Raw genomic sequence first — 56238 nt, forward strand, 5'->3', positions numbered from 1 at the left:
CGCCACTTGTCGACGATCGCGCGATGCCAGTCGACGGTGAACCATTCGGTGAGCGCGGCGGCGATCGTCGGCCCGACACCCTCGACCGCGGCCAACCGCTCGGTCGACGCCGACATGATCGCGTCCAGGCTGCCGAACTCGGTGGCCAGTGCGCGCGCGGCCGTCGGGCCGACATGCCGGATAGACAGCGCCACCAGTACCCGCCACAGGGCCACCGTCTTGGCCTTGTCCAGGTTGTCGAGCAGGCGCCTGCCGTTGGCGGACAACGCGCCGGCCTTGGTCCGAAAAAGGTCGGTGCGCAACAGGTCGTCCTCGGTGAGGGTGAACAGGTCGCCCTCGTCGGCGATCGCCCCGGCCTTCAGCAGTGCGATAGCCGCCTCATAGCCCAGCCCCTCGATGTCGAACGCTCCCCGACCGGCGACGTGGAAGACGCGCTCGCGCAGTTGCGCCGGACAGGACCGGGCATTGGGGCACCGGATGTCGGCGTCGCCCTCCTTCGCGGGGGCCAGCGTGGTGCCACACTCGGGACACGTTGTCGGCATGACGAATTCGCGTTCGGAGCCGTCCCTGAGGTCGACGACGGGCCCGAGCACTTCCGGGATGACGTCACCGGCCTTGCGGATCATCACCGTGTCGCCGATCAGCACCCCCTTGCGCTTGACCTCGGCGGCGTTGTGCAGGGTGGCCAACCCGACGGTCGACCCGGCCACCTTCACCGGCGTCATGAACGCGAACGGGGTGACGCGCCCGGTGCGGCCGACGTTCACCCGGATGTCGAGCAGCTTGGTCTGCGCCTCCTGCGGCGGGTACTTGTAGGCGACCGCCCACCGCGGTGCGCGCGACGTCGTCCCCAGCCGGCGTTGCAACGCAAAGTCGTCGACTTTGACCACCACGCCGTCGATTTCGTGGTCGATGTCGTAACGGTGCTCGCCCCAATACCCGATCCGGTCCTCCACGGCGGCGAGGCCACGCACGCGTGCGGTCTCTTCGGCCACCGGCAGGCCCCAGGCTTTCAGTGCGCTATAGGCCTCGTGCAGGGTCTTGGGCACGAACCCGTCGGTGCGGCCGATGCCGTGACAGATCATCCGCAGCTTGCGCCGGGCGGTGACCGCTGGGTTCTTCTGCCGCAGCGAACCGGCCGCGCTGTTGCGCGGATTGGCGAACGGCGCCTTGCCGTCCTCGACCAGGCTGGCGTTGAGGGCCTCGAAATCGGCCAGCATGAAGAAGACCTCGCCGCGCACCTCGAGCACGGCCGGAATGGGCAAATCGGCACTGGCAGTGAGCCGCTCGGGCACGTCGTCGATGGTGCGGGCGTTGAGGGTCACGTCCTCGCCCACCCGGCCGTCGCCGCGCGTGGCGGCCCGTTCCAGCCGGCCGTCGCGATACACCAGCGACAACGCCACCCCGTCGATCTTGAGCTCGCACAGGTAGTAGGGCTCGCGACCGATCTCGTTCTCCACGCGATTGCTCCAGGCGACCAGCTCGTCGCGGTCGAACACGTCGTCGAGGCTGAGCATCCGCTCGAGGTGCTCGGCCTCCGTGAAGTCGGTGGCGAACCCGGCCCCACCGACCAGTTGCGTCGGAGAATCGGGGACCCGCAGTTCCGGGTGACGGTCCTCAAGTGCGAGAAGGTCGTTGAACATCGTGTCGAACTCGGCGTCGGAGACGATCGGGGCGTCCTTGACGTAGTAGCGGAACTGGTGTTGACGGACTTCGTCGGCCAGTTCCTGCCACTGCCGCCGGACCTCGGGCGACACCGGATCAGCTTCTGCTGAGCTCACCCTCGCAGGCTATCGGAGAACGCCGACACCCCGCCGGGGCGATGCCGCGTCCGCGACGGCGGACCAATCTCAGGTCGATTGTTCGGCCGTATCCGGGAAGCCGCCGAATGGAACTTCCACCCCTTTTTGAAATGACAAAGCCGCGCCCTGGATCAGCAACGTGCCGGCAAGCACGCCGACCCACAACCACGCCTCGGCCGGGCTGATATGGGTGGCGGTATTTGCATAGCGCAATTCGACAATGGACCGCACAATCACGGCGGAGACGACCACAACGGTGAGGTACGGCACGGCCATCCGGAATTGCCGGGCAATGCGGCTGGCGGGCAATTCCGAACGCCGCCTTTTGCTGCCGAGAAACCAAGCCACGGCGCCCACAAATCCGATTGCCAGCGGTATCGGAATCGCGAGCCTGCTGGCCCAATCCCAAAGCGGCTGAAGCGGCCGGTGCGTTTCCGGATCGCCCAGCGCCAGCGCCAGGTGTGTGAGCGTATCTTCGACCAAGAACACCGAGATCGGGGGCACGAGCACCACCAAGACGAAGACGCAGTGGCGGGCCAGCACGCCGGCGCTGCCCGAGAAGAACTGCACGATGGCGTTGAGCAGCATGTAGATCGAGGCCGCGAACGAGACGGCGGCAAGGACTTCGGCGGAGGCCGCGCGGCCTTCGGTCAGGGCGCATCCGCCTTCGCCGGCCAGCAGGCCATATCGCAGCGTCGTCAAAAACAGCCCCAGAAACGCGCACACCAGCGCAATTCCGACTTGTGTCTCGTGCTCGACCTCACGCGTCACCAGCACGCGACCGTCGGTGCGGCGCCGGTAGGCGCGGTCGATCACCAGATTGATGACGACAAAGGCAAAACCGGCGAGGATTCCGGTGAACTGGGCGTAGGTCCTGGCCACGATCGAGATGTCGAAGCCCGTCCAAAGGGTGCAGGAGTCGGCCATCAGTCGCGTCACCATTGTCGAGATGCTAGTCGCCGCGGCCACGGCCCTCGTGAATTTGCCGCGACGTCGCTAATGGAATTTCCGCCACGAAAATCTAAATGGCGTCCGGGTCCTCCGCGAATGCCTCGGCCGCCCCGCGGGCGAGTTCGATCGCCAGTCGCGCCCACTCGGGCGTCGCACCGGCCAGGCCACACGCCGGGGTGACGCCGATGCGATCCCGCAACGACGAGCGTCCGAAGCCGAGCCGATCGGTCACCGCGACCAGTGCGGCGGCCACCTCCTCTGTCGAAGGGCGCCGCGGCGGCGCGCTGGCCGCAACCACCCCCAACATGACGGCTCGACCCGATTCGACGAACGCGGCGATACCGTCGAGATCCCCCGCCGCCAGCGTGCCCGCGTCCACCGAGACCGCGCCGATCCGGCTGTCCTGCAACATTTTCCACGGAAGCGCCGGGGCGCAACTGTGCAACAACACCTCGCCTCCCACCGCGGCGACGCACGTATCGAGCAGGGCGACGGCCACCGCCTCCTCCAGCGGCGCCACCGGGCTCAGCGCCGTCACCCCGGTCAGCTGCCCGCCCAACGCCTTCGGCAGCGACGGCTCGTCGAACTGGACGACCACCGGTGTCTCGAGCCGACGGGCCAGCGCCGCGCGGTGAGCGGCGACGCCTTCGCCCAGCGACGCCGCCAGATCCCGCACCGCGCCCGCATCGGTGATCGCCCGGTGGCCGTTGGCCAGCTCGAGCTCGGCGGCCAGCGTGATCGGCCCGGCGGCCTGCACCTTGACCACGCGATCGCCACCGCGCAGGCCGGCCACCTCCCAGGCCTCTTCCAGCGCGTCCATGTCCTCGTCGAGCAGACTCACGGCACGGCGGGTAACCGCGCCGGGCCGAGGCGCAAGGCGGTAGCCGCGGGGCGAGATGTCGATGGCCACATCGATCAGCAGCGCACCGGCCCGACCGAGCATGTCGGCGCCGATCCCGCGGGCGGGCAGCTCGACAATGTGGGACAGCGCTCCTGCCAACTCCCCCACGACGACTTCGGCGGCCTCGCGAGGCTTGATGCCGGGCCACGACCCGACGCCGCTGGCCTTCGCGAAAACGCTCACCGGGCCAACCGTATTCGACGTCACCCGACCCGCCGGTGGGCAGGGGTGTCTGCCGCGCTCCGCCACGGGTAGGTTCGACGCAAGAAGGGTGCGAAACGTGTCACGGATGGCGGGATTGGCACGGCCGCTGCTGTTGTGCGGGGCCACGGTGCTGGTTGCGGCGTGCACCCGAATGGTCGACGGTGCGGCAGTGGCCGAGTTCGGCACTCCCCGTAGGGCGGTGCAGGGAGTCAACGTCGACACGATCCTGTTGGACCAGTCGCGGATGCGCGCGATCACCGGCGCCGGCGAGCACCTGACGATCATTCCCTCGATGGACGGCACCAGCCCGGTGGACATCGACGCGCTCGCGGACACCACACCGCGGGAATGCCGGTTCATCTACGCCGAGACGGCGACGTTCGGGCCCGACATCGAGGAGTTCCACAAGACGACCTTCCAAGACCCGCCCGACGGCGCGCTGATCTCCGAGGGGGCCGCCGCCTACCGGGATGCCGACACCGCACGGCGTGCCTTCGGCGCGTTGGTGACCACGGTCGGGGATTGCGCGAACGGCTCGGCCGGGCAGCAATACGTCGGTGACTGGAAATCCGACGCCGCCTCCCTGCACCTGCGGCCGGGCGGCTGCGGCCGCGACTATCGGCTGCGGTCGGTCGCGATTGTCGAGGTCACCTTCTGCGGCTTCGCGCAATCGGTGTCCGACATCGTGATGACGAACATCGTCGCGAACATGCCGGCCTAGCGAGCGGTGGCGGCGATGGTGGCGCTGCCGAGCACTTCGTCGCCGTCCGGGTCGGGTCGGTAGAGCACCAGCGTCTGGCCGCGCGCGACGCCGCGCAGCGGGGCGCGCAACCGCACGACGAGCTCGTCGCCGACCAACTCCGCCACCGCATCGGCGGTTTCACCGTGCGCGCGCACCTGGACCGCGCACTCGACGGGACCCGCCGGTGACCGGCCGGCCGTGAAAACCGGCTCCCGCCCGCGCAACTCGCGCACATCGAGGTCCGCCGCCTGCCCCACCCGAACGGTCGCGGTGTCGGCGTCGATGGCCGTCACGTAGCGCGGGCCCCCGTCGGGCCCCGGCCCGCCGATGCCCAGGCCCTTGCGCTGGCCGATGGTGAACCCGTGCACCCCATCGTGTTCGGCGAGGACCGCGCCGTCGGCCCCGACCACGGTGCCGCGGCGCACCGCGATGCGCTCGCCCAGAAATGCCCGGGTGTTCCCGGACGGGATGAAGCAGATGTCGTGGCTGTCCGGCTTTTCGGCGACCGCGAGGCCGCGGCGCGCGGCCTCCGCGCGAATCTGCGCCTTCGGAGTGTCCCCGATCGGGAACGTGGCGTGGCGCAGCTGCTCGGCGCTCAGCACGGCCAGCACGTAGGACTGGTCCTTGTCCGGATCGACGGCGCGGCGCAGCCGCCCACCGGACAGCCTGGCGTAGTGGCCGGTGGCCACGGTGTCGAAGCCCAGCGCAAGTGCTTTCGCGGACAGCGCCGAGAACTTGATCCGCTGATTGCACCGCACGCACGGGTTGGGCGTCTCGCCGCGTGCGTACGACGACACGAAGTCGTCGATCACATCGGCTTGGAATCTCTCGGCGAAATCCCAGACGTAGAACGGAATTCCGAGTACGTCGGCGACGCGGCTGGCATCCGAGGCGTCTTCTTTGGAGCAGCACCCACGCGAGCCGGTGCGCAGGGTGCCGGGCGCGGTCGACAACGCCAGGTGCACTCCCACCACGTCGTGCCCGGCGTCGACCATCCGGGCGGCGGCGACCGACGAGTCGACGCCGCCACTCATCGCGGCGAGGACCTTCACCTAGGAAGCCCCCGCGGCGGCCAGGGCCGCCCGGCGCGCCCGGTCCACGGCCGCCGGCAGAACCTGCAGCACGGCGTCCACGTCGGCGTCGACACTGGTGTGCCCCAAGGACATTCGCAAAGAACCGCGGGCGCTGGTCGGGTCGGCGCCCATCGCGAGCAGCACATGCGACGGCTGCGCGACGCCCGCGGTGCACGCCGATCCGGTCGAACACTCGATTCCGTTGGCGTCCAGCAGCATCAGCAGCGAGTCACCTTCGCAGCCGCGGAACGTGAAGTGCGCGTTGCCCGGCAACCGCTGGGGGTACCTCCCGCTTGCGGGGGACGGGTCGCGAGCGCCGTTGAGGCTGACGTCCTCGATGCCGGCCAGCACCCCGTCGATCAGGCGATCCCGCAGAGCCCGCAGCCGTGCGCTGTTCGCCTCGATCCCGTCCACCGCGATCCGGGCGGCGGCCGCCATGCCGACCGCACCGGCGACATCGGCGGTGCCCGAGCGGATGTCGCGTTCCTGCCCGCCCCCGTGCGCCAGGGGCACACACGTCACGTCGCGGCGAACCAGTAATGCGCCGACGCCGGGCGGGCCGCCGAACTTGTGCGCGGCCACGCTCATGGCCGAGAGCCCGCTGGCGGCGAAGTCCACCGGCAACTGCCCCACCGCCTGCACGGCGTCGCTGTGCATCGGAACTCCGAATTCGGCCGCGACACCGGCGAGCTCGGCGGCAGGCAGCACGGTGCCGACCTCGTTGTTGGCCCACATCACCGACACCAGCGCGACATCGTCGTGGTTGCGCAGCGCCTCGCGCAGCGCGGCCGGCGACACGGAGCCGTCGGCGGCGGTGGGCAGCCAGGTCACCTCGGCGCCTTCGTGCTCGGCGAGCCAGTTCACCGAATCCAGGACGGCGTGGTGTTCCACCTCGCTGGTGATGATGCGCCGATGGCGCGGTTCCGCGTCGCGGCGGGACCAGTAGATGCCCTTGACGGCCAGGTTGTCGCTCTCGGTCCCGCCGCCGGTGAAGATGACCTCGGACGGGCGGGCGCCCAGCCGATCGGCGATCAGCTCCCGGGACTCCTCGACGCGCCGCCGCGCCGCCCGGCCGCTGGTGTGCAAGGAGGAGGCGTTGCCGACGGCGCCGAGGACCGCCGTCATCGCCTCGACGGCGGCGGGGTGCATCGGCGTGGTAGCGGCGTGATCCAGGTAGACCATGACCCGACCCACGATACCGGCAGGTCCGAGGGCCTTTGACCAGTGGTGATCGCAAGCGCGGCGAAGCCGGGCGCCGCGGGTCGCCACCATCTGGTTCCGTGGTGATCGCAAGCGCGGCGAAGCCGGGCGCTGCGGGTCGCCACTATCTGGTTCCGTGGTGATCGCAAGCGCGGCGAAGCCGGGCGCCGCGGGTCGCCACTATCTGATTACGAGGCCACCAGCACGGGGCCGTGACCAGCGGACCGGGCCGTGCCCACGCCCACCACCGACTGGCAGCGGCTCGCCAAGGCCCGCCGATCGGTCCCCGGGAGCTGCAGGGATTCCACATGCACCCGGGCCAGGGTGCGACGCACGGTCAGCAGCCTGCGGATGGATCCCACCAGCGTCTCGTCGCCGACGAAGGCAGGCACGGTCGAGACGCTGCCGTCGACGTGGTGATACGTCAGCCGGAGCGGCTGCACCGGACGGCCGGCGTCGATCGCGGCCTGGAACATCGCCGGGTAGAAGGCCCCGCGGCCGCGGTGCGGCTGCCCGCCACCTGCTGCGGCCGCGCGGGCGGATACGTCGCCGGGCGCACCGCACCAGGTGGTGCCCTCCGGGAAGCACACCACCGTCTGGCCGGCCCCCAGCCGGCGGGCGACGGTGTCCACCACCGCGGGCAGGCGCCGCAGACTGGCCCGCTCGATCGGGATGATCTTCAGGATGCGGGCCACGATCCCGGTGGCGGGCCCGGTGAACATGTCGGCCCGGGCGACGAACGACCCGGGCAGCACCGACCCGATCGCGAAGACGTCCAGCCAGGACATGTGCGGGCTGACCACCAGGACCCCGCGCAGGTTGCGAATCGGGCTGCCCGTGACCGTGATCCGAATGCCGAAGCAACGCAACACCATCCGGCAGTAGATGCGCTGCACGCGGGTCCGGCCGGGCAGGGGCACCGCCAGCAACACCACCCCGGGCGCCAGCAGCAGCGCCAGCAGGACGCGAAGCGTCACCCGCAGCGCCACCAACAGCCCGGGCGACGCGGCCACGTCGCCGCGGCGCACACAACCGGCGTCGCACGATGCGCGCGGTAGCCAAGAGTGTCCGGTGCGGGCGGGAGTGCTCATCGGTCGCCGCCGGCCAGTTGCGAGGCGGCCGACACCGAGCGCAGCCGCTTCAGGTATCGGGTGTCGGCGCGCTGCTTTTCCAGCAGGACGCAGAAATCGCCCACCCCGAAGTCGGGGTCGTGCGCGGGCTCGCCGCACACCTGAGCGCCCAGCCGCAGGTAACCGCGCATCAGCGCGGGGATCGACGGACGCGCGGGAGCCGGAATCTGGTCAAGCGCCTGCCCGTCGACCACCACCGGCCGGTGCGGACGCACCCGGTACTGCGGCGGGGCGGCGTGACGGCTGAGGATGAAGTCGCGCACCCCGCGAAGCTGGCTACCGGGGGGTTCGGTATCTCCGCCGATGGGCACCGACACGCAGCCGGTCACGTAGTCGTAGCCGTAGCGGTCCAGGTAGGCCAGGATGCCGGCCCACATCAAGAGCACGACGCCGCCGTTGCGGTGCCCCTCGCGCACCACCGCGCGGCCCATCTCCACCAGCGACGGCCTGAGCGGGTCGAAGCCGCGGATGTCGAACTCCGTCGCGGTGTAAAGCCCACCGGCCGCGATGGCGCCGGCCGGGGCGAGCATGCGGTAGCAACCCACCAGCTCGCCGGTGCCGTCGTCGCGGACCAGCAGGTGGTCGCAGTGCTCGTCGAACCTGTCGACATCCCGCCGTTCGCCGTCGTTGGTCGGCAACGCGAAGCCGGGCGTGCTGCTGAACACGTCGTACCGGAGCCGCTGCGCCGCCTCGATCATGCTGGGATCGGTCGACAGCAACAATGAGTATCGGGGCCCGGCGGACGACGCCGTCGTCGCGCCGTCGGGCTTGTCGCTGGGGATCAGGACAGAAGCAATGCTCATGTCAACCAACGTTGCGCAATCGGTGAGCGAGTCGGCATCGTCGCTGTGACGTGTCCGTGCACGTCAGATGACGAAATGTGGATGCGGGGGCACGTTGTCGCAGGCCGAAGGGATCGGGCCGCGCCATTTCGGGTATGCCGGACACCATGTGGCGAGCAAATCCCCGGGCGGCGGCCTGCTCGCGGGCGCCGATTGCCCGGCGGCGGCCCCGATGAGTCCGGACGTGCGCCGATGGTGCTTCGCCGACCAGCTGGGTCCGCACTTCCTGGACGGTCCCGGCCAGCCGGTGTTGCTGATCGAGTCCAGGGCGGCGTTCGAACGCCGCCGGTTCCACCGCCGCAAGGCCCACCTGGTGCTCTCCGCACTGCGTCACCGCGCCGCCGAACTCGGCGACCAGGCCGTGTTTCTGCGGACACGGACGTATCGCGAGGCGCTGAATCAGGTCAAGGCGCGCATCAGCGTGTGTCAGCCGACGTCGCGGGCGGCGGATCGGTTCGTGCGCTCGCTGCCCGATGTCGACGTGCTGCCCGCGCGCGGCTTCTGCACCGGACGCACCGAATTCGAGGACTGGTCCGGCCGGCAACGAACCCTGCTGCTGGAAAATTTCTACCGGGACGCGCGCCGTCGGTTCGACCTGCTGATGGAGGGTGACCGACCAGCCGGGGGCAGGTGGAACTTCGACGCCGACAACCGCCAGCCTGCGCCCAAGAATGCCGGCGCCCTGCCCGTGCCCGCGCCCTGGCAACCCGAAGAGGATGAGATCGACGAGCAGGTGCGCGCCGACCTGGACCGGTGGGAACGTGACGGCGACGTGGCCTTCGTCGGCCGCGACGGCCCGCGCGAATTCCCGGTCACGGCAATGGAGGCACGGGCTGCGCTCCAGGTTTTTTTGCGAGATCGCTTGCCGCACTTCGGTCCCCACGAAGATGCCATGCTCGCCGGCGATCGGTTCATGGCGCACAGCCTGTTATCGGCGCCCATGAACCTCGGCCTGCTGGACCCGTTGGAATGCGCCTACGCCGCCGAGGACGAATACCGCGCGGGGCGCGCGCCGCTCGCCAGCGTGGAGGGTTACATCCGCCAGCTGATCGGGTGGCGCGACTACATCTGGCACGTCTATTGGCATTTCGGCGCGGACTACCGCAGCCGCAACGCGCTCCGGGCGCACGTCGGGTTGCCCGACTGGTTCACCGGACTGGACGCCGACGCCGTGCATGCGCACTGCCTCAAAGACGTCCTGGCCCAGGTGCGCGATCACGGTTGGGTGCACCACATTCCGCGGCTGATGGTGCTGTCCAACTACGCGCTGCAGCGTGGGTGGAATCCCGCCGAGGTCACCGACTGGTTCCACCGCTGCTTCGTCGACGGTTACGACTGGGTGATGGTGGCCAACGTCGTAGGCATGTCCCAGCACGCCGACGGCGGGCTGATGGCGACCAAGCCGTATGCCGCCGGCGGCGCCTACATCAACCGGATGAGCGATTACTGCGGCCGCTGCCGATATCGACCGACCGAGCGGGTCGGCGAGCGCGCCTGCCCGTACACCGGTGGCTATTGGTGGTTCCTGGACCGCAACAAGCGGCAGCTTGCCGGCAACCGGCGGATGAGCCAACCACTCGCCGGGCTGCGCCGGCTCACCGATCTGGACGAGGTCGTCGAGCAACAACGCCGGCTCGGGCGGTCGGCCCCGTGATGGGCGGCCTCATGCTCACCGTCGACCGGGTGATCGCGGCGCCGCCCACGGCGGTGTGGGACGTGCTCGTCGACCTCGACGCTTGGCCGAAGTGGGGCCCGACGATACGCGGCGCCCGACTGGACGAACCGCACACCGAACTGGCGCTGGGTGCGACCGGCGTGGTCAACACGTCGCTGTTGGTCCCGGCGCCATTCGTCGTCACCGACTTCGAGCCGGGTCGCCACTGGGCCTGGCAGGTGGCCGGCGTCCCGGCGACGCGGCACTGGGTGGACCCGGTGGACGGCGGATCGCGGGTCGGCATGGCGGTGCCATGGTGGGCGGCGCCCTATGTCACGGTGTGCGCGATCGCGTTGCGGCGCATCGACGAAATGGTGACCGCCGCGCAATAGCCGCCGTGAAACGCGAGAGCCCCCGACGCCGCGGCGTCGGGGGCTCCTGGGCCGAGAAGGCTCAGCCCTTGCGCTGCTTGATGGCGTCGGTCAGCTGCGGGGCGACCTTGAAGAGGTCGCCCACCACGCCGTAGTCGGCGATCTCGAAGATCGGCGCCTCTTCGTCCTTGTTGACGGCGACGATGGTCTTCGAGGTCTGCATGCCGGCGCGGTGCTGAATCGCCCCGGAGATGCCCAGCGCGATGTAGAGCTGCGGCGACACCGTCTTGCCGGTCTGACCGACCTGGAACTGGCCCGGGTAGTAACCGGAGTCGACCGCGGCGCGCGACGCACCGACGGCGCCACCCAGCGAGTCGGCCAGCTCCTCGACCACGTGGAAGTTGTCGGCGCTGCCGACGCCGCGGCCACCGGACACCACGATGGTGGCCTCCGTCAGCTCCGGACGGTCGCCGGCCACGGCCGGCTCGCGCGCGGTGATCTTGGTGGCGTTCTCGGCGGGCGCGGGCACCTCGACGGTGACCTGCTCGCCGGCGCCGGCCTGCGGTTCGGCGTCGATGGCGCCGCCGCGGACCGTGACGATCGGGGTGTCCCCGTTGGCCTGCGCCTCGACGGTGAACGCGCCACCGAAGATCGAGTGCACGAACTTGCCCTCCTGGACGCCGACCACGTCGACCAGCAGGCCGGAGCCGATCCGGGCGGCGAGCCGGCCGGCGACCTCTTTGCCGTCGGCGTTGGCGGACAGCAACACCGCGGCGGGCGAGTTGGACTCGGCCAGCGAGGCCAGCACGTCGACCACCGGCGTGATCAGGTAGTTCTCGGCGTCGTCGGACTCGGCGACGTAGATCTTTTCGGCGCCGGCCTCCTTGAGGCCGTCGACCAGCGGCGCGGCCGTTCCGGGCTTGCCGACCACGACCGCGGCCGGCTCGCCCAGTGCGCGGGCGGCGGTGATCAGTTCGGAGGTGACCTTCTTCAGTGCGCCTTCGGCGTGCTCAACGAGCACCAAAACTTCTGCCATGGTTTCTTCGCTCTTCTCGTCTCTGGGATGGGTGCTCGGCTAGATGATCTTCTGGGCCACGAGGTACTGGGAGATCTGGTTCCCGCCCTCGCCCTCGTCGGTGACCTTCTCACCCGCGGTCTTCGGCGGCTTCGGCGTCGACGACAGCACCTTCGACCCGGCGTTCTCCAACCCGACCTCGTCGCTTTCGACCCCGATCTCGGCGAGGGTCAGCACCGTGACCTCTTTCTTCTTGGCGGCCATGATGCCCTTGAAGGACGGGAAGCGCGGCTCGTTGATCTTCTCGGTCACACTCACCACGGCGGGCAGCGACGCCTCGAGCGTGAACACACCGTCGTCGGTCTCGCGCTCGCCCGTGACCTTGCCGCCCTCGATCGACAGCTTGCGCAGGTGGGTCAGCTGCGGCAGGCCCAGGTACTCGGCGATGATGGCCGGCACCGCGCCGCCGGAGCCGTCGGTGGACTCGTTCCCGGCGATGACCAGCTCCGTGCCCTCGATGGTGCCCAGCGCGCGCGCCAGCGCCCACGCGGTTTGCACCACGCACGAGCCGTGCATGCCGTCGTCCTTGAGGTGGACGGCCTTGTCGGCTCCCATCGACAGCGCCTTGCGGATCGCCTCGGTGGCACGTTCGGGGCCGGCGGTCAGCACCGTGACCGATCCCTCGCCGCCCTCCCGCTCGCGGATCTGCAGTGCCTCTTCGACGGCGCGCTCGTTGATCTCGTCCAGCACTGCATCGGCGGCCTCGCGGTCGAGCGTGTAGTCGCCGTCGTTCAGCTTGCGCTCGGACCAGGTGTCTGGGACCTGCTTGATCAGGACCACGATGTTCGTCATGAGTGTGGTTCGTCCTCCTCGAAGGAGTCTCGCAGCAGTCGACCACGAGACTTTCAGTACGCGTTTCGCAGCGCACGGTCGTGTTACTACTCGGTAACTTTGTGCAGCCTGCCTTCACACCATAGCGGGTGGTACTGCGGGTTCTTCCGGCGTGTCCACCCTCGCCAACCGCGGGCGCCCCGCTCCCGGTTCGCGAATCCGACACTTCGCGTTAGCCTGCCTATGCGATGAGCGCAACCGTCCCCGACGTCCCCTGGCACCGCCCCGGCGATCCCTCGCCCGGGGCCGATCCCGTGCTGACGTTGACGGGCGAGCGCACCATCCCGGGCCTGGACGTCGAGAACTACTGGTTTCGCCGCCACGAGGTCGTCTACCAGCGGCTGGCCGGACGCTGTGCGGGCCGCGAGGTGCTCGAGGCCGGCTGCGGCGAGGGGTACGGCGCGGACCTGATCGCCGCCGTCGCCCGCCGGGTCGTGGCCGTGGATTACGACGAGGCCGCCGTGGCCCACGTGCGCCACCGCTACCCGCGCGTGGAAGTGATGCAGGCCAACCTGGCGGCGCTGCCGCTGCCCGACGCGTCGGTGGATATTGTGGTCAACTTCCAAGTGATCGAGCACCTGTGGGATCAGGCACAATTCGTCGCCGAATGCGCGCGGGTGCTGCGCCGCGGCGGGTTGCTGATGGTGTCGACACCGAACCGGATCACCTTCTCGCCCGGCCGCGACACCCCGATCAACCCGTTCCACACCCGCGAACTCAACGCCGCCGAGCTGAGCGAGTTGCTGGTCGACGCGGGCTTTCGCGACGTGTCGATCAGCGGGCTGTTCCACGGCCCCCGGCTGCGCGAGATGGACGCCCGCCACGGCGGCTCCATCATCGACGCGCAGATCGAGCGGGCAATGGCCGCTGACCCGGGGGCGCCGTGGCCGCCGGAGCTGGTCGCCGACGTGGCCGCGGTGACGTGCGACGACTTCGACATCGAAAACGGCCCCCGTGACATCGACGACAGCCTGGACCTGATCGCGATCGCGGTAGCGCCGTGAGCAATTCGCACGACCGGGTGCCCGGCATGTTCACCCTGGTCCTGCACACCCACCTGCCGTGGCTGGCCCATCATGGCCGGTGGCCGGTCGGCGAGGAGTGGCTCTACCAGTCTTGGGCGGCGGCCTATCTGCCGCTGATGCGGGTGCTGACCACGCTGGCCGACGAGGACCGACGCGGATTGATCACGCTCGGCGTCACCCCGGTGGTGAACGCGCAGCTCGACGACCCGTACTGCCTGGACGGCATGCACCATTGGCTCGCCAACTGGCGGCTGCGGGCCGCCGAGGCGGCCAGCGTCCGGTCCGCCGCGCGCTCGAAGTCGGCCGAATACCAATCTTGCACGCCGGAAGCGTTGCGCGCCTTGGGGATTCGGGAATGCGCCGAGGCGGACGGGGCGCTGGAAGATTTCGCCACCCGATGGCGGCACGGCGCCAGCCCGCTGCTGCGCGGCCTGCTCGACGCCGGCACCGTGGAGTTGCTCGGCGGCCCGCTGGCCCACCCCTTCCAGCCGCTGCTCGCGCCGCGGCTGCGCGAGTTCGCCCTGCGCGAGGGGCTGGCCGACGCGCAGTCGCGGCTGGGGACGCGAAAAGGGCAGGGCCCCAGCGGGATCTGGGCGCCCGAATGTGCCTATGCCCCGGGCATGGAGCACGACTACGCCGCCGCCGGTGTCACCCACTTCATGGTCGACGGCCCGTCGCTGCACGGCGACACCGCGCTGGGCCGGCCCGTCGGCGACACCGACGTCGTCGCGTTCGGACGCGACCTGCAGGTCAGCTACCGGGTGTGGTCACCCAAGTCCGGCTACCCCGGGCACGCCGCCTACCGCGACTTCCACACCTACGACCACCTCACCGGGCTGAAGCCGGCACGGGTGACCGGCCGCAACGTGGCGTCGGAGGCCAAGGCCCCCTATGACCCCGAGCGCGCCGACCACGCCGTCGACGTCCACGTCGCCGACTTCGTCGAGGTGGTCCGCAACCGGCTGACCAGCGAATCCGACCGCATCGGGCGCCCCGCGCACGTGGTCGCCGCCTTCGACACCGAACTTTTCGGCCACTGGTGGTACGAGGGGCCGACGTGGCTGCAGCGGCTGCTGCGCGCCCTGCCCGCCGCCGGAGTGCGGGTGGGGACGCTGAACGACGCCATCGACGGCGGATTCGTCGGGCGCCCGGTCGCGTTGCCGCCCAGTTCGTGGGGTTCGGGCAAGGACTGGCAGGTCTGGGCGGGCGAGAAGGTGGCCGACCTGGTCCAGCTCAACAACGAAGTGGTCGACACGGCGCTGAGCACAGTGGATAAGGCGCTCGCGCAACGGGCCTCGCTGGATGGGCCGCTGCCCCGCGACCACGTCGCCGACCAGATCCTGCGCGAGACCCTGCTCACCGTGTCCAGCGACTGGCCGTTCATGGTGAGCAAGGACTCGGCCGCCGACTACGCGCGCTACCGCGCCCACCTGCACGCCCACGCGACCCGCGAGATCGCCGGGGCGCTCGCGTCCGGGCGCCGGGACGCCGCTGGGCGCCTGGCCGAAGGCTGGAACCGCGCCGACGGACTGTTCGGCGCCCTGGACGCGCGCAGGCTGCCCCGATGAGCTTGGCGGCCGCGTGAAGATCCTGATGGTCTCGTGGGAGTACCCGCCGGTGGTGATCGGCGGGCTCGGCCGGCACGTGCATCACCTGTCGACGGCGCTGGCCGCGGCCGGGCACGAGGTCGTCGTGCTGTCCCGCCGCCCCACGGGCACCGACCCCAGCACGCACCCGTCGTCCGACGAGGTGGTCGACGGAGTCCGGGTGATCGCCGCCGCCCAAGACCCGCACGAGTTCTCGTTCGGCACCGACATGATGGCGTGGACGCTGGCCATGGGCCATTCCATGACGCGCGAGGGCCTGTCGTTGAAGAAGCGGGGCACGAACCGGCCGTGGCGTCCCGACGTCGTGCACGCGCACGACTGGCTGGTGGCCCATCCGGCGATCACGCTCGCGCAGTTCTACGACGTGCCAATGGTTTCCACCATCCACGCCACCGAGGCCGGACGGCACTCCGGCTGGGTGTCCGGCGCGATCAGTCGTCAGGTGCACGCCGTGGAGTCGTGGTTGGTGCGCGAATCCGATTCGCTGATCACCTGTTCGGCGTCGATGTCCGACGAGATCACCGAACTGTTCGGGCCCGGCCTGGCCGCAATCACGGTCATCCGCAACGGAATCGACGCCGCGCGCTGGCCGTTCGCCGAGCGCCGGCCGCGCACCGGTCCCGCCGAACTGCTCTTCCTCGGGCGGCTGGAATACGAAAAGGGTGTGCATGACGTCATCGCCGCCCTGCCCCGCATCCGGCGCGCCCACCCCGGGACCACCCTGACCATCGCCGGGGAGGGCACGCAGCAGGAGTGGCTCGTCGAGCAGGCCCGAAAACATCGGGTGCTCAAGGCAACTCGGTTCGTCGGCCACCTCGGCCATGCCGAGCTGCTCGCGGTGCTGCACCGGGCCGACGCCGCGGTGCTGCCCAGCCACTACGAGCCGTTCGGGATCGTCGCGCTGGAAGCCGCCGCGGCGGGGACGCCGCTCGTCACGTCGAACATCGGGGGCCTGGGCGAGGCGGTGATCAACGGCCGGACCGGGGTCTCCTGCCCACCCCGCGACGTCGCCCGGCTCGCCTCGGCCGTGCGGGTCGTGCTCGATGATCCATTCGCCGCGCAGCAGCGCGCCCGCGCCGCCCGCGAACGGCTCACCTCGGCCTTCGACTGGAAGACCGTGGCCCGGGAGACCGCGCAGGTATATCTCGCCGCCAAGCGCGGCGAGCGGCAGCCCCAGCCGCGCATGCCCATCGTGGAGCACGCGCTGCCCAACCGCTAGCCTGCAGCGATGGGGCTGGAATTTTCGAGCGTGGTCGACGCGCCGATCGGCGACGTGTTCGCCTGGCACGCCAGGCCGGGCGCGTTCGCCCGGCTCTCACCGCCGTGGCAACCCATGCGCCTGGTCTCCGAGGCCGCCTCACTCAAGGACGGGCGGGCGACGCTTGCGCTACCGGGCGGCCTGCGCTGGGTCGCCGTCCACCAGGCGGCAGACTACGACCCGCCGCGGCGCTTCGTGGACGCCATCGGCGGCGACGGCCTGGCCACGCTGCCCACCCGAGTCGCCGTGCGCTGGCGGCACACCCATGACTTCGAGGCCGTCGGCGACGGCCGCACCCGGGTCATCGACCGGGTGGACACACCGGTGCCCGGGTCGCTGCTGCGGCCCATGTTCACCTACCGGCACCGTCAGCTCGCCGACGATCTGGCCGCCCACCGGCTGGCCGCCGACAACGGGCTGGCTCCGCTGACCGTCGCGGTCACCGGTGCGTCCGGGCTGGTGGGTTCGGCGTTGACGGCGTTTCTGAGCACGGGCGGCCATCGCGTCATCCGGTTGGTGCGCCGCCCTGCGCGCGGAGACGACGAGCGCGAGTGGGATCCCGACGACCCCGACCCGGGACTGTTCGATCGCGTGGACGCCGTCATCCATCTGGCGGGGGCCTCGATCGCCGGCCGGTTCACCGACAAACATCGACATGCCATCCGCGACAGCAGGATTGGCCCCACCCGCCGCCTCGCCGAGGCGCTCGGCCGCGCCAACGACCGCCCGGCGGTGCTCATCTCGGCGTCGGCGATCGGATATTACGGATCCGACCGGGGCGACGAGGTCCTCACCGAGGACAGCGACCGGGGCGGCGGTTTCCTCGCCGACGTGGTCGCCGACTGGGAGGCCGCAACCGAGCCCGCCGAGCAGTCCGGGGTGCGCGTGGTACGGGTGCGCACCGGGATCGTGCAATCCCCGCGCGGGGGCACGCTGAAGCTGATGCGCCCGTTGTTCAGCGCCGGGTTGGGCGGGCGACTGGGCGACGGCCGGCAATGGTTGTCGTGGATCGGGATCGACGACCTGGTCGACATCTACCACCGCGCTCTATGGGACCGGGCGCTGTCGGGAGCCGTGAACGCCGTTGCCCCGCAGCCGGTTCGCAACAGCGAGTACACGACGACGCTGGCGCGCGTCGTGCACCGGCCCGCGGTGTTGCCGGTGCCGTCGCTGGGGCCGCGGGTGCTGCTCGGCGAGCAGGGCGCACGCGAATTGGCGTGCGCCAGCCAGCGGGTTCTTCCGCACAAGCTGAGCGCGCAAGGGCACCGGTTCCGCCAACCCGACCTCGATCAGGCGCTCCGCCACCTGCTCGGGCACGCCCGCTGAATCGCACATAGCGGGATTGGGGGCCGATGAGGCCCCATTTAACTAACTTAATGGTTCAATCCCTTAATGAAGTTCGGTGCGCCGGCCTGGCGTGCCCGTCGGACCAGCGCGACCGTGATCGGCATCGTCGCGCTGGCCGCGATCGCGTTCGCCCCGTGCCCGGCCCGGGCCGAAGCCACGGAGGCCGACAGCACGACCGACGTCACCTGCGCAAGCGCAACGCAGGCGGTACCCACGACGTGGTATTTCCCCAGCACGCCCCCGCTCGGGCTGGTCTGGTTGCAGCACGGATTCGTGGAAGGCAAGAAGGTGTGGTCCGCGTTCGGCCCCGAGCTCGCGGGCAGCGGTTACCTGGTGGTGGCCACCACCCTGTCCACCCTCAACATCTTCGGCTGCACCGTGGAGCACCTGATCGACAACAGAGGGTTCCTGGACAACATCGCGGACGTCTTCGCGCACAAAGACGACCCGCGGGGCGCGTTGGCGACGTCGTTCGCGACGGCGGCCGAGAAGGCCGGCCGCCCCGTCGCGCCGCTACCCGACAACATGGTGTTCGTCGGCCACTCGGCGGGCTCCGAGGCCGTCGAATACGTCGCCGAGCGCCTGCACAGCTCCTACCCGGCCGCCTTCACCCAGCTGCGCGGCGTGGTCAGCGAGGACGGCGTCAAGTCGTTCCTCGGCTCCAATACCGACGACGCGCTGGCGGGCCTCGCGGGTACGACGCTGCCGATCTACGCCACGGCGTCGCCGCATCTGCTGTGCAACTTCTTTCAACGCGGGACCAAGGCGATCGAGCGGTACTTCCCGGACCGCACGTTTCACGGGGTGAAAATCACGACCGGCGCCCACGGCGACGCACTCGGCCCGTCGTCGCCGGGTTACGAGAACCTCGTGTGTGGGCGCCCGAAGGCCGACAACGTCGCCGCGGTCTGGGGTCTGACCCGGGGCTGGATCGCCGACATGATCGCGGGAACGACCACACCCGATTTCTACCCTGGCGGAAGCTATTACACCGATCTCTTGACGGCCGGGACCATCACCACGCTGCCGTGACGAGTCTGCGCACCGGTCGAGCGGTGAGCGGTCCGTCCGGCCGACGCGTCGCGGGTGACCACCTCGACGAACGACCGTGAATCCACTGCCCGGTCTCCTATTCCGCGTCCCTGCCATGCCGGCTTCGCCGGTAGGCGCGGGCGCGCAGATCGGCGAGCCAGCGCGGGCGCAGGCTCACGCCGGGTGGCGTGTTGATCACGGGATCGAATGACACGTCGGCCGCCGGTTCGGGATCGACGGCCCCGGTCAGCGTGAGCCGGCCCAGCGGCGTGAAATCCCCACTGCCACAGGCTTGGTCGAGCGAGACCTCGATGCTGTCGTGCTCGAGGCGGTCGCGCACGCCGTCCAGCGACAGGCCGGGACCGTCGATCTTGCTGACGATCCGGGCCCTGAGCCACCAATTGGCTCCCCGGTAGTGCAGCGGCATCAGGGTGGTCAGCGTCTGATCGCTCCACGAGATGGCAGGGCGCAGCGCGAGTGCCCGGGACAGCAGCCCCGAGCCCGAGGAGACGACCAGGATGTCCCACGGCCCGGTCCCCTGCGGCGGTGTGACCCGGAAAGCCAGGCCGATGAAGTCAGGCAAGGCCCCGGGCGTGCCACTGGCCTTCGACACCCGGGCGACAACCTCGGACGACGAAATGGGCAGCCCCTGGCCGGCCGGGGCGACCCGTTCGATGAAGCCCTCCGCCAGAACCCCGATCGGATGAAACAACCGTTTGCCCCGGATGGCGGAGCCCCACTGGAAGGGCAGTGCGACAAGATCGGAAACGCTCACCGGCGGCGGGTTCCCCTTTCCCCGCGTCGGAAACGCGCCGGTGCGACGTCGATTCCCCAGGGCTCCGCCCGGGTGTTTGGGTTTCAGCGGCGCGTCGGCAGATGCCGGACCGGTTTACGCGGGCACCCGCAGGCCGACCATGTGCGGTTCCCCGGGTGGTTGCGGCTGCTGGTTTTGCGCCCGGCCGTCGATGTAGACCTGCTGCATGACCGCCTGCCACGACTCCATCTCGGGCACCGATCCCCACATCCCTTCGAAAAGCCCGACGATCACGGCCGCGTTGTCGTCGGTCAGGGCATAGACCGGTCCACCGAAGTCACGACTGTCGACGGCCACGTCGGCGATGATGAACCGCCCTTCGCTGACGGAGGTGATCGATCCGCACCGCTGGCCGACCGATCGACGAAACTGGCACACCGGCAGCCCCGGCTGCGCACGCAGGCCCGGGGAAGACTTCAGTTGCCGGCCGGTCGGCAACTGGTCCGAGGCGGTCACGTCGGGGCCGAGCGCGATGACTTCGTACTCGACGGGCGACATCGCGCGACTCGCCGCCACGTCGTCGGCGGCCTGGCGACGGGCGAGCACGACCTTGCCCACCGGGTTTCCGTCGTGGTCGGTGACGTCCGACTCCCCGTTACCGCATTGACCGCTGGTCACCGCGACCCGCAGCCGGGGCTCGACCAACCCCACCATGCACACGGCCCCGCCTTGGCGGATCTCCATACCGGGAAAGGCCGTGACGGCCGGGGTGGCCGTCGCGGGGGCCGGGTAGCCGACCACCGTTATCGCAATCGTGAAGGCGAAGGCGATCGCCACGCGAGTGTTTCGCCCGCTGGCCATTTCCATTGGGCCCCACCACCCCTCATGTCCGTCCGAGGGATTTTTGTCGGACACTTGAGTTGAGTCGCGTATACCCGCGGGCAACGGCGCCAAACGGCCCCAAGCGCCCGGGCGGACGCGGCGAAGTCGCCGATCACTCCTGGGGCACTGCGAGTTCGCCCTGGAATCGTTGCATGGCGTCGATGACCGCACCGAGCACACGATGCGCTGCCATCAGGTCGGCGTCGGGTAACTCTTCGAGGGCGACCCGGCTGTGGGCATCGAGCGGACTGAAGAACGACCGGGCGGTGGCCAGGCCGGATTCCCCGTGGCGCAGGATGACCTTGCGGCGGTCATCGGGGTGGGAATCGCGCCGGATGTGGCCCGAGTCGATCAACCGATCCACCAGGTAGGTGATCGCCGAACCGGACAGCCCCATCCGATGACTGAGGTCGCCCGAGGTCATCGGCCTCCCCGCGGCTTCTGCCACCATGATGTACATCAATGCACGGAAGTCATTGGGCCGCAGACGATGTAACATCGCGAATTGCCGACCGATCTGGTCGGATTCGGTCGATATCTCCCGCAGATCGGCCGAGATCAGCGACTCCAGCACATCGCGGCGCAGGCGCTGCTCTTCAGCTTCCATAACAAAGTGAGCATATCCCTGAACCGGCACACAGTTCAGTTCGTTAATGGTTAATTGATTGAAATGGACCTCCGGCGACGATGGCACAGGGGACGAGACGTGACCACGACTGGCGAACCGAGGACAATTTCAGTAAGTTAATGTTTAAGTTATTGAAGGTGATGGGTAAGTCGTCCGAGGTTGGGAAGGGCTGATCGGAGCGGGATCGCGGCGACGGCATGGGCCGGTTCTTCGCCTCCGAACAGCGGAGATGGCGGCGCGTGTTTGAGCCGTCCCGACCTGGGAATGCCAAGCCGTCCAGGAGGGAGCGCGTGGCCAAGATGGGTGCTTTGTCGTTGACACCCGCCACCGAGTCGCCGGCAGCTGCGGCGGACTGGCCGGGCACCGCCCCCTTCGACGAGTGGCGCTCGAGCGTGCGGAACGGCGTGCTCGCCCTCCTCTGCGACTTCGTCGAACCCCGGCGCTCCCAGTTGGACGACACCCGCGTCGACGCCGCCGGCGACATCCTGATGGCGTTCGCGTCTGGCGGCAAGTGTCTGCGGTCGACCTTCATGTACTTGGGGTGGCTCTGCGGTGCCGCGCCCGACCGGGCGGCGCTGCGGGCGGCGGCCAGTTTCGAGCTGCTGCACGTATTCGCGCTGCTGCAGGACGACGTCATGGACGGTTCGGCCGAACGGCGGGGGCGCCCGTCGGCACACCTGCAATTTTCCCAATGGCACCGCGCGCGCGGGCTGTCCGGCTCGTCGGCGCGGTTCGGCGAATCGGCCGCCATCCTGCTGGGTGACCTCTGCCTGATCTGGTCGGAGCAGATGCTGCGCGAGAGCGGTGTCGATGCCCGTCGGTTGCAGCGCGCCTGGCCGCGCTACGACACGATGCGCACCGAGCTTGCGCTGGGCCAGTTCGCCGACCTGGTGAGCGATGTCCGGCGCATGCCTACCCTGGATGCCGTGCTGGACGTGGCCCGCCGCAAGTCGGGCAACTACACCGTGCGGCGGCCGTTGGAGATCGGCGCGGCGATGTCCGATTGCGACGATCGGACGCTGAGCCGACTCGGCCGGTACGGCGCCGCCATCGGGGAAGCCTTTCAGCTTCGCGACGACGTGCTCGGCGTCTTCGGCTCGCCGGCGATCACCGGGAAGCCGGCCGCCGGAGACCTGTTGGAGCGCAAGGCAACCAGCCTCGTGGTGACCGCCCACCAGCTCGCCGATGCGTCCACCCGGGCCGAACTGACCGAACTGATGAACGGCCACGCCCTCGACGGTGAAGCGCTCGATCGATGCAAAACGCTGATCGTGGGGACGGGGGCGGTCCAGCTGATCGAGCAGATGATCAGCGACCGGGTCGCGGCCGCGCGCGAACACCTCGACGACGCCTCGATCGACGGACCCGTTCGCACCGCGCTGGAGGAAATGGCGACCGCCTGCACGGATCGCGCCGAATGAGCGACGCAAGTTTGGGAGCATGCTGACATGCGGACCATCGAAGGACGCAGCGAGCGCGTCGTGGTGATCGGGGCCGGCCTGGCCGGTCTGTCCGCCGCGCTGCATCTGGCCGGCCGTGGACGCGCGGTCACGGTGGTGGAACGCCACCCCTGGCCGGGGGGGCGCGCCGGCCGCCTCGACGTCGACGGCTATCGAATCGACACCGGGCCGACGGTGCTCACGATGCCGGACATCATCGACGAGACTTTCGCGGCCGCCGGCCAGAGCCGGTCGGGCCGGCTGGAATTGCTGCCGCTTGACCCGGCCTACCGGGCGGTGTTCGCCGACGGCAGCGCGCTCGACGTGCACACCGACCCCGACCGGATGACCACCGCCATTGCAGAGTTCGCCGGATCCGGGCAGGCAGCGGGCTACCGGCGGCTGCGCGAGTGGCTGCAGCGGTTGTACCGGATCGAATTCGACGGGTTCATCGCCGCCAACTTCGACTCCCCGCTGTCGTTGCTCACGCCGCAGTTGGCGCGGCTGACGGCGATCGGCGGCTTCCGCAAGTGGGATCGCGTAGTGAAGCGGCATATCAGCGACCCCCGGCTGCAACGGGTCTTCACGTTCCAATCCCTGTACGCGGGCGTGGCGCCGCGGAACGCCCTGGCCGTGTACGCGGTCATCGCCTACATGGACACCGTCGCGGGCGTGTTCTTCCCGCGCGGCGGGGTTCGCGCGCTTCCCGACGCACTGGCCGCGGCCGCCGCCGATGCGGGGGTCGAATTCCGTTACAACGCCACCGTTACCGGGCTCGACCGCGCCGCCGGACGGGTCAGGGCCGTGCTGACGGATCGCCTGGACCCCATCGCGTGCGACGCGGTGGTGCTGACCACCGAACTGCCGCAGACCTATGAACTGTTGGGCCGCACACCGCGCCGCCCCGTGCGGCTGCGGCCGGCGCCTTCGGCGGTCGTGGCCCACCTGGGCTCCCGCCGCGTCGCCTCCGACGCGGCCCATCACACGATCCTGTTCGGCGATTCCTGGGATCAGACCTTCACCGACATCATCCGCGACGGCCGCCTGATGCGGGATCCCTCGCTGCTGGTCACCCGCCCGACGGCGAGCGACCCCGCCCTGGCCCCGGACGGGCACGACCTGCTGTACGTGCTCGCCCCCGCGCCGAACCTGGATCGCGGGCCCATCGACTGGGACACCGTCGGGGCGCGTTATGTCGACACCCTGATCGACGAGGTCGCGGCGCGGCTACTGCCCGGGTTGGCCGAGGACGCAACGGTATTGGACACCGTCACGCCCGCGGACTGGGCGCGTCAGGGCATGGCGGCGGGCAGCCCCTTCGCGCTGGCCCACACCTTCGGGCAGACGGGCCCCTTCCGGCCGGCCAACATGGTGCGCGGCGTCGAAAACGCGGTGCTGGCCGGCTCGTCAACCGTGCCCGGCGTCGGCGTCCCCACCACGCTGATCTCGGGTCGGCTAGCCGCCGACCGCGTCACCGGCCCCAGCGCCGGCCGAGCCAACCGGATGACGACGCACCACGACATGAGGGCCGGGCTGACATGATTCGCAGCGAATTGGACGCGGCCGGGATCGACGATCCGCGCCTGCGCGAGGGTTATCGGCGCTGCCGCGAACTCAACGCCGCGCACGGCCGCACCTTCTTCTTGGCCACCCGCCTGCTGGCGCCCGACCAACGTCCGGCCGTGCACGCCCTCTACGGTTTCGCGCGCTATGCCGACGACATCCTCGACGACCTCGACCCCGGGCTGAGCGCCGACGTCCGCGGCATGCGGTTGCAGCAACTCGCCGACCAATTCTTCTCCGGCGGAGACCATCTGGACGACCCCGTGCTCGCCGCGGTCACCCACACCGCCCGCCGCTACCGCATCGGCACCGAGCTGTTCGACGACTTCCTGGCGTCGATGCGGATGGACCTGACGGTCACCGATTATCCCGACCGCGGTGCGCTCAACCTATACATGCGTGGATCCGCCGAAGCCATTGGCCTGCAGGTTCTTCCGGTCCTGGGCACCGTGGCGCCGGTCGAGGAGACCGCGCCCTACGCCGCGGCGCTGGGTAGGGCGTTTCAGCTCACCAACTTCCTGCGCGACGTCGACGAAGACCTGTTGCGGCAGCGGGTCTACCTGCCGGCCGACGAGCTCGCCGCACACGGTGTGGATCGCGAGCTGCTGACCTGGTGTCACCGCAAGCGCCGCACCGACCCGCGGGTGCGCGAGGCGCTCGCCGCCCAGCACGAGATCACCCGCGAGACTTACCGATTCGCGGCCGCCGGCATCGGCATGCTGAGCCCGCGGTCGCGACCGTGCGTGGCGACCGCGGCGGCGCTGTACTCCGAAATCCTGGACCGCATCGAAGAGAGCGATTTCGCGGTGTTCAATCACCGGGCCACGGTCGGCAGAGCCCGACGGCTGCAGGTCGCCGGCATCGGGCTGATACGGTCGTGGCGGGCGCGCAGTAGTTCGCCCGGCGTTGCCGATGCCCCGGGGGCCGCATGACCGATCGCTGGCAGTATCTTCTGGTCCTCGCCGCATGCCTGGCGATCACCGCGCCCCTGGAGTTCTTCGGCCCCGGCGTCTACCGGCAATGGCGGCGGCTGGTGAAGGCCGTTCTGCCCGTGGCCGTGGCGTTTTTGGTCTGGGACGAGATCGCCATCGCCGCGCACGTGTGGACGTACAACGGCGAATACATCACCGGCCTGGACATCCCGTTCCGGGTGCCGATCGAAGAGGTGCTGTTCTTCATCGTCATTCCGATCTGCGCGCTGCTCACCTACAACGCCGTGAGCACCATCCTGGGCAGGGTCAACCGGCGGTGAGCGGCCTGGGTTATACCGTTCCGGCCGTCGCATCGGTATTCGCCGTGTGCGCACTGGAATTGGCGGTGTTGCGCACCGGGCTCTTCCGACGGCCGGCGTACTGGCTGTCGATGCTGATCATTCTCGGGTTCCAGGTTCCGGTCGACGGATGGCTGACCAAGCTCAGTTCCCCCATCGTCAGCTACGACCCCCGCCACATCACCGGCCTGCGCGTCCCTTTCGACATCCCGGTCGAGGATTTCTTGTTCGGCTTCGCACTCGCCACCGCGGTGCTGCTGGGATGGGAACGCCAACGTGCGCGTCGGTGAAGCCGGCCCGACCCCCGGCGAACTGTCGGCCGCCTTCGACGCCGGAGCGGCGGCGTACGACGGGCTGGTGGGTGCCAGCCCCGGCTATCACAACCAATTGCTTCTCTCCGCCCGCCGCATGCGAATACGTGACCGCGGCAAGGGCTTACGCCTGCTCGACGCCGGCTGTGGCACGGGCGCGTCGACGGCCGCGCTGCTGGCCGTCGCCCCGGAGGCCGAGATCGTCGCCGTCGACGCGTCGCGGGGCATGCTCGACGCTGCGGCCGCGAAGGCCTGGCCCCGGTCGGTGCGATTCGTGCACACCCCCGTCGAGCAACTGGCCGAGCACGGGATCACCGGGCCGTTCGACGGAATTCTGGCCGCCTACCTGATCCGCAACCTCGCCGACCGGGACGGCCAATTGCGGAAACTCCGGGCCCTGCTGCGACCCGGTGCCACACTCGCGGTGCACGAGTACTCGGTGCGCGACTCCCCCGCCGCCACCGGAATCTGGCACGCCGTGTGCTGGGGCATCATCATTCCCGCCGGATGGTGGCGCACCCGCGACGCGGCGCTGTACCGCTACCTGTGGCGCAGCGTGCTCGAGTTCGACGGCGCGGCCCGATTCCGGGACCGCCTCGCCGACGCGGGCTTCACCGCCGTGCACAGCGAAACGATGCCGGGCTGGGAGGCCAACATCGTGCACACCTTCCTGGCGGACGCGCCGCTATGACGGCCCTCGGCACCGATCGCCGGCGCGAAACATTCGCCGCACCAACCGGATTCCCGGATGCCGGAGCGCTGGCGTCACGACCCCGAGTGGTCGTCGTGGGCGGCGGCATCGCGGGGCTGGCCGCTGCCACCGGCCTGGCCGAACGCGGCGTCGCCGTCGAAGTGATCGAGCGCGAACACTACCTCGGCGGCCGGGTCGGCGGCTGGACCGAACGCGAAAACGGGACCGACCTCGCCATGAATCGGGGCTTCCACGCGTTCTTTCGGCAGTACTACAACCTGCGCGCCCTGCTCCGCCGCATCGAACCGCAACTGCGGATGCTCACACCCGTCGACGACTATCCGCTCATCGACGGCGCGGGGCGGCGCGACACATTCCGGGGGCTACCACGCACCCCACCCTGGAACGCGGTGGCCTTCGCCGCCCGCAGCCCGACCTTCCGGCTTCGCGACTTCCTGCAGATCGACGCTCGCGCGGCCGCGCCGCTGGCCGCGGTGTCGGTGCCCGGGATCTACGAGCGCCTCGACCACTTCGATGCCGCGACGTTCCTCAAGAGCATCCGATTCCCCGAAGCAGCAAGGCATCTGGCGTTCGAGGTGTTCTCCCGCAGCTTCTTCGCCGACCCTTCGAAGCTGTCCGCGGCCGAGTTGGCGGCGATGTTTCACATCTACTTCCTCGGCTCGTCCGAAGGCCTGATCTTCGATGTGCCCACGTCGAACTACGACACCGCCCTCTGGCAGCCGCTGCGCCGATACCTCGAGGCGCGGGGCGTCGGGTTTCGCCTCGGCACCAGCGCCGCTCGCATCGAGGCCGGCTCGGCGGAGCCGTTTCGGGTGTGGACGGATTCGGGTGAGCGCCTGGACGCGGACGCCGTCGTGCTGGCCACCGATGTGGCCGGCCTGCAGCGTGTCGTGGGTGCATCGACCGGGCTGGCCACGGACGACTGGCGCGCACAGATCGCGCGGCTGCGGACGGCGCCGCCCTTCGCGGTCCACCGGCTGTGGCTCGATCGCCCCGTCGAGGCGCAGCGGCAGGCGTTTTTGGGCACGGCCGGCCACGAGCCACTGGACAACATCAGCGTGCTGGAGCGCTACGAACGCCAGGCCGCCGAGTGGTCGCGTGCGCACCACGGTTCTGTCGTCGAACTGCATTCCTACGCCCTCGACGCCGCGCCGTCCCGCGCGGCGGCGCTGCGGCAGCTGCGCAAGGTGTACCCGGAAACCGCGGCGGCGCAGGTCGTTTGCGAGCGACTGCTGCACCGCAGCGATTGCCCGCTGTTTGCGCCCGGCTCCTATGCGGACCGCCCGGCGGTGGTCAGCCCCCAGCCGGGCCTGCTGTTGGCCGGCGACGCCGTCCGCATCGACTTGCCGGTCGCGCTGATGGAGCGCGCCGCCACGACCGGTTGGTGCGCCGCGAACCATTTGCTGAGAAGATGGGGACTGGCCGGGCACCCGTTGGTCACCGTACCCACCCGAGGCCGGTCAGCCCTGTTGCGATGGCTCGCCACCCGCGAAGGATCCACTCAACGATGAATATTCGCGAACAGCTCCAGCACCTATGGCCGGGCGTGCGGACCAAAGATTGGCCGCTGCAAGTGATTCCGCGCACCCCGTGGGCCGACCAGCGCCCGACCTACCGCGAGGCGCAGCCCGCCATCATCGACGGCGCGCTGAAACGGGCCCAGGGCAGGCCCACCGGGAACTGGTTCGCGTTCGCCGGCAGCGCCGATGTTCGCCCCGGGCGGCCGTTCGGCGCCCGGATCGCCGGGGTTGACATCGTCGCCTGGCGCGATGACGAGCGCCGGCTCCGCGTCGGTCCGCGCGGTTGCCCCCACCTGGGGGCGGATCTGGCCACCGGGACGGTGCACGACGGCACGCTGATCTGCCGATGGCACGGACTTGCCCTGGACGGCCGGGCGCGCGAATTCGGCTGGAGCCCGTTGCCCGGCCACGACGACGGTGTCCTGGTGTGGGTTCGGCTCGACAAGGCGGGCGGCGAAGAGCCGTCGGCCGAACCGGTGATACCGGCCCGGCCGACCGGCGACACTCTGGCCGCCGTCGCCCGGATGGCGGGCGTGTGCGAGCCCGCCGACATCATCGCCAACCGGCTGGATCCCTGGCACGGTGCCTGGTTCCACCCCTATTCGTTCACCCGGCTCGAAGTGCTCACCACCCCAACCGAAACCGTCGATCGCTTCTTGGTGGCGGTGACCTTCAGGATGGGCCGCCTCGGCGTTCCGGTCGTCGCGGAATTCAGCTGCCCGGAGGCCCGCACGATCGTCATGCGCATCGTGGACGGCGAGGGAACCGGCAGTACTGTCGAAACCCACGCCACGCCAATCGGATCGGGCCCCGACGGCCTCCCCCGCACCGCCGTGCTGGAAGCCACCATCGCCCATTCGGACCGGCCGGGGTTCGCGCGCGCGTCGCGGGCCGCCCCCGTGGTCGCCCCTCTTATGCGCTTCGCGGCCAACAGGCTCTGGCGCGACGACCTCGCCTACGCCGAGCGCCGCTACCAGGTACGCGCCGGCCTCGGCTGACGGGGAAATCGCCGTGCGGAAAGGGTATGTCGCCGCCGTCGTCCTGACCGTTGCCGTGCACCTCGCCTACCTGGCCTACGTGCCGGTCGGCGGCTTCCTCGCGCTGCGCTGGCCGCGCACCATCGTGCTGCACCGGGCGGCCGTCGTCTGGGGCGTCGCCGTTGTCGCGCTCAAGCTGCCCTGCCCGTTGACGTCGGCGGAATCGTGGGCGCGTCGCCGCGCCGGGATGGATCCCCTGCCCACCACCGGGTTCGTCGACCGCTATGTCGCGGGCCTGCTGGTGCCGTCCGGCCGCGTCGGTGTCGCGCAGGCATTCGCGTTTCTATGGGCCGCCATCTCCTGGGGCCTGTTCGAGCGGCGCGTCAGCCGCTGAGGCCGGGCTGTGCCGCGGGACCGCCGGCGGCCGCCGAATCCGTGACGGGCGGCGCCGCTTCGTGCTGAGGCCGACGGGATTTGCGCTGCCACAACGCCCACGTGGCAACCGAAACCGCGACGGCCGAGAGGATCAAGGTCGGCCAGAGGGCCAGCTGCGCCAGCCACAAGTCGCGCTGCAGGCGCACCACGGTGCGCCGGCCACGCCAGACGCGCCTCGGCATCTCTTTGACAGTCATCGCAGCTCTCATACCCCGGAGCGGGCGAATCAAACGCCACCGCGCGAGAGGATTTCGCGCTTCAACGGGTTTGGCTCACCGCGCTGGGGGCTAGTCACCAGCATGAGCACTGAATCGCGCGATCCCGCCGAGCCGTCATCGCGATCGTTCACCCGGCTAGCGGCCGCATGGTGGGCCCTCGTGGTCGGCCTGCTGATCCTGATCGTGCTGCTCATCTTCGTCGCGCAGAACACGGACTCGATAACCGTGCACTTCCTCGCTTTCCACTGGAACCTGCCGGTCGGAGTTGGCTACCTGCTGTCGGCGGTGGCCGGCGCCACAACGACGGTGCTCGTCGGCGCCGCCCGGATGATCCAACTGCGCAGGGCGGCCAAAAAGCAGCTCAAGGCGCTTTGATTCTCGCGGCGCGCAAAACCCTTCCTCAGCAAAGCGTTCCCCAATGCGGCCTGCTGGCGCGTCCGCAGTCTGACCACTAATTTAAATATTAATTAAATTAAGCGGCTAGACCCCCTCGCGGCGATTCGGTTCAGGTTTCACCGGGAATGCCACAGCGACAGGGCGGGAGGAACTCATGGGCCACAACGGAACAAGTGATGCGGTCGCGCAGGCGGTGGGCAAAGTCACCGAGGCTCTGGAGACCGTCGAGCGCGCCCGCGGACACCTATATTCGTTCCATCAGCTGACCGGGCGCGCCGACCTGCAACTCGACGACGCGGTGGCCCGGCTGAACGAGATCGGACACGCCGAGCTGGCCCAGCACATCAGCCGGGAACTCGTCGGGCGCAACGTGTTACCGGGTCGGTGGACCTTCCAGGTGGTCGACGACTACGACGACGGCTACTACCGCTGTTTCCGCGAGATCGAGCGGCTGGTGCGCGACCGGCTCACCGAAGGACGTCGCCATGTCCACGAAGCGCAGCTCAAGGAACGCCGGCGCACGGCGGGACATCCCGCCCACACCGCCACCCCCGACGACCACTCGGCGAAGGAGTGAATTGATGCATTGCGTCGTGTTCGGCGCCACGGGATACCTGGGGACGCGGCTCATCCCGCAGCTGCTCGCGAGCGGGCACTCCGTGCGCGTGCTGGCGCGCGACCCGGCCAAGCTCGACGACGTTGCATGGCGGGCAGATGTCGAGGTCGTTCAGGGCGACGTCATCGACGCCGGCGCCGTGCGGCGGGCACTCGACGGTCAGCAGGTCCTGTACTACCTCGTGCATTCGCTGATGCGCTCCGATTTCGTCGACTTCGACCAGCGCGCCGCACGCAACGTGGCGGAGTGCGCAAACCAGGCGGGCCTGTCGCGCATCGTCTACGTCGGCGGCATCACGCCCGACGGGCAGCGGCTCTCCGACCATCTGGCCTCACGCGCCCAAGTGGGGCTGCTCCTGCGGGTTTCGGGCGTGCCGACCGTCGAGTTGCGCGCGGCCGCCATCATCGGGGCGGGCTCGGCCAGCTTTGAAATGCTGCGGTACCTCACCGAGCGCCTGCCGCTGATCGTCGCCCCACGCTGGCTGAGGACCTGCGTCCAACCCATCGCCGTGCGCGACGCGCTTTACTACCTGCTGCACGCGGCCGAGTTGCCCTGCGACGTGAACCGGCCTTTCGACATCGGCGGACCCGACCGCTTCACCTACACGGAGATGATCCGCAAATACGCCGTGATCGCGGGCCTGCCCCGGCGGCCCGCGGTCCCGGTGCCGCTGTTGAGCCCGCGGCTGTCGGCGCCGTTCGTGGACCTGCTCACCCCACTCCCCCGTCAGCTGGCCGTTTCGTTGATGGAGTCGCTGGAAAACGACGTGGTGTGCGCCAATCACGACATCGCCCGCTACATCCCCGATCCCGAGGGCGGGCTGACGCACTACGAAGAGGCCGTCGAACTTGCCCTGGCGCACGTGCGCGAACAGGACCTGCGCACCCGGTGGTCCCGCGCCGACACCAACGGTGCGCCTTCCCGACCGCTGCCGACCGACCCGCAATGGTCGGGCGGATCGCTGTACGAGGATGTGCGTCAACGCAATAGCCGCACGGACGCCGAGACGCTCTGGCGTGCCATCCAAACCGCCGTCGCCGAGCGCAACTGGTCGGCGTTCCCCCTGGAATGGCCCTTGCGCGGATGGATCAACGGCACGCTCGGGGCCCTCCGGCCGCGGCGCCGGACGCTCGACGGGCAGAAGTTGCACGAGGGCGAGGCCCTGGACTGGTGGCGGGTGGAGCGCATCGACACCCCTCGGCTGCTGCGATTGCGCGCCGACCTCCCCCTGCCCGGGCGCCTGTGGCTCGAGCTGTCGGCGAGCGCTGACGACAACGGCGGCTCCCGGTACCACCAACGGGCCCTCTTCCAGCCCTACGGGCTTGCGGGGCAACTTTTTTGGAACACGTCGGCACCGTATCGCGACGTGGTGTTCGGCGGCATTGCGCGCGACGTCACGGCCACGGCACGCGGCGGCGTGACCCGGGAGGCGGCTCCGTCGCACTGTTGAAAGGAGAGCGAGATGACCGACAAGGAATTCCACAAGGGCGACAAGGTCGAGTGGAAGAGCCACGGCAGCACCGTTCGCGGGACGGTGGAGGCCGAAATCACCTCCGACGCCGAAGCCGCCGGACGCACCGTGCGGGCGTCCAAGGACGAGCCTCAGTACCGGGTGCGCAGCGACAAGACGGGTGCTGACGCGGTGCACAAGCCGGGCGCGCTACGCCGAGCGGACTGATCGATGGCCGACGAGGACGAGAAAGCCACCTGGGACCGCTTCGAGAAGACGGTCAACATGACCGCTCGCGAGCTGGAAAAATGGCTCGCCACCGAGGAATCACAGCGCGTGGGACAGAGGCAGGGCGGCGACGAGTCGACCGGGCACGCCAGTGGGCGCCGCATTGTCGCGATACTCAAGACCAAACGGAGCGACCTCGGGCCCGACGAGTACGCGCACATGCGCAAGGTCGTCGGCTACGCCAATCGCCACCTGGCCCAACGCCCCCAGGGCGACATCCGCGAAAGCGCATGGCGGTACTCCCTGATGAACTGGGGGCACGACCCTACGAAGTCCTGAGCGCGCACGGCGGTCCCCTCGGCGTCCGCGTGTTCGCCGACCAATCCGGTGCAAATGCGAGACACTTATCGGGGTTCGCGGCGCGCGTGTGGCGGTCGCCGATACGCTGGTCGGCGAATCTCGCAAGAAGGACACCGATAAGTGACCAAGCGCGGCGCCGCAGACCGGCGAATGGACCGAGCCGAACTCGAGAAGTTGATGTCGGCCGACATGCGCGCACTCACGGCGCAATCGGACCGCATCGGCCGACACTTCGCCCGCCAGAATGACGTCGGTGGCACCGACTTACACGCCTTGTTGCACATCATGGTCGCCGAGACGGCCGGAACGCCGCTGACGCCGGCGCAGTTGCGGCAGCGCCTGGACGTGTCGCCCGCCGCCATCACGTACCTGGTGGACCGGATGATCGACTCCGGCCACCTGCGGCGCGAGCCGGATCCCGACGACCGGCGCAAGACGCTGCTGCGCTATGAGGAATCGGGCATGGCGCTGGCCCGCTCGTTCTTCACCCCCCTCGGCGCGCACCTGCACGAGGCCCTCGCCGACGTGCCCGACCGCGATCTGACCGTCGCACACCGAGTTTTCCAGGCGATGATGGCGGCGATGTCCACCTTCGAAGCGCAACTCGCCATCCCTGGCTCCAAACCCCCGGAGACGGACGGAAAGCGCGGCCCCAGCAGGGCCCGCCGCCGTCCCGTGCACACCGGCGACAAACCCGCCTAGGACACCGGCCGACGGGCCGCGGAGCCAAGCACCCGCTGCTCGATCAGCTCGGCCCCGCGCCGCACCCCGCCCGTTGCGGCGAATCCGGCGGCCACCCGGCGGGCGCCGTCCGTCATCGTGGTCGCCTCGCGCACCTTCGCCCTCAGCCGCGCCGGTGTGAGGCTTTTGGCCGCCAGCCGGGTGCCGCAGCGGGCGACCTCCACACGCCGGGCGACTTCCGCCTGGTCGCGCGCGAACGGCACGACGCAGACGGGCACGCCGCGGTCGAGGGCCTTCAGCGTCGTGCCCATCCCGCCGTGGGTGATGGCGCAGCTGGCCCGCCGCAACAGGGCCGCGTGCGGGACGAAGCGGCAGACGGTCGCATTCGCCGGCCTGGGGAGGTCCGGCGGGATGCCGGCCGGAAACGTCGCCACCACGTGGACGGGCTCGTCGGCCAGCGCCCGCAACGCGATCCGTCCGAGGGCGGCGTCGGGCTGCCTGATCGATGACGTGTTGACCAGCACCACCGGCCGGTTTATGTGAGCGACCCACTCCGGTGTGGTTGCCTGCGCGGGTTCGAACACGCACGCGCCGATGTGGTGAACCAAACCGGCCCATCCCGGGTGGGGATACTCGAAGGGCTCGCCGCCGACGGCTAGCAACAGCGGTGCCCGCCGCACGAAGTCGTCGACCGACACGACCGGCGACAGCCCCAGCCCGCCGCGAATCTCGTTGACCCGCGGCAGCATTGGGCGGTCGAAAAGGTACCGGACGATCGGCCGCACCGAGGCGTCGCGCAGTTCGCCGAGAATGCCCGGCAGTGGGCGCAGCCCGGGACCGAACGGCGGCACGCCGCGAGACCGCAGGTAGGGCGTGAACGGCGAGAACACCAGCCACGGCGTATCGCCTGCCTCCGCGGCCGACATGGCCCCCCAGCAGTTCGCGTCGACAATGACCGCATCCGGCCGGACGGCGGACACGGCCCGTCGCAAATCCTCGACTTCGAGTGCCGCGCGCCGGCACAACACATCGATGGTCAGCTTCAGCACTCCCAGTGCGTTTCGGGCGCGCCAGTCCTCGCCGACGATCGACTCGATCGCGGGATCGACCGGCTCGGCGTGGACGCCGACCGCGCGCATCGTCGCGACGCCACCCGCCATGGTGCGTGCATGCACCTCATGACCGCGGCCGGCGAGTTCGGTCAGCAGGGCGCCGGCCGGCAACAGGTGGCCCAGGGCCGGCGATCCATAGGCCAGTATCACCGCCATGTCGCACCCAGCTATGGGACGGGAGTCAGGTCGACCGCGCGCAGGGCGGAAAGGGTTGCTGCGCCACAGCCGTGCAGGCAGACGCGAAGTTCATCGATGAACGGCTGCAGCCAATCGACAACGGCCGCAGCGGAATCGATCGCGGCCGGCAGCAAAGGTCGTGCCACCGCCACGACATCGGCTCCCAATGCGAGCGCCTTGGCCGCGTCCATGCCGGTGCGGATCCCGCCGGAAGCCACCAGCGGGATGTCCGGCAGCACCTCACGCACCTCCACGATCGCCCGCGCCGTCGGGATGCCCCAGTCGGCCAGGTGGGGATAACGCAGCTCGCCGTAGCGGACGAACTGCTCGACCCGCGACCACGAGGTGCCACCGGCGCCCGCGACGTCTATGCCGGCGATCGGCGAATTTCCCTCGGCCCCAACCAATTCCGCGGCGGCCGTCCCGCCGATGCCGTGACCGACCTCCTTGAGCAGCACCGGGCATTCTATCGCGTCGGCAGCGTCCCGCAGCCGGGCCAACGAGCCGGAGAAGTCGGTGTCACCGTTGCGCTGGATCGCCTCCTGCAACGGATTGGTGTGCACCGCAAGCGCATCGGCGCCCACCCGCTCCAAAGCCTTTGCCAGGTCGGGCACGGCGGCCTTCGTCAGTTGGGCCAGGCCGATGTTGCCGAACAGCAAGACATCCGGGGCCACGTCGCGGACGGTGAAGCTGGCCGCGGCCCGTTCGCCCAGCGCACTGTCCAGCATGATCCGCTGGGAGCCGAGCATCATCCCGATGCCGAGTTGCTGAGCGGCCGCGGCCAGATTCCTGTTGATGGTCCCCGACAACTCGGCACCGCCGGTCATCGCGCCGATCAGGACCGGGAAGCGCAGGTCCGCGCCGAAGAATTCGGTCGACAGGTCGATGTCGTCGAGGCTCGTCTGGGTCAGGGCGTTGTACGGCAACTGGTACCGCTCCAGCCCGGTGGTGACGTGCTCGTAGTTGACCGGCTCCGCGAGGCAGACGTCGATGTGCCGCCGCTTGCGGTTGGTCATCGGCGCCCGATCTGCCGTCAAGGCAGGCACCCCGGCGCGACAACGCCGCGCCCGCTCGCATCCATAATGTCCATAGTGCCCCTTGTTGCGTACCGGCAATGTGCAACGGTGCGTAATTTCAGTTGATTAATGTTTAACACACTGAAAGACTTCACATCGTGGTGTGGGATGGCGTGGCCGCGGCCGTGACGGGACGGCGCTCGTGGTTGCTCGCGCTTGCCGCCGTCCTCCTCGGTGGCGTTTTCATGGCGCTGGTCGGCGCCAACGCGGCGGCGGGGCAGGCGCCGCTGTCGGTGCCGACCGGCTCGGACTCGGCGAAGGTCGACGCCATGGCCCGCCAGTTCCCCGGGGGAGACCGGGTCCCGCTGATCCTGGTGGTCAGCCGCGCCGATGGCGCCGCGCTTGATCCCGCCGAAGTCACCGCCGCCCAAGCCGCTCGGGAGCGGATGCAGGCCGCCGCCCCGCCGGGCGCGGCCACCCCAGCGACGCCAGCGCGGGTGTCGGCCGACGGCAAGGCGGCCATCTCGGTGGTGCCGGTCAGCGCCGACCTCTTGGGGCTCGCCCTGACCGATGCGGTCGCCAAGCTGCGCAAGGCCGCCGCCACCGGCCTGCCGCAGCAGCTGGCGGCCCACGTCACCGGCGGCCCGGCGTTCGGCGCCGACATCGCCGGCGCCTTCACCAATGCCAACGTCACCCTGCTCGCCGTGACGGCATCGGTGGTGGCGTTGCTGCTGATCGCCACCTACCGCTCCCCCGTGCTGTGGCTGGTGCCGCTCCTGGTGGTCGGCTTCGCCGACCGGGTCGCGGCGGCGGTGGGCACCGCGGTGGCGCCGCTGACCGGGCTGAGCTTTGACGGGGCCACGTCCGGGATCACCAGCGTGCTGGTCTTCGGGGCGGGTACCAACTACGCGCTGCTGCTCATTTCCCGATACCGGCAGGAGCTTCGGCGCCATCGCGACCATCGAGATGCGCTGCGCCGCGCCGTGCGGATGGCCGGTCCGGCGATCGTCGCCAGCAACGCCACGGTGGTGCTGGCATTGCTCACGTTGCTGTTCGCCTCGACCCCGAGCACCCGCAGCCTGGGCGCGCTTGCGGCCTGCGGGCTGGTGGTCGCGGCGGTGTCCGCCCTGGTGATACTCCCGCCCCTGCTGGCGCTGAGCGGACGGCGATTGTTCTGGCCTTTCATCCCCCGGCCCGAAGGCGCCGCCACCGCGGATTCGACGTCCTGGCAACGCATCGGCGAATGGGTGAACCGGCGCCCGGCGCTGGTCGCGGCCGTCGCGATCGCGGGCCTGGTGGCGCTGGCCACCGGCCTGCTCGGCACACGAATCGGCTTGTCGCAGACCGAGCAGTTCCGCGTCCACGCGGATTCGGTGTCCGGTTATGACATCGTCGCGGCGCATTTTCCGGCCGGCCTGGCGAACCCCACGCTCGTCATCGCCCCCACCGAGTCGCCGGTCGCGCAGGCCATCGGGGCGACCCCCGGCGTGGTGTCGGCGAACGAATCGGGCCGCTCCCCGTCGGGCCTGACGAAATGGTCGGTGGTGATCGACGCCCCACCGTCCTCCGACAGGGCATTCGAAATCATTGCCGCACTTCGTGATACGACGAAGTCGGCAAGCCCGTCCGCGCTGGTGGGTGGGGCGGACGCGCAGGCGCTCGACATCCGCGACGCGGCCACCCATGACCGGCATCTGCTGATTCCGGCGATACTCGCGGTCATCCTGGTCGTGCTCTATGCCCTGCTGCGGTCCGCGCTCGCCCCTCCCACACTGCTGACGGCGACGATCCTCGGGGCGCTCGCCGCGCTCGGCATGGGCGGCTGGGCCAGCAGCCACATCTTCGGCTTCCCGGCGCTGGACAACAGCACACCCCTGTTCGCCTTCCTGTTCCTGGCCGCACTCGGCGTGGACTACACCATCTTTCTCGTCACCCGCGCCCGCGAAGAGTCGGCGGAACGTGGCGCACGCGCCGGCATGGTCGCCGCGGTGTCGGCCACCGGCGGCGTCATCACCAGTGCGGGAATAGTTTTGGCCGCCGTCTTCTGCGTGCTCGGCGTGCTGCCGCTGATCGTGCTGACCCAGTTGGGCATCATCGTCGGCCTGGGCATCCTGCTGGACACGTTCGTGGTCCGCACACTGGTCATTCCCGCGCTGTTCGCCCTGATCGGCGACCGCATCTGGTGGCCCTCGGCACCCAGACCCGCCAAAGCCACTGCAGCACAGGCAGAAAACCAACCGGAACGGAGCATGCCTTGAAAACGTCAACCCTCGCCGCCACCAGCCTCGCCGTCGCCGCCGCCGCGGTGACCGGCAGCGTCGCCAACGCCAAGGCCGCTCCGTCCTGGTATGCGCGGCTGCGCAAGCCGCCGTACCAGCCCCCCAACGTGGCCTTTCCGGTGGCATGGACCTCCCTCTACACCGACATCGCGGTCACATCGGCGGAGGCCATCGACCGGTTGCGGGCGGCGGGACGGGAGGACGAGGCGCGCCGCTACGCCGCGGCGCTCGGCGTGAACCTGGTTCTCAACGCCGGATGGAGTTGGCTCTTCTTCGGTTTCCACAAACTGGGCGCGTCGGCGGTCGGCGCCGCCGTGCTGACGGCCAGCAGCGCAGACCTCGCACGGCGGGCGGCGCAGGCCGACGCGCGGGCCGGCCTGGCCCTGTCGGCGTACCCGCTGTGGTGTTCCTTCGCGACCGTCCTGGCCACCCACGTTTGGCGACTGAACCGCTGAATCATGCCGACGCTTTTGTGGTTTCGTCGCGACCTGCGGTTGGGTGACCATCCCGCGCTCAACGCCGCGGCCGACGACGGCGAGGTGCTCGCCTGCTTCGTGCTGGACCCAAAACTCGAGGCGTCCTCGGGCCGGCGCCGGCTGCAGTTTCTCGGCGACTCACTGCGACGATTGCACGACGACCTCGACGGCCGGCTGTTGGTGACCCGCGGGCGGCCCGAAGAGGTGATCCCGCGCATCGCCAAGGAGATCGCCGCATCGGCGGTGCACATCTCCGACGATTTCGCGCCGTACGGGAAGCGCCGTGACGAAAAGGTCCGTGCGGCACTGGATTCGGTCCCACTGGTGGCCACGGGTTCGCCGTATCTGGTCTCGCCGGGCCGCGTCGCGAAGAAGGACGGCTCGCCCTACCAAGTCTTCACACCGTTCTTGCGTCAATGGCGCGAGTCCGGCTGGCGGCCGCCGGCGAAATCGGGTGCCGCGTCGGCCCGCTGGCTCGATCCGGCGCGACTGCGGATCGACCGGGCCGAGATCCCCGATCCCGGCGCCACGCTCGATCTCGAAGCGGGCGAGACCGCGGCGCGCAAGCAATGGAAGTCGTTTGTCGACAACGGGTTACAGCGTTACGCCGAAGAGCGGAACCGCCCCGACCTACCCGGCACCAGCCGCATGTCGGCATACCTGAAGTTCGGCAGCATCCACCCCCGAACCATGGTCGCCGACCTCGATCTCCGTCACGGCGGGGCCCAGGCGTACCTGCGCGAGTTGGCGTTTCGCGATTTCTACGCCGACGTGTTACACCACTGGCCGGCCAGCGCCTGGCACAACTGGAACCGTCAATTCGACGGCATCCCCACCGACAGCGGCGCCGAGGCGAAACGCCGCTTCGAAACCTGGAAGGCCGGCGAGACCGGCTTCCCGATGGTGGACGCGGGAATGCGTCAGCTGCGGGAGACCGGATACATGCACAACCGGGTGCGGATGATCGTCGCCTCCTTCCTGGTGAAAGACCTGCACCTGCCGTGGCAGTGGGGCGCCGAGTGGTTCTTGGATCAATTGGTCGACGGCGACATGGCGAACAACCAGCACGGCTGGCAGTGGTGCGCGGGCTGCGGCACCGACGCCGCGCCGTACTTCCGGGTGTTCAACCCGACCACCCAGGGCGAGAAGTTCGATCCGTCCGGGGATTACATCCGGCGGTGGGTGCCCGAGTTGCGCTCCGTGGACGACGCGCACCTGCGCAAAGGCCAACGGCCGGCGGGCTACCCCGCCGAGATCGTCGACCACGGCGCCGAGCGCGCCGAGGCGCTGCGGCGTTATCAGAGCATCTGACCCGCGGGCCGGGACGCGGGCGCGGCACGGAATTGTCGCGTACGTGAATGTTTGCTCAATCGCCCGCCCCGAAGCTGGTTGGCATGCAATTATCAGCCGATTCACAGTTGTCAAGCCGCTCGGGAGGCGCTACATGACACCCTTCATCGTTCGGACGTTGCTGGCCTCCGGTGCCGCCGCGGGCTTGCTGGCCGGCGTGACCGCCTGTTCGTGTTCCGTCGGTTCGTCGCACTCGGTCAGCAAGAGCGATGTCGCCGGTCAGATCACCTCGAAGTTGACCGACGCCGCCGGCAACAAGCCCGACTCGGTGAACTGTCCGAACGACCTGCCGGCGAAGGTTGGGGCGCAACTCAATTGCGAGATGAAGGTCAAGAACCAGACGTTCAACGTCAACGTGACCGTGACGAGCGTGGACGGCAAGGACGTCAAGTTCGACATGGTCGAGACGGTCGACAAGAACCAGGTCGCCAGCATCATCAGTAACAAGCTGGCCCAGCAGGTGGGCAGAAAGCCCGACTCGGTGACCTGCCCCGACAACCTGAAGGGCGTTCAGGGCGCGACGCTGCGGTGCCAACTCGTCGACGGCACCGACAAATACGGCATCGCGGTGACCGTCACCAACGTCGACGCCGGCGACGTCAACTTCGACTTCAAGGTCGATGACCACCCGGAACCGGCGTCCTAGCGGCGAAGCCGGGCACTGCGGGGTCACCGCCGTCTGATCAGCGAGCGGCCTTCTTGCGCTCGATGTCGGCCAGCGCGGCCGCCAGTTCGGCCCGCTGGGCCGCCGAGCTCTCCCAGGCGAGCTGGCGATTCTTGACCACCTTGGCCGGCGCGCCGACCGCGATGGAGTAGTCGGGGATCACGCCGCGGACCACCGCGTGTGACCCCAGCACGCAGCCGCGCCCGACCGCGGTGCCGCGCAGCACCGTCACCTTCACACCCACCCAGGTGTCGGGCCCGATTCGCACCGGTGACTTCACGATGCCCTGATCCTTGATCGGCAGGGTGATGTCGTCCATCCGATGGTCGAAGTCGCAGACGTAGCACCAGTCCGCCATCAGCACCGAGTCGCCGAGCTCGATGTCGAGGTAGGCGTTGATGACGTTGTCGCGGCCCAGCACCACCTTGTCGCCGAACCGCAGCGAGCCTTCGTGGGCCCGAATGGTGTTCTTGTCGCCGATATGCACCCACCGGCCGATCTCCAGCTGCGCCAGTTCGGGCGTGGCATGAATCTCCACGCCCTTGCCCAGGAACACCATCCCGCGGGTGATGATGTGCGGGTTGGCCAGCTTGAACTTCAGCAGCCGCCAGTAGCGCACCAGGTACCACGGTGTGTATGCGCGGTTGCGCAGCACCCATCGCAGCGAGGCCATCGTGAGGAACTTGGCCTGGCGCGGGTCCCGCAGGTTCGATCCCCGCCAGCGGCGGTGGACCGGTGCGCCCCACATGCTCGTCATGGCCGGACAGCCTAGCGCGCGCTTGCGGCGGCCGAGAACGGCGGGCAATCCGCCGGAGCCGAGTCCGCACGGGTTACCCTCACCTGTACTCACTGGCCGCTCATGCCGAACGCCGTGGAAAAGGATCTGGGATTCGAGGTGCTTGACCGACATCTCCCGCGTGGGCTTCGGCGTTGGTCATCCGCGCTGCTGGCGGCCGGGATCACGGTTGGGCTCGGCGGGTGCGCCAACACCGACTCCTGGGTGGAGGCGTCAGCGTCGGCTGGCTGGCCCGCGCAATACGCCGACGCCGCCAACAGCGGCTACACCGGCACCGACGGCGCCTCCAAGCTTTCGTTGCGGTGGACGCGCTCGGTCAAGGGCAGCCTGGCGGCGGGTCCGGCGCTGAGCGCGCGCGGTTACCTGGCGCTCAACGCGCAGACCCCGGCCGGATGCTCGCTGATGGAATGGGAGAACGACAACAACGGCCGGCAGCGCTGGTGCGTGCGGCTGTTCCAGGGCGGGGGCTTTGCGGGCCCGCTCTTCGACGGGTTCGACAACCTCTACGTCGGCCAGCCCGGCGCCTTCCTTTCCTTTCCGGTGACGCAGTGGACGCGGTGGCGGCAGCCGGTGATCGGAATGCCAACCACCCCAAGGTTTCTCGGGCACGGGCAGCTGCTGGTCGCGACGCACCTGGGCCAAGTGCTGGTTTTCGAGGCCCACCGCGGCGCGGTGGTCGGCAGCCCGATGGATTTGGTGGACGGCGTCGATCCCACCGACGCGACGCGCGGGTTGGCCGATTGCGCGCCGGCCCGGCAGGGCTGCCCGGTGGCCGCCGCGCCCGCCTTCTCGGCGGCCAGCCAGATGGCGGTGCTGGGCGTCTGGCAGCCCGGCGCCCCGGCCGCGGGGCTGGTTGGGCTCAAATACCACCCCGGGCAGACGCCGCTGGTGTCCCGCGAGTGGACGAGCGACGCCGTCGGCGCCGGCGTCATCGCCAGCCCGGTGTTGTCCGCCGACGGGGCGACCGTCTATGTCAACGGTCGGGACCAGCGACTGTGGGCGTTGCGCGCCGCCGACGGAAAGGTGAAATGGTCGGCGCCGCTGGGGTTTCTGGCGCAGACGCCGCCCGCGGTCACCCCGGCGGGCCTGATCGTGTCGGGCGGCGGCCCGGACACCCGGTTGGTGGCGTTCAAGGACGCGGGGGACCACGCGGATCAGGCGTGGCGCCGCGATGACGTCGTCCCGCTGTCGTCGTCGAGCCTGGCCGGCGCCGGCGTCGGCTACACCGTCGTCAGCGCACCCACGACGAACGGCGCACCCGGCATGTCGCTGCTGGTGTTCGACCCCGGCAACGGCCACACGCAGGGCAGTTACCCGCTTCCGGCCGCCACCGGCTATCCGGTCGGTGTGTCTGTCGGCACCGATCGCCGCGTGGCGGCCGCCACCAGCGACGGCCAGGTGTACGGTTTCGCGCCGGCGTGACCGGGACATACTGAGCCCATGTCCGACGACAACGAGATGCAATCCGCGGTCGCCGCGTACTCGAGACGGAGCGAGCGCAGCCTCGCGGTGGACCGCACCGCGACCGTGGCGCTGCTCGCCGCGCAGGCTTTTCTGGTCGCGGTCACGATAGGCCTGCTCAGCATCTACGTCATGGCCACCGACTCGTGCGGCTACCAAAAGTGCGGCGACCCGGCGTGGATCAACCGCGCCATGGTGCTGGGCATCGGCGGCGGCGGCGTTATCTTCGCCGCCGCCCTGTTCGTCGCCGTGCGCCGCCTCGCCCGGCACCGGACCGCCTTCTTCGTGCCGATCATCGGTTGTCTGGCGCAGGTCGCGCTGGCCGCCGGCGCCGTGGCCATGGAGTTTCAGGCCGGCCCCGTCTAGGCGGCGACCCGCCTCGCCCGGCCACACCGCGCTTGCGATCGCCGCTCGCCCAATGGCGACGACCCGCCTCGCCCGGCCACACCGCGCTTGCGATCGCCGCTCGCCCAATGGCGGCGACCCGCCTCGCCCGGCCACACCGCGCTTGCGATCGCCGCTAAAGGGCCAGCGGGGGGATCGCGCTACGGGGCACCGAGGCCTGGACCGGCCCGGCGAAGGCCGGCAGAATCTCGCCGGGCGCGAAGTAGAAGATCAGGTCGTCGTCGGTGATGGCGAAGTTCTGGTAATGCGTCGAATCGTGTCCCGTCGACGGCAAAATGGCTGCGCCCAAAGGGGTCTGACGTTCCAGGTCCCGCTGCACGATCGGGAAGATGCTGTCCAGCGGCGTGGTGCCCGGCGCGAACAGATTGTCGAAGACGATGGGCTGCTTGGTCCCCAGGTTGTAGTTGAAGGCCTTGTACCAGATCGAGGGGTGCGCCCCGCCGAGATCTTGAAAGAACTTGAGCACCACACTGCGGGTGTTGTGCGGCGGCTGACCCGAGGCGCGTTGCTCGGTGGTGGCTTCCAATTGGTAGGGCTGGTCCCGCGACCCGGAACTCTGTGCGACGTTGACGAAGCCGTCCCGGTTCTGCCCGACGTAATCGGCGAGCGCTTGCTCGTCGGGATAGTCGGCGGGGAACACGATGTTCAGCGTGTAGTTGGGGCCGGTCGCGCGCACGCGACACATCTGGCCGTCCTCGACGGTGCCGCCCACGGTGGCGCACGACGGTGGGGCGGCGGCCGCCGGCCAGCCCCACAGGGCCGCCGATGCGAGCACGGCGACCGCTATCAGATAACGCATTCTTCAGTGTCCTTGCAGGTTAGGCGGGGGCTGGGCGCCTGGCAGAGCGATCGCACCAGCCTACCGGGCGCTATCGCGACGGACGGCAGACGAAGGCCGTCGCGCGGCCGGCCCCCCGGGAGCCGATGCGGGTGATGACCACCGATAAGGCCCGGCCGCCGCGCAGCCGCATCCGTCGCCGCAGGGCGTCGGGGTCCACCCGGACACCGCGAACCAGGACCTCCAACGTCCCGCAGTCCAGCGCGGACAGCGCCTGGCGCAGCCGCCGCTCGTCGAACGCCAACTGCTCGAGCACCTCGAACCCCCGGACCGCCGACGGCAACTCATCCCCCGACAGGTAGGCGATGTCGGGGTCGAGTTGCCACAGCCGGTGCCGCGCGCCGTAGTGGCGCACCAGCCCGGCGCGGACCACCGCCCCATCGGGGTCGACGATCCACCGCCCGGCCGGCCGCGCGGGGCAGTCGTCTGGGTCGGCGTCGGTGATCTGCTCGCCGCGATCGAGGACGCTGGCGCGGCGCCGGACGCCGCGCCGGGCCAGTCCGGGAGACCAGAGGCACGCTTCGCGCACAGCGCCGCGGTAGGACGTCACCTCGATTTCGCCGCGGAAGCCGATCCGCTCCAGATCATCGAAATCTATTCCGGGAGAGCACTTTACGACAAGGTCGCGGTCCCGGTAGGTGTCGATCAGGGCGCCGAGCGCCGGCCGGTAATCGTCGAGACGGAAGCGGCGCCGCCCCCCGAGGCGCCGCGCGGGGTCCGCCAGGACGACGGCGTCACGGGTCACCGGAGCCAGCGCGTCGGCGCGGCAGAGCGGGGCCGACTCGCCGAGGTTGTGCCGGGCCATCGCCAGTCGCACCGCGTCGAGGTCGCTGCCGAGCGCCCGCACCCCGAGGGCGCGCAGGGCGGCCACCTCGGTGCCGATCGAGCAGGTGGCGTCGTGCACGACGGATCCGGTCTCGGCGAGCCGCCTGGACCGGTGCAGCGCCACCGGCGCGGCGGTGGCTTGCTGCAGCGCCTCGTCGGTGAACAGCCAGCTCGACGCCGGGTTTCCGGCGCCCAGCCCGCCCAGTTTCTCGGCGGCGCGCCGGCGCAGCAACGTCGTCTCCACCAACACCGCGGCCCGGTCCCCGAATCGGGCGCGCGCCGCGGCGACGTCGGCCACCCGGGTCGCGTCGGTCAGCTCGAGCTCTCCGACCGCCGCCAGGGCGGCGGCACCGGATTCCGATCGCAGGTAACGGACGTCCTCGACGGTGAAGGTGAGGCCGTCACTCAGGAGGGCTTGACCCCGGTGATCATCACGTTGTAGAACCAGCCCTTCGGCGCCACGTGCCGCCACACATTGGCGTCCAGCCAACTCAGCGTCTTCCAGCTGTTGAACGCGAACTTCGCCCAGCCCCAGCCGAGCCGTCCGGGCGGCACCGCACATTCGAACGTCCGCAGCGGCCAGCCCAGCATGGCAGCGGTGAATTCCACTGTGGCCGTTTGCACTTCGGCGGCGCCGGCGTTGCCCGCCATCCGCTCCAGGTCGCCCGGGTCGAAGGTGTGCAGGTCCACGACCGCCTCCAGCGCCGCGGCCCGGGAGGACTCGTCGAGTTCGGCCTGTGGCCGCCGCCAGCCGTCGAGGCCCGGCAGCTTGGTGACGTTGGTCGCGACGCGCCAGGTCAGGGTGGACAGCGTGCGGGCGTAGGTGTCCCCGACGGTGGTCGGCTCGCCGGCGAACACGAACCGCCCGCCCGGGCGCAGCACCCGGACGACCTCCCGAAGCGCCAGCTCGACATCGGGGATGTGGTGCAGCACCGCGTGCCCGACGACCAAGTCAAAGGTGTTGTCCTCGTATGGGATTCCCTCGGCGTCGGCGACCCGGCCGTCGATGTCCAGACCCAGCGCCTGCCCGTTGCGGGTGGCGACCTTTACCATCCCGGGTGACAGATCGGTGACCGATCCACGCCGGGCCACCCCGGACTGGATCAGGTTGAGCAGGAAAAACCCGGTGCCGCAGCCCAATTCGAGGGCGCGGTCGTAGGGCAGCTCGCGCTGCACCTCGGCGGGGACGATGGCGTCGAAGCAGTCCCGGGCGTAGTCCACGCAGCGCTGGTCATACGAGATCGACCACTTCTCGTCGTAGGACTCGGCCTCCCAGTCGTGGTAGAGCACCTGGGCCAGCTTGCTGTCGTGCCGGGCCGCCTCCACCTCTTCGGCCGTGGCATGCGGGTTGGGAACGGCATCGGTCGAACTCGTCGTCATGCAGGGCAGCCTAACGGGCCCCGGGTTCGGAGTCCTCGCCACCGGTCTGACCAGCGGCGAACACGTCGACGTAGCGTCGCCGCTCGGCGGCGACCCGGTCGGCCGGACCCAGCTCGAACACGTCGTTGATGCCCGCTTTCGCCGCGGCCAGCGCGTCTCGCGGGCCGTCGAGGAAGCGGCGAGCCCACCCCGCGGCGGCGTCGTAGACGTCATCGGGGGCCACCATCTCGTCGATCAGGCCCAGCGTCAGCGCCTCCTCGGCATCGAAGAACCGGCCGCTGAACACCAGCTCCTTGGCCCGGCTCGCCCCCGCCGCGCGGGTCAGGCGCGCCATGCCGTCGCCGCCCGGAATGAGGCCGGCCAGGATCTCGGTGGCGCCGAACTTCACGTTGTCGCCGCTGACGCGCCAATCCGCGGCCAGCGCCAGGGTGAGCCCGGCGCCCAGCGCGTAGCCCGTGATCGCGGCCACGGTCGGCTTGGGGATGGCCGCCACGGCGTCGATGGCCCGCTGCCGCGCCCGGGCCGCCGTCTCGGCCTCCGGCGCGCTCAGCGTCCGCAGCTCGGGCATGTCGTCGCCGGCGGAAAATATCTCGTGGCCGCCGAACAGGATTACGGCGGCCACGTCGTCACGCTCCCCCAGCTCGCCTGCCGCGGCCACGATCTCCCGGTAAACCTGGCGGGTCATGGCGTTCGTCGGCGGCCGCGACAGCAGCAGCATGGCCAGGCCGGCGTCCCGGGAGCCGTCGCTGACCACGGTGCTGACGAACTCGCTCAATGCCGCCATCCCATCCCGCCGGCCTCGCGCGCCTGGTGGTAGCGGTCGGAGTCGAAGAACTCGAACACCCAGTTGTCGCCCTGGATCTCCAGGTGCGGCTGCACCGTGACGATCTGCCGTTCGACCGCCAGCACTTCCGCGACGGTCCGGCCCGCCAGCGAATCCAGCTGGGTCCACGTCGGCGGCAGCAGGAAACAGCGCCCGGCGGAGAAGTCCTCGATGGCGGCCTGGGGCGTCGTCCAGCCGGCCCGATCGGATTCGGTGTTCTCGCCGTCGGCGCGCTGCCCGGCCGGCAGGGCCCCGACGAAGAAGTAGGTGTCGTACCGGCGGGTGCGCTCGGCTTCGGGGGTGACCCAGTTGGCCCACGGCCGCAGCAGGTCCGAGCGCAGCTCCAGGTTCTCGCGGCGCAGGAAGTCCGCGAACGACAGCGTCCCGTCGGCGAGTTCGCGGCGGGCGTCGGCGTACACCGAGGCGTCGCCCACGATCCCATCCGGGTCGCCCGCCGGCCCGGCGAACAGCACCCCCGACTCCTCGAAAGTCTCCCGGGCAGCGGCGCACACCAGCGCCTCGGCCAGGTCGGGTTCGATGCCGAAGCGCTCCGCCCACCACTGCGGCGGTGGGCCGGCCCAGGCGATATCGGCGTTGCGGTCGCGATCGTCGACGCCGCCGCCGGGGAACACCATCGTGCCCGCGGCGAACTCCATCTTGGCGTGGCGGCGCATCAGGAAGACGGCTAGCCCGGTTTCCAATCCGTCCGGATCGTCGCGGATCAGCATCACGGTCGCCGCCGGCCTCGGGACGAGCGGGGCCTCTTCGGTCGGTGACGTCATAGCGGCCTCCGGTGGGCTGCGCGGGAGCGGACGCGGCGGGCGAAATAGCGGCCGTCGGCGACGTCGAGCGCGATCGACTGGCCGAAGGCGGTGGACAGGTTCTCGGCGGTGAGCACGTCGGTCAGCAACCCGGCCGCGACCACCCTTCCCTCGGACAGCAGCATGCAGTGGCTGAAGCCGGGCGGGATCTCCTCGACGTGGTGGGTGACCAGCACCAGAGCCGGGGCCTCGGGATCGGCCGCCAGGTCGGCCAGCCGCGCCACCAGCTCCTCGCGGCCACCCAGGTCCAGCCCGGCGGCGGGTTCGTCGAGCAACAACAGCTCCGGGTCGGTCATCAGCGCGCGGGCGATCAATACCCGCTTGCGCTCGCCCTCAGACAATGTTCCGTAGCTACGGTCCGCGAGGTGCTCGGCGCCCAGGCTCTCCAGCATGTCGACGGCCCGGCGGTAGTCGACGTCCTCGTAACGCTCGCGCCACCGGCCCAGCACCGCGTAACCGGCTGAGACGACCAGGTCGCGCACTACCTCGTCGGTGGGCACTCGCTGCGCCAGGGCCGAGGAGCTGAGGCCGATCCGGGAGCGCAGCTCCGACACGTCCACCCGGCCCAGCCGCTCGCCGAGCACGAAGGCGACTCCCGACGACGGGTGCTCGGCCGCGGCCGCGATCCGCAGCAGCGACGTCTTGCCGGCCCCGTTGGGGCCCACGATGACCCAGCGCTCGTCGAGCTCGACCGCCCAATCCACCGGTCCGACGAGGCTGTGACCGCCGCGGCGCAGCGACACATTCCTGAAATCGATCAGCAGATCGGGGTCGGCTGCCTCGATCGTTTGGTCGGCTCCACCCTCGGATTCTTGCGAATCCTCGGATTTCACCTCCCGGCTTCCGTTTTCGGGCACTCGCTCATCGTGCCGTACCGCGGCCGTCCGACACCTGCCGGGTCGCCGCTCCGGCGGCCAGACGGAAAATCGCACGAAAGTGGCTGAGATCATGCGATTTTCTGACTGCTCGCGGCGACGCCGAGTTTGATGCGACCGCTACGCCTCGGGCGGGATCTCCACCCGGCGGACCTCGCCCGTCACCGCATCGGCGGCCTCGATTTCGCCGCGCGTCACGCCCAGCAGAAACAGCACCGTGTCAAGGTAGGGGTGGCTCAGCGAGGCGTCGGCCACCTCACGCAGTGCCGGCTTGGCGTTGAACGCCACACCCAGCCCGGCCGCGGCCAGCATGTCGATGTCGTTGGCGCCGTCGCCCACGGCTACCGTCTGCGCCATCGGCACCCCGGCCCGCTCCGCGAAGTCGCGCAACGCCGTAGCCTTGCCGGCGCGGTCGACGATCGGTCCGACGACCCGCCCGGTGAGCTTGCCGTCGACGATCTCCAGCTCGTTGGCGGCCACGTAGTCCAGCATCAGCTCCTCGGCCAACGGCTCGATGATCCCCCGGAAGCCACCGGAAACCACACCGCAGTGAAAACCCAAGCGCCGCAACGTCCGCAGCGTGGTCCGGGCGCCGGGCATCAGCTCCAGTTGCTCGGCGACCTCGTCGATCACGCTGGCGGGCAGGCCCGCCAGGGTTGCCACTCGCTGTTCGAGCGACTGCGCGAAGTCCAGCTCCCCCCGCATGGCCGCTTCGGTGATGGCGGCGACCTTGCCCTCGGCGCCCGCGCGGGCGGCCAGCATCTCGATGACCTCGCCCTGCACCAGCGTCGAGTCCACGTCGAACACGATCAGCCGCTTGGCCCGCCGCTCCAGGGTGTAGTCCTCGACCGCCACGTCCACCCGCTCCTCGGCCGACACCTGGTTCAGCGTCGTCCGCAGCGCGGCGTCGGATCCCGGCGGCACCGAGACCCGCAGCTCGAGGCCGGTCACCGGGTAGTCGGAGACACCGCGGATGAGGTCGATGTTCACCCCCAGGCCGGCCACCGCCCGGGCCACCGCGCCGAACGCGCCGGCGGTGATGGGCCGGCCCAGCACGAAGATGGTGTGGGTCGAGGGGTCCCGGATGATCGGCACGTCGTCACTGCGCTCGATGCTGACGTCGAGGCCCACCCCGCGGATGGCCGACTCGACGTCACTGCGCAGGTCGGGGCCGTCGGCGACGTCGGCCGGACAGCACACCAGCACGCCCAGGGTCAGGCGATGCCGAATCACCACCTGTTCGACGTTGAGCAGCTCGACGCCGTGCCGGGAGAGCGCCTCGAACAGGGCCGACGTGACGCCCGGTTGATCCACTCCGGTGACGGTGATCAGCACCGACACCTTCGGTGGTGCATTCACCTGCGGCTACCGCCGCTACTGGTCAGGAGTCGAGCGATCGGCTTCGGTCCGCGGACCGAACCCCTTCGGGGATTCCAGCGCCGTGGCGTGGCGTCCCACGTGCGCCTCGGCGCGCAGCCGCTCCACCATGTGCGGGTAGTGCAGCTCGAAAGCCGGGCGCTCCGAACGGATTCGGGGCAACTCGGTGAAGTTGTGCCGAGGCGGCGGGCAGCTGGTCGCCCACTCCAGGGAGTTGCCGTAACCCCACGGGTCGTCGACGGTCACGACCTCGCCGTAGCGCCAGCTCTTGAAGACGTTCCAGACGAACGGGAACATCGACGCGCCCAGGATGAACGCACCGACCGTCGAGACGATGTTGTACGGCTGGAAGCCGTCCGAGGGCAGGTAGTCGGCGTAGCGGCGCGGCATACCCATGTCACCCAGCCAGTGCTGCACCAGGAAGGTGGTGTGGAAGCCGATGAACGTCAACCAGAAGTGCAGCTTGCCCAGCCGCTCGTCGAGCAGTCGGCCGGTCATCTTCGGGAACCAGAAGTAGACGCCGGCGAACGTGGCGAACACGATCGTGCCGAACAGCACGTAGTGGAAGTGCGCGACAACGAAGTAGGTGTCGGTGACGTGGAAGTCCAGCGGAGGGCTGGCCAGCATGACGCCGGTCAGGCCGCCCAGCAGGAAGGTCACCAGGAAGCCCACCGAGAACAGCATCGGGGTCTCGAAGGTGATCTGCCCCTTCCACATCGTGCCGATCCAGTTGAAGAACTTGATCCCGGTCGGCACCGCGATCAGATACGTCATGAACGAAAAGAACGGCAGCAGAACGGCTCCGGTGGCGAACATGTGGTGCGCCCACACCGCGACCGACAGCGCCGCGATCGAGAGCGTCGCGTAAACCAGCGTGGTGTAGCCGAAGACGGGCTTGCGCGAGAACACCGGGATGATCTCGGTGATGATCCCGAAGAACGGCAGCGCGATGATGTACACCTCGGGATGGCCGAAGAACCAGAACAGGTGCTGCCACAGCAGGACCCCGCCGTTGGCCGCGTCGTAGACGTGGGCCCCCAGATGTCGATCGGCAGCCAGCCCGAACAGCGCGGCGGTCAGGATCGGGAACGCGATCAGGATCAGGATCGACGTCACCATGATGTTCCAGGTGAAGATCGGCATCCGGAACATCGTCATACCGGGCGCGCGCATGCACACCACGGTGGTGATCATGTTGACCGCGCCCAGGATGGTGCCCAGACCGGCGACGATCAGGCCGGTGATCCACAGGTCGCCGCCGGCGCCCGGAGAGTGGACGGCGTCGGAGAGCGGCGTGTAGGCCGTCCAGCCGAAGTCGGCCGCGCCACCGGGGACGATGAAGCCGGCCGACGCGGTCAGACCGCCGAAGAGGAACAGCCAGAACGAGAAGGCGTTCAGCCGCGGGAACGCCACGTCGGGCGCGCCGATCTGCAGCGGCAGGACCAGGTTGGCGAACCCGAACACGACCGGCGTCGCATACAGCAGCAGCATGATCGTGCCGTGCATGGTGAACAGCTGGTTGTACTGCTCATTGGACAGGAACTGCAGCCCCGGAGCGGCCAGCTCGGTGCGCATCAACAGGGCCATCAGTCCGCCGATGAAGAAGAAGACGAAGCAGGTGACCGTGTACATGATGCCGATCATCTTGTGATCGGTGGTCGTGATCAGTTTGTAGACGAGGTTCCCTTTGGGACCGGTCCGGTCCGGGTACGGGCGAACGGCCTCGAGTTCTCCCAAGGGGGGCGCTTCGGCTGTCAACAGCTTCTCCAAACAGTTAGGACAGGGGCCCAAAAAACAGAGCTGACACGAATCTTAACCGTCGATCATGCCGACGTCAGGGCTGGTCCTACAAACTGTCGTAAACAGCTCGGCGGTGCGGCGTGTCGTTTCGGCCTGCCGGGCGCGGAGCCCGCGGATGTTAGCGTCTGACGCGTGCTTTTCGGCGTGACCAGAACCGCTTTCCTGCCGTCGGTCGCCGCGCTGGCGACGGCGGTCGCCGTCACGTGCGGCGGCTGCGGATCCGGCAAGCCCGCCACCTCGGCGACGACCCCCGCCCTGGTCACCCCCACCACGCAGATCGCCGGCGCCGGGGTGCTCGGCAACGACCGCCGACCGGACGATTCGTGCGCGCGGGACGCCGCCGCGGCGGATCCCGGGCCGAAGACGCGACAGGCCCACAACGCGGCCGGCGTCACACCGGACGTGGTGCAGGTCCCGGCGGAGCCGCAGCGCATCGTGGTGCTCTCCGGCGACCAGCTGGACGCCCTGTGTGCGCTCGGCCTGCAGTCGCGGGTGGTCGCCGCCGCCCTGCCGGACGGCTCCTCGAGCCAGCCCGCCTACCTGGGCGCCGCGGTGCGCGGCGTGCCCGGCGTCGGGACCCGCAACAATCCGGACCTCGCCGGGATCGCGGCACAACACCCCGACCTCATCCTGGGATCACAGGGGTTGACGCCCAAGTTGTATCCGCAGCTCGCCGCGATCGCCCCCACGGTGTTCACCGCGGCGCCCGGCGCCGCGTGGCAGGACAACCTGCGCGGCGTGGGCGGCGCGACGTCGCGCGGCGGCGCGGTGGACGCGCTGCTCAACGGCTTTTCGCAGCGGGCGAGCGACATCGGCGCCAGGCATGACGCCTCCCATTTCCAGGCGTCCGTCGTGCAGCTGACCACCGACAAGATCCGCGTCTACGGCACCAACAACTTCCCGGCCAGCGTCCTCGGCGCGGTCGGGGTCGACCGGCCGGCCGCCCAACGGTTCACCGACAAGCCGTACATCGAGATCGGCGCCACCGATGACGACCTGGCCAAGAACCCGGACCTGTCCGCCGCCGACGCCGACGTCGTCTACGTGTCGTGTGCGTCACCGGCGGCCGCCCAGCGCGCCGCCACCGTGCTGGACAGCAATCCATGGCGCAAGCTGTCCGCCAATCACGACAACCGCGTCTACGTCGTCAACGACGAGGTCTGGCAGACCGGCGAGGGCCTGATCGCCGCCCGCGGCATCGTCGACGACCTGCGGCTGGTGAACGCCCCGATCAACTAGGGGCCACCGCCAAGTGGCCGCAAAATATTACCTTAGCTAAACTTCTTCAGGACGCATCGAAATCGAAGAGGGATAGCAATGAGCACTGTTTCGGCTTACGCCGCCGCGTCGGCAACCGAACCGTTGACCAAGACCACCATCACCCGCCGCGACCCCGGCCCGCACGACGTGGCGATAGACATCAAATTCGCCGGCATCTGCCACTCGGACATCCACACCGTCAGGGGCGAGTGGGGCGAGCCGCACTACCCGCTGGTCGTCGGCCACGAGATCGCCGGCGTAGTGACCGCCGTCGGCCCCGAAGTCACCAAGCACAAGGTCGGCGACCGCGTCGGCGTGGGCTGCATGGTGGGCTCGTGCCGCGAATGCCGCAGCTGCCGGGCCGGGCTCGAGCAGTACTGCGAACGGGGCATGATCGGCACCTACAACGCCATCGACCGGGACGGCACCGTCACGCAGGGCGGCTACAGCCAGGCGATCGTCGTCGACGAAAACTACGTCCTACACATCCCCGACTCTCTGCCGCTGGACAAGGCGGCGCCGCTGCTGTGCGCCGGCATCACGCTGTTCTCGCCGCTGCGCCACTGGAAGGCCGGCGAGGGCACCCGGCTGGCGATCATCGGCCTGGGCGGGCTGGGACACATGGGCGTCAAACTGGGGGCCGCGATGGGCGCCCACGTGACCGTGTTGTCGCAGTCGCTGAAGAAGATGGAGGACGGGCTGCGCCTGGGCGCCAGCGAGTACTACGCCACCGCCGATCGCGAAACGTTCCGTAAGTTGCGCGGCAGCTTCGACCTGATCCTCAACACCGTCTCGGCCAACCTGAACCTGGCCGACTATCTGAAGCTGCTCGGCGTCGACGGCACCCTCGTCGAACTCGGCATCCCCGAACACCCCATGGAGGTGCCGGCGTTCGCACTCGCGTTGGCGCGCCGCAGCCTCTCCGGGTCGAACATCGGCGGGATCGCCGAAACCCAGGAGATGCTGGACTTCTGCGCCGAACACGATGTGACGCCCGAAATCGAGCTGATCGAGCCGGATTACATCAACGAGGCGTACGAGCGGGTGCTGGCGAGCGACGTTCGCTACCGCTTCGTCATCGACATCTCGAAGCTATGACGCGACCTCCGACGGCGTGCCGGGTGCGCAGTCACGGGCGATGACCTCGGCCGCCTCAGCGTGCTCGTCGTCGGGAACGACCTCGCTGACGTCGATGCCGGCCAGCGGCCATCCGGCGGCGGCCAACGTGGCGGCCACCCGGATGACATTTTCCTTGCCGGCGTCGAACTGCGTCATGTCCGAGATGAATTCGGCGATCTCGTCGCGATCGATCGGATGATCGATCGTCTCCGGTGACCCTTCCTTGGCGGTGATGTGGCGCACCACCTCGCGAATCTGGTCTTCGGTGAGCGGTGTGCTGCGGAGCAGGGCCATCAGTGGCACGCGGTCCGGGCCGGGAACGCCGTTCGGGTAGCCGACCTGCAGCCAGCGAATCACTGAACGGCAGAAGTGGTGGCGGTGATCCTTCTCAGCGGAGGCGGGTTTCGTCACCAGAACAGTGTCGGGCAGGGGCAGCACCGGCGCTAGCGAGCCGTCCCGGGATCCCCACTATTCACAAGCCGTTCATGGCCCGAACATCTGCACGTCGGGCACGGCGCCTGCGGTTCAAGACCAGGTTTTGTCGGCGGCCCTCCCTACGATCGAGTCGTGCTCACCGCACTCGTCGTGCTTCCACTCGCCTGCGGGCTGTTCGTCGGCGTGGTCGAGCACAGTCCCGGGATGGGGTTCCAGGCCTTCTACCTGATGGTGCTGCTCGAGGTGCTCGTCGGCTGGTCAACCAAGCGCCGATGGCCGCGCGGCGGGCGCGCCGACGCCACCCTGCGGGCGATCGACGCCATGGACGGCGTCGAGTTCGAGGGCTACGTGGCCGCCCGCCTGCGTCGGGCGGGCTGGCGGGTGACCTTGACCCCGCCGGTCGGGGACTACGGCGTCGACCTGATCGCCGAACAGGACGGCCACTCGGTGGCGGTCCAGTGCAAGCGCTACGGCAAATCGGTGGGTGTCGCGGCCGTCCAGCAGGTGGTTTCCGGCGCCCGCCACCATGGGTGCGCGCGGAGCATCGTGGTGAGCAATCAGGAATTCACCAGGGCCGCAAAGCAGTTGGCGCACACCCATGGCTGCCAGCTGATCGGCCGCAAGGTTCTGCAGGCGTGGGTGCCGCCACCCGCGGGCAGCGCGAAGAACGTGGCGGGAAGAAAATCGGCCCAGCCGGTGTCTGAACAGTAGATCGGGCCGGCCCCAGTCCCTCCCCCCCGACGGTGCGGCCGGCCCGATTCTCAATCTTTTAGAAGTCCCAGTCCTCGTCCTCGGTGACGACGGCCTTGCCGATCACGTAGGACGAGCCCGAGCCGGAGAAGAAGTCGTGGTTCTTCTCCGGTAGCCAGCTCTGGGCCCCAGAGTCGGTGTGAGCAGGCCAAAGGGTGTCCTAGTAGTTCGCCTGAATTATCTGTAACTGTGGGCAGATTGTGGGCACACTATGGGAGCCGCGCAGCGTGTCATAGGCCGAATCCGACCAGCGCGGAGGCTGGCGACGACCGGGGGTGAACGTTGCGCTGCCCGGTTCGGCACGGCGGCATTAGGAGAGTCATTGGGCTACCGGCCACACCGGGCAGACACTAACTTCGACGCCAGTAGCGGCGCGGGGGTTCCACCTTTATTCACGCGGGCATCGGGTTTGGGATGGCGTGGAAGTTGTGATTTGCTCGGCGGGAACTTTGAGCCGCGGGGAGCCGTTGGGCATCCAGCCGATCAATTAATGCCCTCAGGAGACCCGTTATGAGCACCGACGCCGACGAAGCCGACAAGGAGTATCTCGTCACCATCGTGACTTCCGGTGGTGAGACTTCGACCACGCGGCACTTCTCCTCCGACGAGCTTGACCAGCAGTTCGGCAAGGTCTTGGCAGATCTGGGACTTACGATTCGGGATGGTGGTCTCGCAACTCTGGCGGGCGGTGCCGACGACATCGAACAGGTCACC

Annotated in this window: 58 protein-coding genes and 1 pseudogene (1 of these 59 only partly in view); 33 read left to right on the plus strand and 26 right to left on the minus strand. The window is 69.5% G+C overall.

What is annotated here, in order from left to right; translation table 11 throughout:
• From ligA to A5701_RS08455, 3 genes are all read right to left on the minus strand, one after another.
• Positions 1–1781: NAD-dependent DNA ligase LigA (ligA, locus tag A5701_RS08445; protein ID WP_067751249.1), on the minus strand; the 1781-nt coding region annotated here is incomplete at its 3' end.
• A gap of 69 nt (positions 1782–1850) precedes the next feature.
• A complete protein-coding gene (locus tag A5701_RS08450; protein WP_067751001.1) occupies positions 1851–2744 on the minus strand; it encodes a hypothetical protein in 894 nt (297 codons plus the stop codon).
• A 79-nt stretch (positions 2745–2823) separates the two neighbouring features.
• A complete protein-coding gene (locus tag A5701_RS08455) occupies positions 2824–3837 on the minus strand; it encodes a methionine synthase (RefSeq protein ID WP_067751006.1) in 1014 nt (337 codons plus the stop codon).
• 106 nt (positions 3838–3943) lie between these two features.
• On the opposite strand from A5701_RS08455, the gene A5701_RS08460 reads away from it, so the two are divergent.
• Positions 3944–4579 (plus strand): sensor domain-containing protein, encoded by a 636-nt coding sequence (locus A5701_RS08460; RefSeq protein ID WP_067751013.1) that lies wholly within the window; start codon positions 3944–3946, stop codon positions 4577–4579.
• Here A5701_RS08460 and mnmA read toward each other — a convergent pair.
• From mnmA to A5701_RS08480, 4 genes are all read right to left on the minus strand, one after another.
• Entirely contained in the window at positions 4576–5652 is a 1077-nt protein-coding gene (gene mnmA / locus A5701_RS08465) for a tRNA 2-thiouridine(34) synthase MnmA (RefSeq protein WP_067751017.1), read from the minus strand. The genes A5701_RS08460 and mnmA overlap by 4 nt on opposite strands.
• Positions 5653–6855 (minus strand): cysteine desulfurase family protein, encoded by a 1203-nt coding sequence (locus tag A5701_RS08470; protein ID WP_067751020.1) that lies wholly within the window; start codon positions 6853–6855, stop codon positions 5653–5655.
• Between the two features lie 206 nt (positions 6856–7061).
• The gene (locus A5701_RS08475; RefSeq protein ID WP_067751025.1) at positions 7062–7964 is read right to left on the minus strand and encodes a 1-acyl-sn-glycerol-3-phosphate acyltransferase; all 903 of its coding nucleotides are present in this window, start codon (positions 7962–7964) and stop codon (positions 7062–7064) included.
• The gene (locus A5701_RS08480) at positions 7961–8806 is read right to left on the minus strand and encodes a GNAT family N-acetyltransferase (RefSeq protein WP_067751030.1); all 846 of its coding nucleotides are present in this window, start codon (positions 8804–8806) and stop codon (positions 7961–7963) included. The genes A5701_RS08475 and A5701_RS08480 overlap by 4 nt, the downstream gene beginning before the upstream one ends.
• 148 nt (positions 8807–8954) lie before the next feature.
• On the opposite strand from A5701_RS08480, the gene A5701_RS08485 reads away from it, so the two are divergent.
• Both A5701_RS08485 and A5701_RS08490 read left to right on the plus strand, forming a co-directional pair.
• Positions 8955–10499: a cryptochrome/photolyase family protein gene (locus tag A5701_RS08485; RefSeq protein WP_369807398.1), complete on the plus strand. Its 1545-nt coding sequence runs from the start codon at positions 8955–8957 to the stop codon at positions 10497–10499.
• Entirely contained in the window at positions 10499–10891 is a 393-nt protein-coding gene (locus tag A5701_RS08490) for an SRPBCC family protein (RefSeq protein WP_067751035.1), read from the plus strand. The genes A5701_RS08485 and A5701_RS08490 overlap by 1 nt, the downstream gene beginning before the upstream one ends.
• A gap of 61 nt (positions 10892–10952) precedes the next feature.
• On the opposite strand, the gene A5701_RS08495 is transcribed toward A5701_RS08490, so the two are convergent.
• Both A5701_RS08495 and A5701_RS08500 read right to left on the minus strand, forming a co-directional pair.
• The gene (locus A5701_RS08495; protein WP_067751042.1) at positions 10953–11906 is read right to left on the minus strand and encodes an electron transfer flavoprotein subunit alpha/FixB family protein; all 954 of its coding nucleotides are present in this window, start codon (positions 11904–11906) and stop codon (positions 10953–10955) included.
• Positions 11907–11945: 39 nt separating this feature from the next.
• On the minus strand, positions 11946–12737 hold the full coding sequence (locus A5701_RS08500) for an electron transfer flavoprotein subunit beta/FixA family protein (protein WP_067751045.1): 792 nt from the start codon (positions 12735–12737) through the stop codon (positions 11946–11948).
• A 227-nt stretch (positions 12738–12964) separates the two neighbouring features.
• Between A5701_RS08500 and A5701_RS08505 the strand changes: the two genes are divergently transcribed.
• From A5701_RS08505 to A5701_RS08525, 5 genes are all read left to right on the plus strand, one after another.
• Positions 12965–13780 (plus strand): bifunctional 2-polyprenyl-6-hydroxyphenol methylase/3-demethylubiquinol 3-O-methyltransferase UbiG, encoded by an 816-nt coding sequence (locus tag A5701_RS08505; RefSeq protein ID WP_067751048.1) that lies wholly within the window; start codon positions 12965–12967, stop codon positions 13778–13780.
• A gap of 26 nt (positions 13781–13806) precedes the next feature.
• Complete coding sequence (locus A5701_RS08510) at positions 13807–15369, plus strand: glycoside hydrolase family 57 protein (RefSeq protein ID WP_156669999.1); 1563 nt, start codon at positions 13807–13809, stop codon at positions 15367–15369.
• Positions 15370–15382: 13 nt separating this feature from the next.
• On the plus strand, positions 15383–16627 hold the full coding sequence (locus A5701_RS08515) for a glycosyltransferase family 4 protein (RefSeq protein ID WP_067751053.1): 1245 nt from the start codon (positions 15383–15385) through the stop codon (positions 16625–16627).
• Between the two features lie 9 nt (positions 16628–16636).
• Complete coding sequence (locus A5701_RS08520) at positions 16637–17992, plus strand: TIGR01777 family oxidoreductase (protein ID WP_067751056.1); 1356 nt, start codon at positions 16637–16639, stop codon at positions 17990–17992.
• Positions 17993–18058: 66 nt separating this feature from the next.
• Positions 18059–19045: a hypothetical protein gene (locus A5701_RS08525; protein ID WP_067751059.1), complete on the plus strand. Its 987-nt coding sequence runs from the start codon at positions 18059–18061 to the stop codon at positions 19043–19045.
• Between the two features lie 97 nt (positions 19046–19142).
• Here the strand turns inward: A5701_RS08525 and A5701_RS08530 are convergent, their stop codons facing one another.
• The 3 genes from A5701_RS08530 to A5701_RS08540 form a co-directional block, all read right to left on the minus strand.
• Entirely contained in the window at positions 19143–19820 is a 678-nt protein-coding gene (locus A5701_RS08530; protein WP_067751062.1) for a phosphodiesterase, read from the minus strand.
• A gap of 114 nt (positions 19821–19934) precedes the next feature.
• On the minus strand, positions 19935–20666 hold the full coding sequence (locus A5701_RS08535) for a hypothetical protein (RefSeq protein WP_067751066.1): 732 nt from the start codon (positions 20664–20666) through the stop codon (positions 19935–19937).
• Positions 20667–20793: 127 nt separating this feature from the next.
• Positions 20794–21288, minus strand: coding sequence for a MarR family winged helix-turn-helix transcriptional regulator (locus A5701_RS08540; protein WP_067751072.1), 495 nt, complete (start codon positions 21286–21288; stop codon positions 20794–20796).
• 260 nt (positions 21289–21548) lie between these two features.
• Here A5701_RS08540 and A5701_RS08545 point away from each other — a divergent pair, with 260 nt between their 5' ends.
• From A5701_RS08545 to A5701_RS08585, 9 genes are read left to right on the plus strand one after another with little or no spacing between them, the layout of a single operon-like run.
• On the plus strand, positions 21549–22730 hold the full coding sequence (locus A5701_RS08545) for a polyprenyl synthetase family protein (RefSeq protein ID WP_067751263.1): 1182 nt from the start codon (positions 21549–21551) through the stop codon (positions 22728–22730).
• Positions 22731–22757: 27 nt separating this feature from the next.
• Positions 22758–24290, plus strand: a complete 1533-nt coding sequence (gene crtI / locus A5701_RS08550; RefSeq protein ID WP_067751084.1) for a phytoene desaturase family protein — start codon at positions 22758–22760, stop codon at positions 24288–24290.
• Positions 24287–25243 carry a phytoene/squalene synthase family protein gene (locus tag A5701_RS08555; RefSeq protein ID WP_067751087.1) on the plus strand — a complete coding sequence of 319 codons (957 nt, stop codon included), beginning with the start codon at positions 24287–24289 and terminating at the stop codon, positions 25241–25243. The genes crtI and A5701_RS08555 overlap by 4 nt, the downstream gene beginning before the upstream one ends.
• Positions 25240–25563, plus strand: a complete 324-nt coding sequence (locus tag A5701_RS08560; protein WP_067751090.1) for a lycopene cyclase domain-containing protein — start codon at positions 25240–25242, stop codon at positions 25561–25563. The genes A5701_RS08555 and A5701_RS08560 overlap by 4 nt, the downstream gene beginning before the upstream one ends.
• Entirely contained in the window at positions 25560–25871 is a 312-nt protein-coding gene (locus A5701_RS08565) for a lycopene cyclase domain-containing protein (RefSeq protein ID WP_067751093.1), read from the plus strand. The genes A5701_RS08560 and A5701_RS08565 overlap by 4 nt, the downstream gene beginning before the upstream one ends.
• On the plus strand, positions 25858–26583 hold the full coding sequence (locus tag A5701_RS08570) for a class I SAM-dependent methyltransferase (RefSeq protein WP_067751096.1): 726 nt from the start codon (positions 25858–25860) through the stop codon (positions 26581–26583). Before A5701_RS08565 ends, A5701_RS08570 begins: the two co-directional genes overlap by 14 nt.
• Complete coding sequence (locus tag A5701_RS08575; RefSeq protein WP_067751101.1) at positions 26580–28115, plus strand: FAD-dependent oxidoreductase; 1536 nt, start codon at positions 26580–26582, stop codon at positions 28113–28115. The genes A5701_RS08570 and A5701_RS08575 overlap by 4 nt, the downstream gene beginning before the upstream one ends.
• Positions 28112–29122 carry a DUF5914 domain-containing protein gene (locus A5701_RS08580; protein ID WP_067751104.1) on the plus strand — a complete coding sequence of 337 codons (1011 nt, stop codon included), beginning with the start codon at positions 28112–28114 and terminating at the stop codon, positions 29120–29122. Before A5701_RS08575 ends, A5701_RS08580 begins: the two co-directional genes overlap by 4 nt.
• 13 nt (positions 29123–29135) lie before the next feature.
• A complete protein-coding gene (locus A5701_RS08585; protein WP_231969175.1) occupies positions 29136–29495 on the plus strand; it encodes a DUF2784 domain-containing protein in 360 nt (119 codons plus the stop codon).
• Here A5701_RS08585 and A5701_RS08590 read toward each other — a convergent pair.
• Positions 29485–29733, minus strand: coding sequence for a hypothetical protein (locus A5701_RS08590; protein WP_067751107.1), 249 nt, complete (start codon positions 29731–29733; stop codon positions 29485–29487). The genes A5701_RS08585 and A5701_RS08590 overlap by 11 nt on opposite strands.
• Positions 29734–29835: 102 nt before the next feature.
• Between A5701_RS08590 and A5701_RS08595 the strand changes: the two genes are divergently transcribed.
• From A5701_RS08595 to A5701_RS08620, 6 genes are all read left to right on the plus strand, one after another.
• Positions 29836–30129, plus strand: a complete 294-nt coding sequence (locus A5701_RS08595; RefSeq protein ID WP_067751110.1) for a lipopolysaccharide assembly LapA domain-containing protein — start codon at positions 29836–29838, stop codon at positions 30127–30129.
• Between the two features lie 175 nt (positions 30130–30304).
• Positions 30305–30727, plus strand: a complete 423-nt coding sequence (locus A5701_RS08600; RefSeq protein ID WP_067751113.1) for a hypothetical protein — start codon at positions 30305–30307, stop codon at positions 30725–30727.
• Between the two features lie 4 nt (positions 30728–30731).
• Positions 30732–32216: a DUF2867 domain-containing protein gene (locus A5701_RS08605; protein WP_067751272.1), complete on the plus strand. Its 1485-nt coding sequence runs from the start codon at positions 30732–30734 to the stop codon at positions 32214–32216.
• 12 nt (positions 32217–32228) lie between these two features.
• The gene (locus A5701_RS08610) at positions 32229–32444 is read left to right on the plus strand and encodes a DUF2945 domain-containing protein (protein ID WP_067751116.1); all 216 of its coding nucleotides are present in this window, start codon (positions 32229–32231) and stop codon (positions 32442–32444) included.
• Between the two features lie 3 nt (positions 32445–32447).
• Positions 32448–32783 carry a DUF3140 domain-containing protein gene (locus A5701_RS08615; RefSeq protein WP_067751119.1) on the plus strand — a complete coding sequence of 112 codons (336 nt, stop codon included), beginning with the start codon at positions 32448–32450 and terminating at the stop codon, positions 32781–32783.
• A 141-nt stretch (positions 32784–32924) separates the two neighbouring features.
• Positions 32925–33506, plus strand: a complete 582-nt coding sequence (locus A5701_RS08620; protein WP_067751132.1) for a MarR family winged helix-turn-helix transcriptional regulator — start codon at positions 32925–32927, stop codon at positions 33504–33506.
• Here the strand turns inward: A5701_RS08620 and A5701_RS08625 are convergent.
• Together A5701_RS08625 and fni are read right to left on the minus strand one after the other, a co-directional pair.
• A complete protein-coding gene (locus A5701_RS08625; protein ID WP_067751139.1) occupies positions 33503–34753 on the minus strand; it encodes a glycosyltransferase in 1251 nt (416 codons plus the stop codon). The genes A5701_RS08620 and A5701_RS08625 overlap by 4 nt on opposite strands.
• Before the next feature lie 11 nt (positions 34754–34764).
• Entirely contained in the window at positions 34765–35790 is a 1026-nt protein-coding gene (gene fni, locus A5701_RS08630) for a type 2 isopentenyl-diphosphate Delta-isomerase (protein ID WP_197504944.1), read from the minus strand.
• Between the two features lie 158 nt (positions 35791–35948).
• Between fni and A5701_RS08635 the strand changes: the two genes are divergently transcribed.
• From A5701_RS08635 to A5701_RS08650, 4 genes are all read left to right on the plus strand, one after another.
• On the plus strand, positions 35949–38048 hold the full coding sequence (locus A5701_RS08635; RefSeq protein ID WP_067751147.1) for an MMPL family transporter: 2100 nt from the start codon (positions 35949–35951) through the stop codon (positions 38046–38048).
• Positions 38045–38524 (plus strand): TspO/MBR family protein, encoded by a 480-nt coding sequence (locus A5701_RS08640; RefSeq protein WP_067751149.1) that lies wholly within the window; start codon positions 38045–38047, stop codon positions 38522–38524. Before A5701_RS08635 ends, A5701_RS08640 begins: the two co-directional genes overlap by 4 nt.
• 3 nt (positions 38525–38527) lie before the next feature.
• Positions 38528–39856, plus strand: coding sequence for a deoxyribodipyrimidine photo-lyase (locus tag A5701_RS08645; protein WP_067751154.1), 1329 nt, complete (start codon positions 38528–38530; stop codon positions 39854–39856).
• 133 nt (positions 39857–39989) lie between these two features.
• Positions 39990–40541 (plus strand): DUF4333 domain-containing protein, encoded by a 552-nt coding sequence (locus A5701_RS08650; protein ID WP_067751161.1) that lies wholly within the window; start codon positions 39990–39992, stop codon positions 40539–40541.
• Positions 40542–40578: 37 nt separating this feature from the next.
• Here A5701_RS08650 and A5701_RS08655 read toward each other — a convergent pair whose 3' ends face one another.
• Positions 40579–41316 (minus strand): acyltransferase, encoded by a 738-nt coding sequence (locus tag A5701_RS08655; RefSeq protein WP_067751167.1) that lies wholly within the window; start codon positions 41314–41316, stop codon positions 40579–40581.
• A gap of 102 nt (positions 41317–41418) precedes the next feature.
• On the opposite strand from A5701_RS08655, the gene A5701_RS08660 reads away from it, so the two are divergent.
• Together A5701_RS08660 and A5701_RS08665 are read left to right on the plus strand one after the other, a co-directional pair.
• Entirely contained in the window at positions 41419–42777 is a 1359-nt protein-coding gene (locus tag A5701_RS08660) for a PQQ-binding-like beta-propeller repeat protein (RefSeq protein ID WP_369807399.1), read from the plus strand.
• An 18-nt stretch (positions 42778–42795) separates the two neighbouring features.
• Complete coding sequence (locus A5701_RS08665) at positions 42796–43182, plus strand: DUF6264 family protein (RefSeq protein ID WP_067751173.1); 387 nt, start codon at positions 42796–42798, stop codon at positions 43180–43182.
• Between the two features lie 154 nt (positions 43183–43336).
• On the opposite strand, the gene A5701_RS08670 is transcribed toward A5701_RS08665, so the two are convergent.
• The 8 genes from A5701_RS08670 to ctaD all read right to left on the minus strand — a co-directional run bounded on the left by A5701_RS08670 (position 43337) and on the right by ctaD (position 51918).
• On the minus strand, positions 43337–44020 hold the full coding sequence (locus A5701_RS08670) for an esterase (RefSeq protein ID WP_067751178.1): 684 nt from the start codon (positions 44018–44020) through the stop codon (positions 43337–43339).
• Positions 44021–44090: 70 nt separating this feature from the next.
• Positions 44091–45332: an SAM-dependent methyltransferase gene (locus A5701_RS08675; protein ID WP_082969701.1), complete on the minus strand. Its 1242-nt coding sequence runs from the start codon at positions 45330–45332 to the stop codon at positions 44091–44093.
• On the minus strand, positions 45290–46264 hold the full coding sequence (locus tag A5701_RS08680) for a class I SAM-dependent methyltransferase (protein ID WP_067751187.1): 975 nt from the start codon (positions 46262–46264) through the stop codon (positions 45290–45292). Before A5701_RS08680 ends, A5701_RS08675 begins: the two co-directional genes overlap by 43 nt.
• Before the next feature lie 10 nt (positions 46265–46274).
• On the minus strand, positions 46275–47039 hold the full coding sequence (locus A5701_RS08685) for an enoyl-CoA hydratase (protein WP_156669996.1): 765 nt from the start codon (positions 47037–47039) through the stop codon (positions 46275–46277).
• On the minus strand, positions 47036–47869 hold the full coding sequence (locus A5701_RS08690) for an NUDIX hydrolase (RefSeq protein WP_067751202.1): 834 nt from the start codon (positions 47867–47869) through the stop codon (positions 47036–47038). The genes A5701_RS08685 and A5701_RS08690 overlap by 4 nt, the downstream gene beginning before the upstream one ends.
• Positions 47866–48741: an ABC transporter ATP-binding protein gene (locus A5701_RS08695; protein WP_369807400.1), complete on the minus strand. Its 876-nt coding sequence runs from the start codon at positions 48739–48741 to the stop codon at positions 47866–47868. Before A5701_RS08695 ends, A5701_RS08690 begins: the two co-directional genes overlap by 4 nt.
• A gap of 162 nt (positions 48742–48903) precedes the next feature.
• On the minus strand, positions 48904–50142 hold the full coding sequence (gene serB, locus A5701_RS08700) for a phosphoserine phosphatase SerB (RefSeq protein WP_067751206.1): 1239 nt from the start codon (positions 50140–50142) through the stop codon (positions 48904–48906).
• Positions 50143–50157: 15 nt separating this feature from the next.
• On the minus strand, positions 50158–51918 hold the full coding sequence (gene ctaD / locus A5701_RS08705; RefSeq protein WP_067751283.1) for a cytochrome c oxidase subunit I: 1761 nt from the start codon (positions 51916–51918) through the stop codon (positions 50158–50160).
• A gap of 204 nt (positions 51919–52122) precedes the next feature.
• Here ctaD and A5701_RS08710 point away from each other — a divergent pair, with 204 nt between their 5' ends.
• Together A5701_RS08710 and A5701_RS08715 are read left to right on the plus strand one after the other, a co-directional pair.
• Positions 52123–53199 (plus strand): iron-siderophore ABC transporter substrate-binding protein, encoded by a 1077-nt coding sequence (locus tag A5701_RS08710; RefSeq protein ID WP_197504945.1) that lies wholly within the window; start codon positions 52123–52125, stop codon positions 53197–53199.
• A gap of 78 nt (positions 53200–53277) precedes the next feature.
• A complete protein-coding gene (locus A5701_RS08715; RefSeq protein WP_067751216.1) occupies positions 53278–54318 on the plus strand; it encodes an NAD(P)-dependent alcohol dehydrogenase in 1041 nt (346 codons plus the stop codon).
• On the opposite strand, the gene A5701_RS08720 is transcribed toward A5701_RS08715, so the two are convergent.
• Entirely contained in the window at positions 54313–54750 is a 438-nt protein-coding gene (locus tag A5701_RS08720) for a DUF3349 domain-containing protein (protein ID WP_067751288.1), read from the minus strand. The two genes, A5701_RS08715 and A5701_RS08720, sit on opposite strands and share 6 nt — an antisense overlap.
• Positions 54751–54906: 156 nt before the next feature.
• Here A5701_RS08720 and A5701_RS08725 point away from each other — a divergent pair, with 156 nt between their 5' ends.
• The gene (locus A5701_RS08725) at positions 54907–55485 is read left to right on the plus strand and encodes a restriction endonuclease (RefSeq protein ID WP_067751222.1); all 579 of its coding nucleotides are present in this window, start codon (positions 54907–54909) and stop codon (positions 55483–55485) included.
• 58 nt (positions 55486–55543) lie between these two features.
• On the opposite strand, the pseudogene A5701_RS28790 reads toward A5701_RS08725, so the two are convergent.
• Positions 55544–55633 (minus strand): annotated as a pseudogene (locus A5701_RS28790) (hypothetical protein); the annotation flags it as partial.
• A 401-nt stretch (positions 55634–56034) separates the two neighbouring features.
• Here A5701_RS28790 and A5701_RS08730 point away from each other — a divergent pair.
• On the plus strand, positions 56035–56238 hold the 5' portion of the coding sequence (locus A5701_RS08730; RefSeq protein WP_067751227.1) for a hypothetical protein. It continues 18 nt past the right edge of the window; only the first 204 of its 222 coding nucleotides appear in the window; it begins with the start codon at positions 56035–56037; the stop codon falls past the right edge of the window.

Source organism: Mycobacterium sp. E3305, assembly GCF_001666785.1.
In the GTDB taxonomy this organism is placed as follows: Bacteria; Actinomycetota; Actinomycetes; order Mycobacteriales; family Mycobacteriaceae; genus Mycobacterium.

Coding starts and splice junctions, on each gene's coding strand:
- A5701_RS08475 (WP_067751025.1), bottom strand. CDS start 7,964: ATGAGCACTCCCGCCCGCACCGGACACTCTTGGCTACCGCGCGCATCG.
- A5701_RS08625 (WP_067751139.1), bottom strand. CDS start 34,753: ATGGCGGTGATACTGGCCTATGGATCGCCGGCCCTGGGCCACCTGTTG.
- A5701_RS08460 (WP_067751013.1), top strand. CDS start 3,944: ATGGCGGGATTGGCACGGCCGCTGCTGTTGTGCGGGGCCACGGTGCTG.
- A5701_RS08650 (WP_067751161.1), top strand. CDS start 39,990: ATGACACCCTTCATCGTTCGGACGTTGCTGGCCTCCGGTGCCGCCGCG.
- A5701_RS08500 (WP_067751045.1), bottom strand. CDS start 12,737: ATGACGAACATCGTGGTCCTGATCAAGCAGGTCCCAGACACCTGGTCC.
- A5701_RS08690 (WP_067751202.1), bottom strand. CDS start 47,869: ATGACGTCACCGACCGAAGAGGCCCCGCTCGTCCCGAGGCCGGCGGCG.
- A5701_RS08525 (WP_067751059.1), top strand. CDS start 18,059: ATGAAGTTCGGTGCGCCGGCCTGGCGTGCCCGTCGGACCAGCGCGACC.
- A5701_RS08495 (WP_067751042.1), bottom strand. CDS start 11,906: ATGGCAGAAGTTTTGGTGCTCGTTGAGCACGCCGAAGGCGCACTGAAG.
- A5701_RS08590 (WP_067751107.1), bottom strand. CDS start 29,733: ATGACTGTCAAAGAGATGCCGAGGCGCGTCTGGCGTGGCCGGCGCACC.
- A5701_RS08715 (WP_067751216.1), top strand. CDS start 53,278: ATGAGCACTGTTTCGGCTTACGCCGCCGCGTCGGCAACCGAACCGTTG.
- A5701_RS08660 (WP_369807399.1), top strand. CDS start 41,419: ATGCCGAACGCCGTGGAAAAGGATCTGGGATTCGAGGTGCTTGACCGA.
- A5701_RS08600 (WP_067751113.1), top strand. CDS start 30,305: ATGGGCCACAACGGAACAAGTGATGCGGTCGCGCAGGCGGTGGGCAAA.
- A5701_RS08645 (WP_067751154.1), top strand. CDS start 38,528: ATGCCGACGCTTTTGTGGTTTCGTCGCGACCTGCGGTTGGGTGACCAT.
- A5701_RS08610 (WP_067751116.1), top strand. CDS start 32,229: ATGACCGACAAGGAATTCCACAAGGGCGACAAGGTCGAGTGGAAGAGC.
- A5701_RS08490 (WP_067751035.1), top strand. CDS start 10,499: ATGGGCGGCCTCATGCTCACCGTCGACCGGGTGATCGCGGCGCCGCCC.
- A5701_RS08655 (WP_067751167.1), bottom strand. CDS start 41,316: ATGACGAGCATGTGGGGCGCACCGGTCCACCGCCGCTGGCGGGGATCG.
- A5701_RS08450 (WP_067751001.1), bottom strand. CDS start 2,744: ATGGTGACGCGACTGATGGCCGACTCCTGCACCCTTTGGACGGGCTTC.
- A5701_RS08665 (WP_067751173.1), top strand. CDS start 42,796: ATGTCCGACGACAACGAGATGCAATCCGCGGTCGCCGCGTACTCGAGA.
- A5701_RS08480 (WP_067751030.1), bottom strand. CDS start 8,806: ATGAGCATTGCTTCTGTCCTGATCCCCAGCGACAAGCCCGACGGCGCG.
- A5701_RS08615 (WP_067751119.1), top strand. CDS start 32,448: ATGGCCGACGAGGACGAGAAAGCCACCTGGGACCGCTTCGAGAAGACG.
- A5701_RS08535 (WP_067751066.1), bottom strand. CDS start 20,666: ATGGAAATGGCCAGCGGGCGAAACACTCGCGTGGCGATCGCCTTCGCC.
- crtI (WP_067751084.1), top strand. CDS start 22,758: ATGCGGACCATCGAAGGACGCAGCGAGCGCGTCGTGGTGATCGGGGCC.
- A5701_RS08505 (WP_067751048.1), top strand. CDS start 12,965: ATGAGCGCAACCGTCCCCGACGTCCCCTGGCACCGCCCCGGCGATCCC.
- A5701_RS08670 (WP_067751178.1), bottom strand. CDS start 44,020: ATGCGTTATCTGATAGCGGTCGCCGTGCTCGCATCGGCGGCCCTGTGG.
- A5701_RS08680 (WP_067751187.1), bottom strand. CDS start 46,264: ATGACGACGAGTTCGACCGATGCCGTTCCCAACCCGCATGCCACGGCC.
- A5701_RS08520 (WP_067751056.1), top strand. CDS start 16,637: ATGGGGCTGGAATTTTCGAGCGTGGTCGACGCGCCGATCGGCGACGTG.
- A5701_RS08470 (WP_067751020.1), bottom strand. CDS start 6,855: ATGGTCTACCTGGATCACGCCGCTACCACGCCGATGCACCCCGCCGCC.
- A5701_RS08510 (WP_156669999.1), top strand. CDS start 13,807: ATGTTCACCCTGGTCCTGCACACCCACCTGCCGTGGCTGGCCCATCAT.
- A5701_RS08575 (WP_067751101.1), top strand. CDS start 26,580: ATGACGGCCCTCGGCACCGATCGCCGGCGCGAAACATTCGCCGCACCA.
- A5701_RS08595 (WP_067751110.1), top strand. CDS start 29,836: ATGAGCACTGAATCGCGCGATCCCGCCGAGCCGTCATCGCGATCGTTC.
- fni (WP_197504944.1), bottom strand. CDS start 35,790: ATGACCAACCGCAAGCGGCGGCACATCGACGTCTGCCTCGCGGAGCCG.
- A5701_RS08560 (WP_067751090.1), top strand. CDS start 25,240: ATGACCGATCGCTGGCAGTATCTTCTGGTCCTCGCCGCATGCCTGGCG.
- A5701_RS08605 (WP_067751272.1), top strand. CDS start 30,732: ATGCATTGCGTCGTGTTCGGCGCCACGGGATACCTGGGGACGCGGCTC.
- A5701_RS08540 (WP_067751072.1), bottom strand. CDS start 21,288: ATGGAAGCTGAAGAGCAGCGCCTGCGCCGCGATGTGCTGGAGTCGCTG.
- A5701_RS08555 (WP_067751087.1), top strand. CDS start 24,287: ATGATTCGCAGCGAATTGGACGCGGCCGGGATCGACGATCCGCGCCTG.
- A5701_RS08580 (WP_067751104.1), top strand. CDS start 28,112: ATGAATATTCGCGAACAGCTCCAGCACCTATGGCCGGGCGTGCGGACC.